At 70.8% G+C, this 55278-nt stretch carries 52 protein-coding genes, 3 tRNA genes and 2 pseudogenes (2 of these 57 running past the window's edge); 22 read left to right on the top strand and 35 right to left on the bottom strand.

Annotated elements, in window-relative coordinates; translation table 11 throughout:
* Positions 1-424 carry the 5' portion of a DUF445 domain-containing protein gene (locus AB0N16_RS32480; protein WP_365803208.1) on the bottom strand. Its footprint begins 839 nt before the window's first position, so only the first 424 of its 1263 coding nucleotides appear in the window; the start codon lies at positions 422-424; its stop codon lies beyond the left edge, outside the window.
* Between the two features lie 288 nt (positions 425-712).
* On the opposite strand from AB0N16_RS32480, the gene AB0N16_RS32485 reads away from it, so the two are divergent.
* Complete coding sequence (locus AB0N16_RS32485; RefSeq protein WP_365802965.1) at positions 713-2053, top strand: SGNH/GDSL hydrolase family protein; 1341 nt, start codon at positions 713-715, stop codon at positions 2051-2053.
* A gap of 227 nt (positions 2054-2280) precedes the next feature.
* On the opposite strand, the gene AB0N16_RS32490 is transcribed toward AB0N16_RS32485, so the two are convergent.
* Genes AB0N16_RS32490 through AB0N16_RS32505 form a run of 4 tightly spaced genes read right to left on the bottom strand, consistent with a single transcriptional unit; the run spans position 2281 to position 5818 of the window.
* Positions 2281-3060, bottom strand: a complete 780-nt coding sequence (locus AB0N16_RS32490) for a DUF1707 domain-containing protein (protein WP_365802967.1) — start codon at positions 3058-3060, stop codon at positions 2281-2283.
* 32 nt (positions 3061-3092) lie between these two features.
* A complete protein-coding gene (locus AB0N16_RS32495; protein ID WP_365802969.1) occupies positions 3093-4193 on the bottom strand; it encodes an ATP-binding cassette domain-containing protein in 1101 nt (366 codons plus the stop codon).
* A gap of 31 nt (positions 4194-4224) precedes the next feature.
* Positions 4225-5040, bottom strand: a complete 816-nt coding sequence (locus AB0N16_RS32500; RefSeq protein WP_365802971.1) for an ABC transporter permease — start codon at positions 5038-5040, stop codon at positions 4225-4227.
* The gene (locus tag AB0N16_RS32505) at positions 5033-5818 is read right to left on the bottom strand and encodes an ABC-2 family transporter protein (protein ID WP_365803210.1); all 786 of its coding nucleotides are present in this window, start codon (positions 5816-5818) and stop codon (positions 5033-5035) included. The genes AB0N16_RS32500 and AB0N16_RS32505 overlap by 8 nt, the downstream gene beginning before the upstream one ends.
* A gap of 707 nt (positions 5819-6525) precedes the next feature.
* On the opposite strand from AB0N16_RS32505, the gene AB0N16_RS32510 reads away from it, so the two are divergent.
* The gene (locus tag AB0N16_RS32510; protein ID WP_365803212.1) at positions 6526-8853 is read left to right on the top strand and encodes a transglycosylase domain-containing protein; all 2328 of its coding nucleotides are present in this window, start codon (positions 6526-6528) and stop codon (positions 8851-8853) included.
* 91 nt (positions 8854-8944) lie between these two features.
* On the opposite strand, the gene AB0N16_RS32515 is transcribed toward AB0N16_RS32510, so the two are convergent.
* Positions 8945-9295: a co-chaperone GroES gene (locus AB0N16_RS32515; RefSeq protein WP_358922681.1), complete on the bottom strand. Its 351-nt coding sequence runs from the start codon at positions 9293-9295 to the stop codon at positions 8945-8947.
* A gap of 24 nt (positions 9296-9319) precedes the next feature.
* Complete coding sequence (locus AB0N16_RS32520; RefSeq protein WP_365802973.1) at positions 9320-9649, bottom strand: DUF3618 domain-containing protein; 330 nt, start codon at positions 9647-9649, stop codon at positions 9320-9322.
* A gap of 95 nt (positions 9650-9744) precedes the next feature.
* Between AB0N16_RS32520 and bcp the strand changes: the two genes are divergently transcribed.
* Together bcp and AB0N16_RS32530 are read left to right on the top strand one after the other, a co-directional pair.
* On the top strand, positions 9745-10212 hold the full coding sequence (bcp, locus tag AB0N16_RS32525) for a thioredoxin-dependent thiol peroxidase (protein WP_365802975.1): 468 nt from the start codon (positions 9745-9747) through the stop codon (positions 10210-10212).
* 227 nt (positions 10213-10439) lie between these two features.
* Positions 10440-10524: transfer RNA gene (locus AB0N16_RS32530), tRNA-Leu, on the top strand.
* A 43-nt stretch (positions 10525-10567) separates the two neighbouring features.
* On the opposite strand, the gene rdgB is transcribed toward AB0N16_RS32530, so the two are convergent.
* From rdgB to AB0N16_RS32550, 4 genes are all read right to left on the bottom strand, one after another.
* Positions 10568-11173, bottom strand: coding sequence for an RdgB/HAM1 family non-canonical purine NTP pyrophosphatase (rdgB, locus tag AB0N16_RS32535; protein ID WP_365802977.1), 606 nt, complete (start codon positions 11171-11173; stop codon positions 10568-10570).
* A gap of 33 nt (positions 11174-11206) precedes the next feature.
* The gene (locus tag AB0N16_RS32540; RefSeq protein WP_365802979.1) at positions 11207-11617 is read right to left on the bottom strand and encodes a hypothetical protein; all 411 of its coding nucleotides are present in this window, start codon (positions 11615-11617) and stop codon (positions 11207-11209) included.
* Positions 11618-11747: 130 nt separating this feature from the next.
* Positions 11748-12488 carry a ribonuclease PH gene (rph, locus tag AB0N16_RS32545; RefSeq protein WP_365802981.1) on the bottom strand — a complete coding sequence of 247 codons (741 nt, stop codon included), beginning with the start codon at positions 12486-12488 and terminating at the stop codon, positions 11748-11750.
* Between the two features lie 77 nt (positions 12489-12565).
* Entirely contained in the window at positions 12566-12799 is a 234-nt protein-coding gene (locus AB0N16_RS32550) for a PTS glucose/sucrose transporter subunit IIB (protein ID WP_365802983.1), read from the bottom strand.
* Positions 12800-12988: 189 nt separating this feature from the next.
* Between AB0N16_RS32550 and AB0N16_RS32555 the strand changes: the two genes are divergently transcribed.
* Entirely contained in the window at positions 12989-14287 is a 1299-nt protein-coding gene (locus AB0N16_RS32555; RefSeq protein ID WP_365802985.1) for a PTS transporter subunit EIIC, read from the top strand.
* Positions 14288-14418: 131 nt separating this feature from the next.
* Entirely contained in the window at positions 14419-15666 is a 1248-nt protein-coding gene (locus tag AB0N16_RS32560) for a PTS transporter subunit EIIC (protein WP_365802987.1), read from the top strand.
* Positions 15667-15753: 87 nt separating this feature from the next.
* On the opposite strand, the gene AB0N16_RS32565 is transcribed toward AB0N16_RS32560, so the two are convergent.
* Positions 15754-16506, bottom strand: coding sequence for an MBL fold metallo-hydrolase (locus tag AB0N16_RS32565; protein WP_365802989.1), 753 nt, complete (start codon positions 16504-16506; stop codon positions 15754-15756).
* A gap of 239 nt (positions 16507-16745) precedes the next feature.
* Here AB0N16_RS32565 and AB0N16_RS32570 point away from each other — a divergent pair, with 239 nt between their 5' ends.
* Positions 16746-17204, top strand: a complete 459-nt coding sequence (locus AB0N16_RS32570; RefSeq protein ID WP_365802991.1) for a type II toxin-antitoxin system PemK/MazF family toxin — start codon at positions 16746-16748, stop codon at positions 17202-17204.
* 3 nt (positions 17205-17207) lie between these two features.
* Here AB0N16_RS32570 and AB0N16_RS32575 read toward each other — a convergent pair whose 3' ends face one another.
* From AB0N16_RS32575 to clpS, 9 genes are all read right to left on the bottom strand, one after another.
* Complete coding sequence (locus AB0N16_RS32575) at positions 17208-17720, bottom strand: hypothetical protein (RefSeq protein ID WP_365802993.1); 513 nt, start codon at positions 17718-17720, stop codon at positions 17208-17210.
* A gap of 122 nt (positions 17721-17842) precedes the next feature.
* Positions 17843-19909, bottom strand: a complete 2067-nt coding sequence (locus AB0N16_RS32580; protein WP_365802995.1) for a putative Ig domain-containing protein — start codon at positions 19907-19909, stop codon at positions 17843-17845.
* Positions 19910-20157: 248 nt separating this feature from the next.
* The gene (locus AB0N16_RS32585) at positions 20158-21108 is read right to left on the bottom strand and encodes a cysteine synthase (RefSeq protein ID WP_365802997.1); all 951 of its coding nucleotides are present in this window, start codon (positions 21106-21108) and stop codon (positions 20158-20160) included.
* 7 nt (positions 21109-21115) lie between these two features.
* A complete protein-coding gene (locus tag AB0N16_RS32590; protein ID WP_365802999.1) occupies positions 21116-21394 on the bottom strand; it encodes a MoaD/ThiS family protein in 279 nt (92 codons plus the stop codon).
* A gap of 87 nt (positions 21395-21481) precedes the next feature.
* A complete protein-coding gene (locus AB0N16_RS32595) occupies positions 21482-21577 on the bottom strand; it encodes a putative leader peptide (RefSeq protein WP_362576941.1) in 96 nt (31 codons plus the stop codon).
* A gap of 268 nt (positions 21578-21845) precedes the next feature.
* Complete coding sequence (locus AB0N16_RS32600; protein WP_365803002.1) at positions 21846-22268, bottom strand: M67 family metallopeptidase; 423 nt, start codon at positions 22266-22268, stop codon at positions 21846-21848.
* Between the two features lie 134 nt (positions 22269-22402).
* Entirely contained in the window at positions 22403-23842 is a 1440-nt protein-coding gene (locus tag AB0N16_RS32605; RefSeq protein ID WP_365803004.1) for an amino acid permease, read from the bottom strand.
* A gap of 331 nt (positions 23843-24173) precedes the next feature.
* On the bottom strand, positions 24174-24779 hold the full coding sequence (locus tag AB0N16_RS32610) for a DUF2017 domain-containing protein (RefSeq protein WP_365803006.1): 606 nt from the start codon (positions 24777-24779) through the stop codon (positions 24174-24176).
* A 67-nt stretch (positions 24780-24846) separates the two neighbouring features.
* Positions 24847-25164 (bottom strand): ATP-dependent Clp protease adapter ClpS, encoded by a 318-nt coding sequence (gene clpS, locus AB0N16_RS32615; protein ID WP_351701234.1) that lies wholly within the window; start codon positions 25162-25164, stop codon positions 24847-24849.
* Positions 25165-25221: 57 nt separating this feature from the next.
* Between clpS and AB0N16_RS32620 the strand changes: the two genes are divergently transcribed.
* Together AB0N16_RS32620 and AB0N16_RS32625 are read left to right on the top strand one after the other, a co-directional pair.
* Positions 25222-26568: a nicotinate phosphoribosyltransferase gene (locus AB0N16_RS32620; RefSeq protein WP_365803008.1), complete on the top strand. Its 1347-nt coding sequence runs from the start codon at positions 25222-25224 to the stop codon at positions 26566-26568.
* Between the two features lie 148 nt (positions 26569-26716).
* Positions 26717-27301: an isochorismatase family protein gene (locus AB0N16_RS32625; protein ID WP_365803010.1), complete on the top strand. Its 585-nt coding sequence runs from the start codon at positions 26717-26719 to the stop codon at positions 27299-27301.
* Between the two features lie 205 nt (positions 27302-27506).
* Here the strand turns inward: AB0N16_RS32625 and AB0N16_RS32630 are convergent, their stop codons facing one another.
* On the bottom strand, positions 27507-27836 hold the full coding sequence (locus tag AB0N16_RS32630) for a hypothetical protein (protein WP_365803012.1): 330 nt from the start codon (positions 27834-27836) through the stop codon (positions 27507-27509).
* Positions 27837-27957: 121 nt separating this feature from the next.
* The gene (locus tag AB0N16_RS32635; RefSeq protein ID WP_365803014.1) at positions 27958-30306 is read right to left on the bottom strand and encodes an immune inhibitor A domain-containing protein; all 2349 of its coding nucleotides are present in this window, start codon (positions 30304-30306) and stop codon (positions 27958-27960) included.
* A gap of 423 nt (positions 30307-30729) precedes the next feature.
* On the opposite strand from AB0N16_RS32635, the gene AB0N16_RS32640 reads away from it, so the two are divergent.
* Positions 30730-31023: a hypothetical protein gene (locus AB0N16_RS32640; RefSeq protein ID WP_365803016.1), complete on the top strand. Its 294-nt coding sequence runs from the start codon at positions 30730-30732 to the stop codon at positions 31021-31023.
* Between the two features lie 73 nt (positions 31024-31096).
* Here AB0N16_RS32640 and AB0N16_RS32645 read toward each other — a convergent pair whose 3' ends face one another.
* Together AB0N16_RS32645 and AB0N16_RS32650 are read right to left on the bottom strand one after the other, a co-directional pair.
* Positions 31097-31774 carry an RDD family protein gene (locus AB0N16_RS32645; protein ID WP_365803018.1) on the bottom strand — a complete coding sequence of 226 codons (678 nt, stop codon included), beginning with the start codon at positions 31772-31774 and terminating at the stop codon, positions 31097-31099.
* Positions 31775-31869: 95 nt separating this feature from the next.
* Complete coding sequence (locus tag AB0N16_RS32650) at positions 31870-33432, bottom strand: RDD family protein (protein ID WP_365803020.1); 1563 nt, start codon at positions 33430-33432, stop codon at positions 31870-31872.
* Between the two features lie 239 nt (positions 33433-33671).
* Between AB0N16_RS32650 and AB0N16_RS32655 the strand changes: the two genes are divergently transcribed.
* On the top strand, positions 33672-34085 hold the full coding sequence (locus AB0N16_RS32655) for an SsgA family sporulation/cell division regulator (RefSeq protein ID WP_365803022.1): 414 nt from the start codon (positions 33672-33674) through the stop codon (positions 34083-34085).
* 54 nt (positions 34086-34139) lie between these two features.
* Here the strand turns inward: AB0N16_RS32655 and AB0N16_RS32660 are convergent, their stop codons facing one another.
* Positions 34140-35546 carry an FAD-linked oxidase C-terminal domain-containing protein gene (locus tag AB0N16_RS32660; protein WP_365803024.1) on the bottom strand — a complete coding sequence of 469 codons (1407 nt, stop codon included), beginning with the start codon at positions 35544-35546 and terminating at the stop codon, positions 34140-34142.
* A gap of 91 nt (positions 35547-35637) precedes the next feature.
* Between AB0N16_RS32660 and AB0N16_RS32665 the strand changes: the two genes are divergently transcribed.
* On the top strand, positions 35638-37134 hold the full coding sequence (locus tag AB0N16_RS32665; RefSeq protein WP_365803026.1) for a tetratricopeptide repeat protein: 1497 nt from the start codon (positions 35638-35640) through the stop codon (positions 37132-37134).
* A gap of 199 nt (positions 37135-37333) precedes the next feature.
* On the opposite strand, the gene hppD is transcribed toward AB0N16_RS32665, so the two are convergent.
* On the bottom strand, positions 37334-38482 hold the full coding sequence (gene hppD / locus AB0N16_RS32670; protein ID WP_365803028.1) for a 4-hydroxyphenylpyruvate dioxygenase: 1149 nt from the start codon (positions 38480-38482) through the stop codon (positions 37334-37336).
* A 121-nt stretch (positions 38483-38603) separates the two neighbouring features.
* On the opposite strand from hppD, the gene AB0N16_RS32675 reads away from it, so the two are divergent.
* The 5 genes and pseudogenes from AB0N16_RS32675 to AB0N16_RS32695 all read left to right on the top strand — a co-directional run bounded on the left by AB0N16_RS32675 (position 38604) and on the right by AB0N16_RS32695 (position 40564).
* Positions 38604-39086 carry an Lrp/AsnC family transcriptional regulator gene (locus AB0N16_RS32675; protein ID WP_351748245.1) on the top strand — a complete coding sequence of 161 codons (483 nt, stop codon included), beginning with the start codon at positions 38604-38606 and terminating at the stop codon, positions 39084-39086.
* A 26-nt stretch (positions 39087-39112) separates the two neighbouring features.
* Positions 39113-39427: pseudogene (locus AB0N16_RS32680) on the top strand (ABC transporter permease); the annotation flags it as partial.
* Positions 39426-39590 (top strand): annotated as a pseudogene (locus tag AB0N16_RS32685) (ATP-binding cassette domain-containing protein); the annotation flags it as partial. The pseudogenes AB0N16_RS32680 and AB0N16_RS32685, both read left to right, overlap by 2 nt.
* A 179-nt stretch (positions 39591-39769) precedes the next feature.
* Entirely contained in the window at positions 39770-40360 is a 591-nt protein-coding gene (locus tag AB0N16_RS32690; protein ID WP_365803030.1) for a winged helix-turn-helix domain-containing protein, read from the top strand.
* A gap of 18 nt (positions 40361-40378) precedes the next feature.
* Entirely contained in the window at positions 40379-40564 is a 186-nt protein-coding gene (locus AB0N16_RS32695; protein WP_365803032.1) for a hypothetical protein, read from the top strand.
* A 75-nt stretch (positions 40565-40639) separates the two neighbouring features.
* Here the strand turns inward: AB0N16_RS32695 and AB0N16_RS32700 are convergent, their stop codons facing one another.
* The 4 genes from AB0N16_RS32700 to AB0N16_RS32715 all read right to left on the bottom strand — a co-directional run bounded on the left by AB0N16_RS32700 (position 40640) and on the right by AB0N16_RS32715 (position 45921).
* The gene (locus AB0N16_RS32700) at positions 40640-41428 is read right to left on the bottom strand and encodes a S16 family serine protease (protein WP_365803034.1); all 789 of its coding nucleotides are present in this window, start codon (positions 41426-41428) and stop codon (positions 40640-40642) included.
* 67 nt (positions 41429-41495) lie between these two features.
* Positions 41496-42137, bottom strand: coding sequence for a helix-turn-helix domain-containing protein (locus tag AB0N16_RS32705; RefSeq protein WP_365803036.1), 642 nt, complete (start codon positions 42135-42137; stop codon positions 41496-41498).
* Positions 42138-42500: 363 nt separating this feature from the next.
* Complete coding sequence (locus AB0N16_RS32710) at positions 42501-44303, bottom strand: DEAD/DEAH box helicase (protein WP_365803038.1); 1803 nt, start codon at positions 44301-44303, stop codon at positions 42501-42503.
* Between the two features lie 175 nt (positions 44304-44478).
* Positions 44479-45921 carry an MFS transporter gene (locus tag AB0N16_RS32715; protein ID WP_365803040.1) on the bottom strand — a complete coding sequence of 481 codons (1443 nt, stop codon included), beginning with the start codon at positions 45919-45921 and terminating at the stop codon, positions 44479-44481.
* A 217-nt stretch (positions 45922-46138) separates the two neighbouring features.
* On the opposite strand from AB0N16_RS32715, the gene AB0N16_RS32720 reads away from it, so the two are divergent.
* The 5 genes from AB0N16_RS32720 to AB0N16_RS32740 all read left to right on the top strand — a co-directional run bounded on the left by AB0N16_RS32720 (position 46139) and on the right by AB0N16_RS32740 (position 49537).
* A tRNA-OTHER gene (locus AB0N16_RS32720) sits at positions 46139-46237 on the top strand.
* Positions 46238-46257: 20 nt separating this feature from the next.
* A tRNA-Cys gene (locus AB0N16_RS32725) sits at positions 46258-46329 on the top strand.
* Between the two features lie 271 nt (positions 46330-46600).
* Positions 46601-47437: a type II CAAX endopeptidase family protein gene (locus AB0N16_RS32730; protein ID WP_365803042.1), complete on the top strand. Its 837-nt coding sequence runs from the start codon at positions 46601-46603 to the stop codon at positions 47435-47437.
* On the top strand, positions 47434-48597 hold the full coding sequence (locus tag AB0N16_RS32735) for a histidine kinase (protein ID WP_365803044.1): 1164 nt from the start codon (positions 47434-47436) through the stop codon (positions 48595-48597). The genes AB0N16_RS32730 and AB0N16_RS32735 overlap by 4 nt, the downstream gene beginning before the upstream one ends.
* Before the next feature lie 265 nt (positions 48598-48862).
* Positions 48863-49537 carry a response regulator transcription factor gene (locus tag AB0N16_RS32740; RefSeq protein ID WP_365803046.1) on the top strand — a complete coding sequence of 225 codons (675 nt, stop codon included), beginning with the start codon at positions 48863-48865 and terminating at the stop codon, positions 49535-49537.
* 31 nt (positions 49538-49568) lie between these two features.
* Here the strand turns inward: AB0N16_RS32740 and AB0N16_RS32745 are convergent, their stop codons facing one another.
* The 4 genes from AB0N16_RS32745 to AB0N16_RS32760 all read right to left on the bottom strand — a co-directional run.
* Complete coding sequence (locus tag AB0N16_RS32745) at positions 49569-50747, bottom strand: SUKH-4 family immunity protein (RefSeq protein WP_365803048.1); 1179 nt, start codon at positions 50745-50747, stop codon at positions 49569-49571.
* Between the two features lie 170 nt (positions 50748-50917).
* Positions 50918-51448, bottom strand: a complete 531-nt coding sequence (locus tag AB0N16_RS32750; RefSeq protein ID WP_365803214.1) for an AAA family ATPase — start codon at positions 51446-51448, stop codon at positions 50918-50920.
* A 2-nt stretch (positions 51449-51450) separates the two neighbouring features.
* Positions 51451-53763 (bottom strand): molybdopterin cofactor-binding domain-containing protein, encoded by a 2313-nt coding sequence (locus AB0N16_RS32755; protein WP_365803050.1) that lies wholly within the window; start codon positions 53761-53763, stop codon positions 51451-51453.
* Positions 53760-55278, bottom strand: the 3' portion of a protein-coding gene (locus tag AB0N16_RS32760; protein ID WP_365803052.1) for a 2Fe-2S iron-sulfur cluster-binding protein. It continues 203 nt past the right edge of the window; only the last 1519 of its 1722 coding nucleotides appear in the window; the start codon falls outside the window, past its right edge — the gene reads right to left on this strand; it ends in the stop codon at positions 53760-53762. Before AB0N16_RS32760 ends, AB0N16_RS32755 begins: the two co-directional genes overlap by 4 nt.

Here is a 55278-nt window from a genome sequence, read left to right on the forward strand (position 1 = left end):
GCTCGGCCGTCACCCGGTCGGCGTTCTTCGGCTCCGCCAGCCACGCGCCGAGCCGGCCGGCGATGCCGACGGCGCGCAACCGCTGTCGTACGACGTCCTGGGAGAGGAAGTTCTCGCCGACGAACTCGCCCAGCGAGACGCCGAGCTGGTCCTTCTTGTGGGGGATGATCGCGGTGTGCGGGATGGGCACACCGAGGGGGTGCCGGAAGATCGCGGTGACCGCGAACCAGTCGGCCATCGCGCCGACCATGCCCGCCTCTGCGGCCGCGGCGACGTAGTCCGCCCAGACTCCCGCGCCCTCGCCGGACGCCCACGTGGCCAGCGCGTACACCAGCGCGACGAACAGCAGCAGGCCGGTCGCCATACGCTTCATCTGCCGTACGCCGCGCTGGCGCTCCTCGTCGGCGGGCGTGAAGGCGTTCATGGACTTGTAGGACGGCGTCTGCGTCGGGACCGGGGCCGGGGTGGTGCCCGCCACCCGGCCGCCCGCCTGTCCGGCCGCCCGGCCGTCGCCGTCCGGCGTGTGCGTACGTTCCGCCATCTGCTCCACCCGTTCGCAGCCGGTCCCACCCTCATGGTGATCCCGCACATATTGTCCCTTGCTGACCTACTCCTGGAACGGAACAAGAGTTCCCGTCGTCTGTCTGTTCGGGAAATTCCGGCAGGCCCGTCCGTCAGTGGCCTGCCCTCGGTCGAGGAGAACTGAACACGCATGACCCGGCGTCACCACGGTTACGCCCTGCTCAGCGCGATCGTCGCGCTGATCGTGGCCCTGTCCGCCGCCCTCTACGCAGGCGTCGCCGCCGACGACACGTCCCGCGGCGGCGCCGACGCGGACGGAGCCGGCCGCCACCACGGCGCCTCGGCGGCACCCGTGTCGGCCGGTACCTGGGTCGGCGCCTGGTCGGCGTCCCCGGTGGGCGGCGAGCCGGGCACCGAGACGAACGGGCTGGCGGGCCGGTCGGTGCGCAACGTCGTGCACACGACCGCGTCCGGTACGAGTGCCCGGATCACGCTCTCCAACCTGTACGGCCAGTCGGCGCTCACCCTCACCCACGCCTCGGTCGCCCTCGCGGCCGGCCACGACACGGCCGCGGCCGACGCCGGGACGATGCGGCGGCTCACCTTCGGCGGCTCCGCGTCCGTCGTCGTGCCGGCGGGCGGGGAGGTGGTCAGCGACACGGTGGCGATCCGGGTGCCGCGGGGCGCGGACGTGCTGGTCACCACGTACTCCCCGACGCCGTCCGGGCCGGTGACCTATCACCCGCGGGCTCGCCAGGTGTCCTATGTCGCGGACGGCGACCGTACGGAGGACGCGGGCGCGTCCGCGTACACCGGGCAGACGCCGTACTGGCGGTATCTCACCGCGCTGGACGTGCTCAGCGACGACTCCGACGGCACGGTGGTGGTGTTCGGGGACTCGCTGACCGACGGGATCACCTCGACGGAGGGGGCCAACCGGCGCTGGCCGGACGTGCTGGCGGGGCGGCTGCGGCGAGCCGTGGCGGGGGGCTCCGACGTGCCGCGCTACAGCGTGGTCAACGAGGGGATCAGCGGCAACCAGGTCCTCGCGGACGGGCTCGGGCGGCCGGCGGAGAACGAGAGCGGTGTCGGCCGCTTCGCCCGTGACGTGCTGTCCCGTCCGGACGTCAAGGTCGTCGTCATCGATCTCGGGATCAACGACATCCTGCGCGAGCGTCGGCTGGCCGACCCCGACGCGGTCGTCGCCGGGCTGCGCTCGCTCGTCCGCGCGGCCCACGCGCGCGGGTTCACGGTGGTGGGGGCGACGCTGATGCCCTTCCAGGGCCACCGGGGCTGGACACCGGCGAGGGAAACGGTTCGCCAGGAGATCAACGAGCGGATCCGGTCGGGGCGGGTGTACGACGCGGTGACCGACTTCGACAAGGCGCTGCGGGACCCTTACGCCCCGAACCGCCTCCGCCCCTACTACGACTCCGGCGACCATCTCCACCCGAACGACGGCGGCTTCGCGAAGATGGCCGACACGTTCGACCTGACCGACCTGAGGGAAGCCGCCTCGACGGAACTGTGAGCGAGCGCCCCTCAACTCCCGCCGCAACGGCGATCAGCCACGCCACCACCGCCGTCCGGCGATGCCGAACCGGCCGACGGCCGGTGGTTGCCCGCGGGGCGGTGGGGCCGGTGGTTGCCCGCGGGGCGGTGGGGGCCGGTCGCGCCCACGCGGCGGAGCCGCATATGAAACAGCCCCGCGCCCCTGGGTTGGCCGCCCCGCCGGCGTTCAACAGTCCCGGCGCCGATCTAGTGGTGGCCGTGCCTTCGGCGGGCCCGGTCCTCGCGGCGGTCCTCCCGTTCGGCTCTGCGGTCCTCGCGCCACTCGTGGCGGGCCGCGTGCAGTTCGTGGCGGGAGGTCTTGCGGTCCAGTTTCTCCTGGCGGCGTTCCTCCTTGAGGCGTTGGCGTTCTGCTCTGGTGACCTTGTGTTCCACCTGGACGCCGCCCCAGAAGGCGAAACCCGTCACGATCACCCTCGGTGCGGCCGGGTCCGGCGGGGTGCCCTCCTCGCGGTGGTCGAAGCCGCCCATGATGCCGATGCCCCGCATCACGACCTCGACGCCCGGCGGCACGATCACGTTCATTCCGCCCATGATCGCGACGCAGTTGATCTCGATCTCCCGGTCCGCGAAGTTCGCCTCGCGCAGGTCGATCTCGCCGCCGCCCCAGAACACGAGGCTGTTGAAGCGTTTGGGCGCCGTCCAGCGGCCCTTGCGCTGGAAGCCGGACATCACGGCCACCGCCCAGGAGGACGAGCCCTCGCCGCCGACTATCCGGCTTCCCCAACTGCCGCTCTCCGCCGGCGGCTTGCTCAGCGACATCGGCACCGCCGGCGCACCGGCCGCCGCGGGGAGGTCCCTGGTGATCGGCGTCAGCTCACCGTACGTGCGGGCCTTGTACGTCGCCTCCAGCCGCTCCTCGAACTCCTCCATGTCGAGCCGCCCCTCCGCGAGGGCGTCCCTGAGGATCTCGGTGACTCGTTCGCGATCGGCGTCGGAGGCACGCAGCTCCGGGGCATCGTCGGTCATGGGTGCAGACTACGAGTTCCGGTCGGCGGGCACTATGCCGTCGTGCGCTCCGAAGGAGGTTGAGGGGCGTCCCCCGATGCCACCGGTGTCTCCGATGTCCCCGGTGTCTCCGATGTCCCCGGTGTCTCCGATGTCCCCGGTGTCTCCAGGGAACGCAGCATCTTCGCGATCACCGTCTCGATGTCCGGTTCCCGGACGGACAGGTCCACCAGGGGATACTCCGCCGCGATCCGCGCCACCAGCGGCGCCGCCGACTCCGACGCCGGGAACGCCAGCCACTGCCGCGGCCCCTCCACCTTCACCACCCGCGCCGACCCGCCCGCCTCCACCGGCGGCAGCTCCCGCTCCAGGTCCACCACCAGGGTCCGTTCGCTCTCCCCCGCCTCGTGCAGGCCGGCGAGCGGACCGTCGTACATCAGCCGCCCGTGGTCGATGACCATCACGCGCGAGCACAACTGCTCGATGTCCTGGAGGTCGTGGGTGGTGAGCAGGACCGTGGTGCCGCGTTCGGTGTTCAGTTCGCGGAGGAAGTCGCGGACCTTGGCCTTCGAGATCACGTCCAGGCCGATCGTCGGCTCGTCGAGGTACAGCACGTCCGGGTCGTGCAGCAGCGCCGCCACGATGTCGCCGCGCATCCGCTGGCCGAGCGAGAGCTGCCGCACCGGGACGTCCAGCAGGCTCTCCAGGGAGAGGAGTTCGACCAGGCGGTCCAGGTTCTCGGCGTAACGGGCGTCCGGGATGCGGTACATGCGGTGCATCAGGCGGTAGGAGTCGATCAGGGGGAGGTCCCACCACAGGGTGGTGCGCTGGCCGAAGACGACGCCGATGCGGTGGGCCAGTTTCGTACGCTCGCGGGACGGGTCGATGCCGGCCACCCGGAGCCGGCCGCCGCTCGGGGTCAGGATGCCCGTCAGCATCTTGATCGTGGTCGACTTCCCGGCGCCGTTCGGGCCGATGTAGCCGACCATCTCGCCGCGCGCCACCGTGAAGGAGAGCGAGTCGACCGCCCGTACCTGCCGGCGTTCCCGTTTAAGGAACCCGGCCTTCTTGCGGACCTCGAAGACCTTCTCCACCCCGTCGACCTCGATGAACACCTCACCGGACCCGTCGGCCCCGCCGGACATGTCCGACATCAGATCAGCTCTCCCCACTCCGGTCATCGGATCAGCTGCCAGTACTTCGATACGCCCTGAGGCCCGCCCGCCATGCGAGCCCCGCCAGCACGCAGCACACCACCGCCACCAGCGGCGACGACCACGCCGTCCACACCGGCAGCCGCAGCGGATACGGCCGCCCCAGCACATACGCGGCCGGCACCCAGTTGACGAAGGCCAGCGGCAGCGTGAACGTCACCCCGCGTACGAAGTCCTTCCCGAACACCGTCGGCGGGTACTGGAGCAGCGTCGTACCGCCGTACGTGAACGCGTTCTGCACCTCCGCCGCGTCCTGCGCCAGGAACTGGAAGGCCGCGCCCGCCACGAACAGGGCGCAGAAGATCGCCGCGCCGGCGGCCAGCATCAGCGGGATCAGCAGCACCTTCGCCGGCGTCCACGCGACGTCCACGGAGACCAGCGCCCAGCCCAGCACCACCGCGCCCTGGGTGATCCGGCCGAGGCGGCGCAGCGCGAAGTGGTCCGCGCCGATCTGGGCCAGCACCGGGGCCGGCCGGACCAGCAGCGTGTCGAAGGAGCCGTCGCGGATCCGGGTGCCCAGCACGTCCATCGAGCCCAGCACCAGGTCGGCGACGCCGAACGCGGTCGCCGACAGGCCGTACAGGAAGGCCACCTCGGGCAGCGACCAGCCGCCGAGCGAGTCGACCTGCGAGAACATCAGCAGGATCGTGGCGAAGTCCAGGCCGGTCACCAGCAGGTTCCCGGCCATCGTGATGACGAAGGAGGTCCGGTAGATCATCGTGGAACGGATCCACATCCCGGCGATCAACAGGTACGCCCGAAGGCCCTCCCGGACACGCTCACCCACCCTGCACCACCACCCGTCGCGTCGCCGCCGTCTGGAGCAGCCGCCCCGCCGCCAGCAGCGCCACCGCCCACGCGCTCTGGAAGGCGAGCGCCCCCGCCACACCGGTCTCCCCCATCAGCACGTCCGCCGGCATCTGGATCTGCGCCGCCCAGGGCAGGACGCGGACGACCTCGCCGAAGGCGCCCGGGAAGACGTTCAGCGGCAGGGTCATGCCCGAGAAGAAGATCCCCGTGATCATCAGGACCTGGTTGACGCCCATCCCGTCCATCAGCCAGAACGCGCTCAGCGCGACCAGGTAGCGGATGCCGAAGCTGACGAGCATCGCCAGGAGCAGCGCGACCAGGAAGGCGGCCCAGGTACCGGTGTCCGCGGGCAGCGCCATCGGGAAGAACACCGCGCCGACCAGGAAGGGGATCACCCCCCGTCCCAGCATCTGGAACAGCGAGCGACCCAAATCGGTCGCCAGCCACCACAGTTGAAGATCGGCCGGACGGTACAGGTCGATCGCGATCGCGCCCGTACGGATACGCTCCATCAGGTCTTTTTCCACGCCCCCGCCCTGGATCGCGAGGGTCGCGTAAAGGCACTGTCCCAGCCACACATAGGTCACCGCCTGTGCCTGGTCATAGCCTCCGAGGTGCGGTTTCTCGTCCCACAGCGCCACGTACGTGTAGACGAGGATGATTCCGAAGGCCGTATTGGTGAACACCCCGGCCGCGGTGGCCGCCCGATACGTCGCGTACCGTCTGAAACCCCCCGCAGCGACGGCCGTGTACAACCGTCCAGCGCCCACGCCAACCGACCTCCCGGACCGCCCGACACCGAAGCGCAGGAGCCTACTGCGCGGACGACATCGCAGGCCACGCAATTTCCGTGACCGAAGCGTGCCGGAATCCGGGAACGGAACGCACGGTGCGAGAGTCTTCATCAGGGGGCGCAGAGGCGTACGAGGTCGTACGGGAACGAACGTACGACGCGAAACAGGAGTCCGTGCACTACATGAACGACGAGCCGCAGCCGCAACAGCCGAACCAGGGCGGCGGAGGCCCGACGGAGCCGCCGGCCGCGGCCGAGGAGAAGCAGACCCCGCCGCAGCCGGTGGCCGAGGCGAAGCAGCCGGAGCCGCCCGCGGCGGCCGGGCGGGCGAGGGCGGAGCAGCCACCGGCGGGCGACAGGACGACCGCACCGCCGAAGGCGGCGGCCGAGGGCAGGCAGGACCCGCAGGACACGCAGACGCGTCAGCTCGCGGCGGTCACGGTGCCGAGGGCGCGCCCGCCCGCGGCGGCCGAGAACAGACAGGACACACAGGACCGGCAGGACAGCCAGGACAGCCAGGACACGCAGACACGGCAGCTCGCGGCGGTCAGGGCGCCGAAGGCGGAAACGCCCACGGCGGTCACCGCGGTCACCGCTCCCCTCGCGCCCACGGCGCCCGGGGCGGAGCCGCCCGCGGCCGACGTGCCGACGAACGGGGGCAAGAAGAAGATGAAGCGACCCAAGCGGACCGGATGGCGGCGGATCCTCCCCACCTGGCGCATGCTGCTCGGCACCTTCGTGATCGGGATACTCCTGCTCATCGGCCTGTTCTTCCTCGGCTACTCGATGGTGAAGATCCCGGCGGCCAACGCGTTCGCCACCAAGCAGTCCAACGTGTACCTGTACGCCGACGGCTCCCAGCTCGCCCGCGACGGCGAGGTCAACCGGGAGAACGTCACCCTCGCCCAGGTCTCCAAGGACGCCCAGCACGCCGTGCTCGCCGCCGAGGACCGCGACTTCTACACCGAGTCCGCCGTCGACCCCAAGGCGATGCTGCGCGCCGCCTGGAACACCGCGACCGGCAAGGGCACCCAGTCCGGCTCGACGATCACCCAGCAGTACGTGAAGAACTACTACCTCGCCCAGGAACAGACCGTCACCCGCAAGGTGAAGGAGTTCTTCATCTCGATCAAGCTGGACCGCAGCGAGTCCAAGGACGAGATCCTCGAGGGCTACCTCAACACCAGCTACTTCGGCCGCAACGCCTACGGCATCCAGGCCGCCGCCCAGGCCTACTACGGCAAGGACGCCACCGACCTCGACCCGGCCCGCGCCGCCTACCTCGCCGCCCTCGTCAACGCGCCCAGCGAGTACGACGTCGTCGCCCACCCCGAGAACAAGGCGGCGGCCGTCGCCCGCTGGAACTACGTCCTGGACGGCATGGTCAAGAAGGGCTGGCTCAGCCAGTCCGAGCGGACCGGCATGAAGTTCCCGATGCCCAGGGAGCAGACCGCCTCCACCGGCATGTCCGGGCAGCGCGGCTACCTCGTCGAGGCGGTCAAGAGCTACCTCGTCAAGAACAAGATCATCGACGCGGACGCCCTGGAGGCCGGCGGCTACCGCATCACCACCACCATCGAGAAGGACAAGCAGAACGCCTTCGTCAAGGCGGTCGACGACAAGCTGATGTCCAAGCTGGACAAGAAGAACAACAAGGCCGACAACTACGTGCGCGCCGGCGGCGCCTCGGTCGACCCGAAGACCGGCAAGGTCGTCGCCCTGTACGGCGGCATCGACTACGTGAAGCAGTACACCAACGGCGCGACCCGCGGTGACTTCCAGGTCGGCTCCACCTTCAAGCCCTTCGTCTTCGCCTCCGCCGTCGACAACGACTCCACCACCCAGTCCGGCCAGACCATCACGCCGAACACCTACTACGACGGCACCGACAAGCGCCCCGTCCAGGGCTGGTCCGGCGGCAGCTACGCACCGGAGAACGAGGACGAGAAGTCGTACGGCCAGATCACCGTCCGCAAGGCCACCGACCTCTCGGTGAACGCGGTGTACGCGCAGATGGCCGTCGACGTCGGCCCGTCCAAGGTCAAGCAGACCGCCGTCGACCTGGGCATCCCGGCCGACACCAAGGACCTCCAGCCGTACCCGTCCATCGCCCTCGGCACCGCCACCGCCAGCGTCCTGGACATGGCGGAGGCCTACGCCACGCTCGCCAACCACGGCAAGCACGGCACGTACACGATGGTCGAGAAGATCACCAAGGACGCCACGCAGGAGATCAAGCTGCCCCGGTCGGTGACCAAGCAGGCCATCAGCCGGCAGGCCGCCGACACCACCACCTCGATCCTGCAGAGCGTCGTCGAGAACGGCACCGCCACCTCCGCCCAGGCCGCGGGCCGCCCCGCGGCCGGCAAGACCGGCACCGCCGAGGAGGACACCGCCGCCTGGTTCGCGGGCTACACCCCCGACCTCGCCACCGTCGTCTCCGTGATGGGCCAGGACCCGGTCACGGCCGCCCACAAGTCGCTGTACGGCGCGCTCGGCCTCGCCCGTATCAACGGCGGCGGCGCCCCCACCGAGATCTGGTCGCAGTACACCAAGGACGCCCTGGAGGGCGTCGCGGCCTCCGCCTTCGACCTCGACCTCCAGCCCGGCGCCGAGACCGTGGCCCCGGCCACCCAGAACCCGGCCACCCCGGGCACCGGCGGCCAGGACAACGGCGGCACCACCGGCGGGGACCAGGACAACGGCGGCACCACCGGCGGCGGCCAGGACAACGGCGGCACGACGGACGGCTCCACCACCGCGGGCACCACGGACGGCTCCACCACGGACGGCTCCACCACCGACGGCTCGACCACGTCCGGTACGACGACCTCCGGCACCGACTCCGGTACGACGACCTCGGGCAGCGACTCCGGAACCTCCAACGGCACCACCACCGACGGCACCAGTACGGGTACGACGTCCGGAACCACCGACGGCGGCACCACGACCGGAACGACGGCGGGCGACGACGGCGGCGGCTTCGGATTCCAGTAGCCGGCCGGCGTCACGCCCGGTCAGTGACCGCGAAGAGGGCTGGTGACCACAGTCACCAGCCCTCTTTTACCATCGACTCGCGGACGGCCGGTTACAGATACAGGCCGGTCGAGTCCTCCGAGCCCTCGAACCGGTCGGCGGCCACCGCGTGCAGATCGCGCTCGCGCATCAGGACATACGCCACCCCGCGCACCTCGACCTCGGCACGGTCCTCCGGGTCGTACAGCACCCGGTCACCGGGCTCCACCGTCCGCACGTTCTGCCCGACCGCGACCACCTCGGCCCAGGCCAGCCGGCGCCCGACGGCCGCCGTGGCGGGAATGAGAATCCCGCCGCCCGACCGCCGCTCACCCTCACCGGTCTCCTGCTTGACCAGAACCCGGTCGTGCAGCATACGAATGGGCAGCTTGTCGTGATGGGTGTCGTTTCTGTTGGCGCTCACGCCTTTGAACCTACCTGCTTCTGCTCAGCTCTTACGCCGCCGGTTACCGAACACGAGCAGACCGACCACGCCCACGGCCACGAGGGCGACCGGCACCACACGCTCGAGCCGCGGCGCGCCCTCCTCGTCCACGAACTGCGCCCGCACCTCGCTCACGACCCGGTTGACCTGGACGTAGGCCCGCCCGAGGGTGTGATCGACGTTGGCCGCGACCTTGGCCTTCGCATCGCCGACGATGGTCTTCGGATGCACCCGCACCCCGATCTCGTCCAGCGTCTCGGCCAGCACATCGCGGCGGCGCTTGATGTCCGCCTCGATCTGCGCCGGGGTTCTGATGTCCGACGTGTCCGCCACCGTGGGCCTCCGAAGTCTCCCGTGCTCCCTGTCCTGGACAGTGTGTCAGTTCTCGCCGCCCTCGCACTGTCAGGACCCCCCGTTACGCTGGACCGATGAGCGAGCGACTCCAGCCCGGGGACGTAGCCCCCGACTTCACCCTCCCCGACGCCGACGGCAACGAGGTGTCCCTCTCCGCCCGCAAGGGCCGCAAGGTCATCGTCTACTTCTACCCGGCCGCGCTGACGCCCGGCTGCACGAAGCAGGCCTGCGACTTCACGGACAACCTCGACCTGCTGGCCGGCGCGGGCTACGACGTCATCGGCGTCTCCCCCGACCAGCCGGAGAAACTCGGCAAGTTCCGCGACAAGGAGAACCTCAAGGTCACCCTCGTCGCCGACCCGGACAAGAAGGTCCTGGACGCGTACGGCGCGTACGGCGAGAAGATGAACTACGGCAAGACCTACCTGGGCGTCATCCGCTCCACGATCATCGTCGACGAGGAGGGCAAGGTGGAACGAGCCCTCTACAACGTCCGTGCCACCGGCCACGTAGCCAAGATCATCAAGGACCTCGGCATCTGACCCCCTCACCTGCCACCGACGGCCCGCACCGGGAGCGACCCGGCGCGGGCCGTTTGTCGATCACATCAGCGGAGAGCGGCGCGACAACCGAGGGACCACCTGCGGTCGCCATGCCCGAACTGCCATACGGTCACGGCCACCTGGTGCCGAGGAGGCGCACGTCGAAAGGCGTAGCCCCGTACACTGGGCGAAGCAAAACGGCAGCTCTAGAGAATGTCCGTTTTGGGGCGGTCGTGGCGAAATAGGCGATACGCGCGGGTTTTAGGTGCCCGTGGGAGAAATCCCGTGTGGGTTCGAGTCCCACCGGCCGCACCCAGCAGAGGGCCGCCCGTCCGGGCGGCCCCTCTCTCGCTCCTCAGCCCAACAGCTCCCGCACCACCGGCACCAGCCCCCGGAACGCCTTCCCCCGGTGGCTGATCGCGTTCTTCTCCTCCGGGCTCAGTTCCGCGCACGTCCTCGTCTCGCCCTCCGGCTGGAGGATCGGGTCGTAGCCGAAGCCGTTCGTGCCGGACGGGGTGTGGCGGAGGGTGCCCCGCAGTTGGCCCTCGACCACACGTTCCGTGCCGTCCGGCAGCGCCAGTGCCGCCGCGCAGGCGAAGTGGGCGCCCCGGTGTTCGTCGGCGATGTCCGAGAGCTGGGCCAGGAGGAGGTCCAGGTTGGCCTTGTCGTCGCCGTGGCGGCCGGCCCAGCGGGCGGAGAAGATGCCGGGGGCGCCGTTCAGGACGTCCACGCAGAGGCCGGAGTCGTCGGCCACCGCGGGGAGGCCGGTGGCCTGGGCGAGGGCGTGGGCCTTGAGCAACGCGTTCTCGGCGAAGGTGACGCCCGTCTCCTTGACGTCGGGGATGTCGGGATACGCGTCGGCGCCCACCAGCTCGTGGGTCAGCCCCGCCTCGGCGAGGATGGCGCGGAGTTCGGTGATTTTCCCGGCGTTGCGGGTGGCGAGGATCAGGCGGGTCGTCATGACACGCAGTATCCCAAGGGCCCGGCGGGCGGGTTACGGCGTGCAGACCTTGGTCAGTTCGCCGGCCGCGTCGGTGACCGGGGTGACGTCGGGGGTCGAGTCGCCGTTCCTGATGGCCGTGCGGACGTTGTCCACGGCCTTGTCGAGGTCGTCGACGGCCTTGTTGACGTCGGCGTCGTCGGTCCTGTCGCCGATCTTCTTCAGGTTGCTCTGGATGGAGTCGAGGGAGGCGTCGGCCTGGGTGGGGTCGTTCGCCGCGTTCTCCACGGCCTGCTGGAGGTCGGTGACGCTGTCGGCGATGGAGTCGGCGGTCTGTACGCAGTCCAGGGCCTTGTTCACGGCGTCGCAGCCGGTGAGCAGGGCGGCGGCGAGTGCGGTGGTCGCGGCTACGGCGGCGAGGGCGGTGCTGCGGCCTCGGTGTCCTCGGCGTCGGCTGGCGGCCATGACGGTGTTCCCCTCCCGTTGTGTACGACTGGCCGAGCGCACGGTTGTTCACGCCGTGCGCCCGTACCTATGGGGACGCGGGGCCGCCCGCCCTGGTTGCCCTGTCGTACCTCGGGTTTTTGGGTTCCCTTTACTTTGCGGTGAGGGTGGCTTCGAGCGCGGCCCGCTGGATCGCGGCGAGATCGTTGCAGCCGGCGACGGCGAGGTCGAGGAGGGCGTCGAGTTCGTCACGGGCGAAGGGTTCGGCCTCGGCGGTGCCCTGGACCTCGACGAAGCGGCCGTCGCCGGTGCAGACGACGTTCATGTCGGTCTCGGCCTTGACGTCCTCCTCGTAGCAGAGGTCGAGGAGGGGGACCTTGCCGACGATGCCGACGGAGACGGCCGAGACCGTGCCGGTCAGGGGCTGGCGGCCGGCCTTGACGAGCTTGCGCTCCTTCGCCCAGGTGACGGCGTCGGCGAGCGCCACGTACGCGCCGGTGATCGCCGCGGTGCGGGTGCCGCCGTCGGCCTGGAGGACGTCGCAGTCGAGGACGATGGTGTTCTCGCCGAGGGCCTTGTAGTCGATGACCGCGCGCAGGGAGCGGCCGATGAGGCGGGAGATCTCGTGGGTGCGGCCGCCGATCTTGCCCTTGACGGACTCGCGGTCGCCGCGGGTGTTGGTGGCGCGGGGGAGCATGGAGTACTCCGCGGTGACCCAGCCCTCGCCGCTGCCCTTGCGCCAGCGGGGGACGCCTTCGGTGACGGAGGCGGTGCAGAAGACCTTGGTGTCGCCGAAGGAGACGAGGACGGAGCCCTCGGCGTGCTTGCTCCAGCCGCGTTCGATGGTGACCGGGCGGAGTTGTTCGGGGGTGCGGCCGTCGATTCGAGACATGGCCATGAGCCTATCGGGAGCGGCGGAAGGGGCTCGTCCCGAGGCGGGAGGAGCCCCTTCGGGGTGAGCGGAGAGCCTTACATCATGTCCTCGATCTCCGCGGCGATCGGGTCGGCGTCGGTACCGATGACGACCTGGATGGCGTTGCCCATCTTGACGACGCCGTGGGCTCCAGCGGCTTTCAGGGCGGCGTCGTCGACCTTCGAGGCGTCGTGCACCTCGGTGCGCAGCCGGGTGATGCAGCCTTCGATCTCGTCGATGTTCTCGATTCCGCCGAGGCCGGCGACGATCTTCTCAGCCTTGCTGGCCATGTTCCTTCTCCCTGATCCGAACCGCTTTGTCGCAGTAACCCACAGTTGGCCCAACTTTTCGAGCGGCCGTGCCGCGCCTGCCGAATGATGGCGAGCACTGCGGCGGAACCGTCGTCAACTGGTCTACACCAGCGGGCGGGCGGTCGCCAAACCCCTGCGGTGGAGCCGAGCGGCCCGGAGGACGCGCCCATGACTGCCGAGAGCGCCGACAGCACGGCCGGTCCCGCGCGGGAGCGGTGGAACGCCCTTTTCCAGGGGTTGCAAAAAATGGGTCGGAGCCTGCAGTTGCCGATCGCGGTGCTGCCGGCGGCGGGGATCCTCAACCGGCTGGGGCAGCCTGATGTGTTCGGCGACCAGGGTCTTGGCTGGACGGTCGTCTCCCAGGTGATGAAGGGGGCGGGCGGCGCGCTGCTCGACGGGTCGATCGGGCTTCCGTTGCTGTTCTGTGTCGGGGTTGCGATCGGGATGGCGAAGAAGGCGGACGGGTCGACGGCGTTGGCGGCGGTGGCGGGGTTCCTCGTCTACTACGGGGTGCTGCATCAGTTCCCGGAGGACTGTCCGGGCGGGTCCAGGACGCTGCCGGGGATCGGCTGCCAGGTGCGGGACGGCTCGGTGTCGACGTTCACGTTCCAGAACCCCGGTGTCTTCGGCGGGATCGCGATGGGGTTGCTGGCGGCCTACTTCTGGGCCCGTTTCCATCGCACGAGGCTGGTGGACTGGCTCGGGTTCTTCAACGGGCGGCGGCTGGTGCCGATCATGATGTCGTTCGTCGCGATCGTCTTCGCGGTGCTGTGCCTGTGGGTGTGGCCGCCGGTCGGTGCCGGGCTGGAGAGTTTCAGCCACTGGCTGCGGGAGGCGGGTGCGGGGGGTGCGGGGGTGTTCGGGCTCGCGAACCGGGCGTTGCTCGTCATCGGTCTGCACCAGTTCCTGAACGTGCCCATCTGGTTCCAGTTCGGCAGTTACACCACGCCCGACGGGCAGACGGTGCACGGGGACATCAACATGTTCCTGGCGGGCGATCCGCATGCGGGCCAGTTCACCTCGGGGTTCTTCCCGATCATGATGTTCGCGTTGCCGGCGGCCGCGCTCGCCATGACGCACTGTGCGAAGCCGCACCGGCGCAAGGAGATCGGCGGTCTGATGCTGTCGGTGGCGCTGACGTCGTTCGTCACGGGGATCACCGAGCCGCTCGAGTACTCGTTCCTCTTCATCGCCCCGTTGCTGTACGCGGTGCACGCGCTGCTGACGGGGGTGTCGATGGCGGTGACGTGGGGGCTCGGGGTGCACGACGGGTTCAGTTTCTCGGCGGGGCTCATCGACTACGTCATCAACTGGAACCTGGCGACCAGGCCTTGGGCCATCATCCCGATCGGGCTGTGCTTCGCGGCCGTCTACTACGTGATCTTCCGGTTCGCCATCACGAGGTTCGACCTGAAGACGCCGGGAAGGGAGCCGGAGGACGAAGTGGAGGACGTCACCAAGGTCTGAGGGACGGTCCACGCATGGCGTACAAAGCGTAGTTCTCCGGTTGCGGAATTGACGGGTTCCTTATAACGCCCCCATCGTGTACAACAGGTCTACACCACTGAGTGGTGTAGACCACCACCGATGGAGGAAGTATGACAACCGCCACCGCGACGGCGGCCCCCACAAAGAAGTGGGGATCCGGTCTGTTCCAGGGCCTGCAGAAGGTCGGCCGCAGCCTTCAGCTCCCGATCGCCGTGCTGCCGGCGGCGGGCCTGCTGCTCCGCTTCGGTCAGCAGGACATCCACGACAAGCTGCATCTGCCCGACAAGGTCACCGCGGTGTTCGCGACGGCCGGTGGCGCGATCTTCGACAACCTCCCGATGCTGTTCTGCATCGGTGTCGCGATCGGCTTCGCCAAGAAGTCGGACGGTTCCACCGCGCTGGCCGCCCTGGTCGGCTTCCTGGTCTACAGCAATGTTCTCAAGGCGTTCCCGGTCACCGAGGCGAAGGTCCAGGCCGGCGCGGACATAGCCGCGACCTACAACAACCCCGGTGTGCTGGGCGGCCTGGTGATGGGTCTGCTGAGCGCGGTGGTCTGGCAGCGCTTCCACCGGACCAGGCTGGTGGACTGGCTCGGCTTCTTCAACGGCCGCCGGCTCGTCCCGATCATCATGGCCTTCGTCGGCACGGTCATGGGTGTCTTCTTCGGCCTGATCTGGGAGCCCATCGGTAACGGCATCTCCGACTTCGGCGAGTGGATCACCGGTCTCGGCGCCTTCGGTGCCGGTCTGTTCGGTCTGATCAACCGCGCGCTGATCCCGGTCGGCATGCACCAGTTCGTGAACACCGTCTCCTGGTTCCAGATCGGCGACTTCAAGGACGCGTCCGGCCAGATCGTCCACGGTGACCTCACCCGGTTCTTCGCCGGTGACCCGACGGCCGGTCAGTTCATGTCCGGCTTCTTCCCCATCATGATGTTCGGCCTGCCGGCCGCCGCACTCGCCATCGCGCACACCGCCCGCCCGGAGCGCCGCGCGGCCGTGATGGGCATGATGATGTCGATGGCGCTGACCTCGTTCGTGACCGGTGTGACCGAGCCGATCGAGTTCACCTTCATGTTCATCGCGCCGCTGCTGTACGCGATCCACGCGGTGCTCACCGCGCTGTCCATGGCGATCACCTGGGCGCTCGGGGTGCACGCGGGCTTCACCTTCTCCGCGGGCGTGATCGACTACGCGCTCAACTGGAACCTGGCGACCAAGCCCTGGCTGATCATCCCGATCGGCCTGGTGTTCGGAGCGATCTACTACTTCGTCTTCCGCTTCGCCATCGTCAGGTTCAACCTCCCCACCCCGGGCCGCGAGCCCGAGGAGGAGATCGAGGACCTCACGAAGGCGTGAGTCCGGCCCCGGCATGACGAGGCCCCTGCAGCCCGGCGGCTGCGGGGGCCTTCGTCGTACCCGCACCTCGTCGTGGTGGTGCGTCGGTCAGATCTCGTACGTCACCCTGGGCGCCGCCAGGTCCACCGGGCCGTCGAAGACCTCGCGGGCGTCGGCGAGGTTGACGGCGGGGTCGGTCCATGGGGGGATGTGGGTGAGGAGCAGGCGGCGGGCGCCTGCGCGGGCGGCGGCCTCGCCCGCCTCGCGGCCGTTGAGGTGCAGGTCCGGGATGTTCTCCTTGCCGTGCGTGAAGGCCGCCTCGCACAGGAACAGGTCGGTGTCCCGGGCCAGCGAGTCGAGCGCGTCCGTGACGCCCGTGTCGCCCGAGTACGTCAGGGACTTCCCGGCGTGTTCGACGCGGATGCCGTAGGCCTCCACGGGGTGGCGGACCCGCTCGGTGTGGACCGTGAAGGGGCCGAGGTCGAACGTGGACGGCTTGACCGTGTGAAAGTCGAAGACCTCGCTCATCGAGGAGGCGGTGGGGGTGTCGGCGTAGGCCGTGGTGAGGCGGTGCTCGGTGCCCTCGGGGCCGAAGACCGGGATCGGGGGGCACGGGCCGCCGTCGTGGCGGTAGTAGCGCGCCACGAAGTAGGCGCACATGTCGATGCAGTGATCGGCGTGCAGATGGCTCAGGAAGATCGCGTCGAGGTCGTAGAGACCGCAGTGGCGCTGCAGCTCGCCCAGGGCGCCGTTGCCCATGTCGAGAAGCAGCCGGAAGCCGTCGGCCTCTACGAGGTAGCTCGAGCAGGCCGATTCCGCGGACGGGAACGACCCCGAGCAGCCGACGACGGTGAGCTTCATGAAGCAGAAACCTCCGTTGGCGGAACACCCGGAACGACCGGGAACTTGAGTCGGAGAACAGAGAGGTGAGCGGGGTCGTGCGGTTTGTCGAGCGTAAGGCGCAAAAGGGCCGGTCGCTCCTCCGCCAGGGGCCGTTGTGGGCGAACTCACCTGTGCTGTCACCGGTTCGGCTGGACCGGGGGCGCATAAGGATCGTGCAAGGGCGCGCGTCGATTATCTCGCGCCGGTAACGTCGTCGTATGGACACGTCATGGTGGCTCGCGCTCGCGGCAGTCGTCCTGCTGGCGCTGGTCGCCACGCTCGTGGACGGGTGGGGCCGGGGGCACCGCCCGCGCGGGCACCGCACCCGCCCGCCGGGATATCCGCGCGGCCCGCGCGTGCAGACCGGCCGGCCGCATCCGGGGGACATCTGGTGGGCCAACGTGCCCTACGAGGACGGCCCGGCCACCAAGGACCGGCCCTGTCTGGTGCTCGCGGTGCGCGGCAACCACGCGACCGTCGCCAAGATCACCAGCAAGTACCACGACGAGCGGGCCGGGGTGATCCCGCTGCCGCCGGGCTCGGTCGGGGACGCCCAGGGCCGGCCGAGCTTCCTGGAGACGGACGAGCTGCGCGAGGTCTCGGTGTGGGAGTTCCGGCGCCGGGTGGGCGTGGTCGACCCGGTGCTGTGGGACCAGGTGCGGCACCTGGCCCCCTGAGGGTCACTTCACCCTTACGGTGACCTGCCATTCCTGGATGCCCTTGCAGGAGACCCCGCCGGGCGCGGTGGGCTCGGCACACAGCGGGCGGGTGGCGGAGAGCGTCACGGTCCCTGCGGCGGCCGCCTGGTAGGCGGCTCCGGCGTCGCCGCCGCGCAGCATGATCCCGTAGTTCATGGGCTTCAGGGCGGCCGTGTCGCCGCCCGTGGTGATCTTCTTCCAGGGGCGCTGCTCGGAGCCGGTCAGGGTGACCCGGAAGGTGCCGTCCTGGGCCAGGCAGAAGGTACGGCCGCTGTCGGCGGTGGTGAGTTCCGAGGTCAGGGGCGTGCAGCCGGCGGAGGAGCCACTGGCAGAGGGGGTGGGTGTCGAGGTCGCGGTCGGGGTCGGGGTGGGTGTCGGTTTCGGGGACACCGCACCGCTGCCCTTGTCGCCGCCCCCGCTCTGGGAGCCGCAGCCGGCCAGCAGGAGCAGGCTCGCCGCGGCGAGAGCCGCGCGGTGGAACGTCGTACGGCGCATGAGGTGTCCGCCTTTCCGTCGGGGTACGGACCCTTGGTGCCGATATGACGTATCCCCCTGTCATACGGATCCCGCACCCGGACGGCTTCCGGGTGCGGGATCGGGTCAGTTCACGGGCGGGGTCAGCCGGTCGTGACGGCGGTGTCGTCGACGACGAAGCTGGTCTGGAGCGAGGAGTCCTCGACACCGCTGAACTTCAGGGTGACGGTCGAGCCCGCGTAGGAGCCGAGGCTGAAGGACTTCTGCACGTACCCGGTGGCCGCGTTGAGGTTGGAGTAGGTGGCCAGGGTGGTCGAACCGGCGGTGACCGTCAGCTTGTCGTACTGGGTGCTGGTGCTGGTCTCGGCCGTGTCGACGTGCAGGTAGAAGGTGAAGGTGGTGGCGGTGCAGCCGGCCGGGATCGTCACCGACTGGGAGAGCGTGTCGGTGTGGGTGGAGCCGTAACCGTCGAGCCAGGCCTTGTAGGAGCCGGCGTGGGCCGCCTCGCCGGTGTCGTTGGTGATGACTCCGCTGGAGGCGGTCCAGGTGGTGTTGCCCGACTCGAAGCCCGGGTTGCCGAGCAGCTGGGACGAGGTGCAGGTGCCGCCGCCGCTGGTGCTGACGGTCCAGGTGAAGGAGGCGGAGCCGGAGGCGCCGGTGGAGTCGGTCGCGGTGACGGTGGTGCTGTACGTGCCCGCGGTGGACGCCGTACCGGAGATCAGGCCGGTGGAGCTGGAGATGGACAGGCCGGTGGGCAGGCCGGAGGCGCTGTAGGTGAGGGTCGCGCCCGCGCTGTCGGAGGCCGAGATCTGCAGGCTGACCGAGCTGCCGGTGGCGGTGGACTGGCTGCCGGGGTTGGTGACGGTCACCGTGTTGCCGGTGGTGGTGCCGGAGGTGAAGGCGGCGGTGCCGTTCGGGGTGCCCCAGCCGGTCGGGCCGTCGTAGCCGGTGCCGGCGGTGCAGAAGTAGGACGTCGAGCAGGAGCCGTTGTTGCCGCTGGTGACGTCGTACAGGTTGCCGGTGTGCGAGTACGGGTACTTCGCCGGGTAGTCGCTGGAGCCCGGGGTGCCCGCGAGGGCGTACACACCGGCGATGATCGGCGAGGAGGCGCTCGTGCCGCCGTAGACCGCCCAGCCGGAGCCGCCGTAGGTGTCGTAGACCGCCACGCCGGTGGCCGGGTCGGCGACCGCGGAGACGTCGGACTCCATGCGCTTGGTGCAGCCGGTGTCGGTCTGCCAGCTCGGCTTGGCGTCGTAGGCGGAGCAGCCGGAGCCGGTGCCCTCGGAGGAGCTGGTCTTCCACACCGACTCGGTCCAGCCGCGGGTGCTGGAGGAGGTGGAGAGCGCGGTGCCGCCGACGGCGGTCACGTACTGGGAGGTCGCCGGGTACTCGGCGCCGTAGTCCTCGTCACCGGCGGAGACGGTGATCGCGACGCCCGGGTGCTTGAAGTACGAGGTGTCCTCGCTGGTCTGCGAGGAGGACTCGGAGCCGCCCCAGCTGTTGGAGACGAACTTGGCGCCGAGCGCGACGGCCTCGTTCTCGGCGGTGCCGAGGTCGGAGTCGGTGGCGGAGTTGGCCTCGACGAGGATGATGTTGCAGTTCGGGCAGACCGCGCTGACCATGTCGATGTCGAGCGCTTCCTCACCGGCCCAGCCGGAGTCGTTCGACGGCAGCGAGGTCGTCGAACCGGTCTGACTGACCTGCTTGAAGCAGCCGTTGGCGACCGTGCACGCGGACAGGCCGTAGGTGGAGCGGTAAGTGGCCAGGTCGGAGGCCGCGTTGGGGTCGTTGTAGGCGTCGACCACGGCAACGGTCAGGCCGGAGCCGCCCGTCGAGGGCAGGTTGTAGGCGCTGTGCAGGTTCGAGGGGCTCAGGCCGGAGGGGGCGGCGGCGAGCGCGGAGGCCAGCCGCTGCTTGATGTCGGTCCGGCGCTGCGCGAAGCAGGAGACCTGGCCGGCCTTGGTGGCGGTGGCGCACAGGTGCTTGGTGGGCACCTTCTGGCCGGCCTTGCCGGTGCTGTGCACGGCCTGGCGGGCGGGGTCGGTGAGGGCCTTGGCGTTCTGGGTGACCTTGGTGGTGGCGTGGGGTGCCACGACCGCGGGCTGGGCGGCCCCGGCGGTGGGTGCCGCGACGAATCCGGAGACGGCGAGAGCTAGGGCAGGGAAGGCGACGGTCAGGAGTCTTCGCAGGCTCCGTCGTGATTCACGCATGGGGGTACTGCCTCCATCGGTGGGGTTACAAGGCAGGCCCGTGACGCGCGTAGCGGCGGCAGAGTGCGCGCAGTCATGAGCATGACATTTCGAACACCCTGCGATGCCTTGACGCATGACATGAACAGGACGGAGGAGAAGCTAGCCGGGTTCGGTGGGGCCCGGTCCCCCCGGAGGAAGATCTTTGCTCCGGCATGGACAGCGCTTAGCCCCCTCATAGGAGGGGGTTGGCGCGTCGATGATGAGCACTATGCCCAGAGCTGACCGTGGAGGGTCTCGATGGCTTCCTCGGTCGTGGCGGCCGTGTAGACCCCGGTCGACAGGTACTTCCAGCCGCCGTCGGCGACGACGAACACGATGTCCGCGCTCTCGCCCGCCTGTACGGCCTTCCTGCCGACGCCGATCGCGGCGTGCAGCGCCGCGCCGGTGGAGACGCCCGCGAAGATGCCCTCCTGCTGGAGGAGTTCCCGGGTCCGGGTCACGGCGTCCGCCGAGCCCACCGAGTAGCGGGTGGTGAGCACGGAGGCGTCGTACAGCTCGGGTACGAAGCCCTCGTCGAGGTTCCTGAGCCCGTACACGAGGTCGTCGTACCGGGGTTCGGCGGCGACGATCTTCACGTCCGGCTTCTGCTCGCGCAGATACCGGCCGACGCCCATGAGGGTGCCGGTGGTGCCGAGCCCGGCGACGAAGTGCGTGACGGAGGGGAGGTCGGCGAGGATCTCCGGGCCGGTCGTCGCGTAGTGGGCCCCCGCGTTGTCCGGGTTGCCGTACTGGTAGAGCATCACCCAGTCCGGGTGCTCGGCGGCGATCTCCTTGGCCACCCGCACGGCGGTGTTGGACCCGCCGGCGGCCGGGCTGGAGATGATCTCCGCGCCCCACATGGCCAGCAGGTCCCGGCGCTCCTGTGAGGTGTTCTCGGGCATCACGCACACCATGCGGTAGCCCTTGAGCTTCGCCGCCATCGCCAGCGAGATGCCGGTGTTGCCGGAGGTCGGCTCCAGGATGGTGCAGCCGGGGGTGAGCCGGCCGTCCTTCTCGGCCTGCTCGATCATGTGCAGGGCGGGGCGGTCCTTGACCGAGCCGGTCGGGTTGCGGTCCTCCAGCTTGGCCCAGATCCGGACGTCGGCGGACGGCGAGAGCCGCGGCAGGCGCACCAGGGGGGTGTTGCCGACCGCGGCCAACGGGGAGTCGTAGCGCATGCCGATCTCAGGCCATGCCGCCGGCGACGGCCGGCAGGATCGTGACGGTGTCGCCGTCGGTCAGCTTGGTCTCGATGCCGTCGACGAAACGGACGTCCTCGTCGTTCAGGTACACGTTGACGAAGCGGCGCAGCTTGCCGTCGTCCACGATGCGGGCGTGGATGCCGGGGTGCCGGGTCTCGAGGTCGGTGAGCAGTTCGGCGAGGGTGCCACCGCTGCCCTCCACCGCCTTCTGGCCGTCGGTGTACTGGCGGAGGATGGTCGGGATGCGGACCTCGATGGCCATGGTTGCGGGCTCCTGTCGGAAAGTCTGGGTGGTTGGGCGCGCACGGCAGCACGCCGCGGCTCATGGCCGTACGGCGGCAGGGAAACGTCAACAGATGGCGCTGTTCAGCCTGCACAGGTCGACGTGCAGCCGCGCCACGAGCAGGGTGCCCGCCGCCTTCTCGCTCACGTCGTAGGAAACCATGGGGTCATCGTATCGATTCCCGGCGCGTGTTCCGGAGTGTGATCCCGGATAATGGACGGATTCCGACCGCACTTTGAGACATGGCCGAGGGTGGCCCCCGTAGGGGCGCGGGGCTGTGCCGATATGCGGCTCCGCGCCGTGGGCGCGACCGGCCCCCCTCCGGCCCGCAGGTGCCCACCGGCCGGTCCGGCACCGCCGAAACCCACCGTCGTAGCCGAGCTCCGCCGCGGCGGAGAAGTTCGTGTGAGCGGCGTAGAAGAGAACCGGATCAGTACGTCTCGACGATCCGGACCTCCTCCTCCGTGACCTCGCCCTCCACGATGCGGAAGGAGCGGAACTGGAAGTCGCCGCCGCCGTCCGTGTCGGCCGTCGAGACCAGGACGTAGTGGGCGGCGGGCTCGTTCGCGTAGCTGATGTCCGTCCGGGACGGGTACGCCTCCGTCGCCGTGTGGGAGTGGTAGATGACCACCGGCTCCTCGTCACGGTCGTCCATCTCGCGGTAGAGCCTGAGGAGGTCGCCGGAGTCGAACTCGTAGAACGTCGGGGACATCGCCGCGTTCAGCATCGGGATGAACCGCTCGGGCCGGTCCGAGCCGGCCGCTCCCGCGATGACGCCGCACGCCTCGTCGGGGTGGTCCTTGCGCGCGTGGGCGACGATCTGGTCGACGAGGGCCTGGGTGATGGTCAGCATGTCGGCCAGGATAAGCAAAGGGCCGCCCCGTACCGAAGGCTGGTACGGGACGGCCCATATGCCGGACGTCCTGAGCGGCTGCCGCAGGGGGCGCCACGAGTGCTCCCCGCGGCGGGACGTCCTGAGGGGGTTGGTCAGCTCGCCTTCTCCAGCCGCGCCGACTCGCGCCGCTCGGCGATCTCCGGGTTGCGGGACTTGAGGACCAGCCAGCCGATGCCGAGCGCGGCGGCCCAGCCGGCCATCACGTACAGGCAGACCCGGGAGTCGCCGTCGTAGGCGATCAGGCAGGTCACGAAGAGCAGGAAGACGATGGCGATCCAGCTGCACACCGCCCCGCCCGGCGCCGGGAAGGAGGACGCGGGCAGCCGGCCGGCGTCGACGGCGCGGCGGTAGAGGACGTGGCTGATCAGGATCATCAGCCAGGTCCAGATGCCGGCCGCGGTGGCGACGGAGGTGACGTAGCCGAACGCCTTCTCCGGGACGATGTAGTTGAGGACCACGCCGATGCCCATGAAGAGCACCGAGACGGTGATGCCGAGCGCCGGTGTCTTCGACGCGGACAGCTTCCGGAACGCGGCCGGGGCCTCGCCGCTGTCGGCCAGGTTCCGCAGCATCCGGCCCGTGGAGTACATGCCGGAGTTGCAGGAGGACAGCGCCGCGGTGAGGACGACGAAGTTGACGATGCCGGCGCCCGCCGGGATGCCGATCTTCGCGAAGGCCGCGACGAACGGGGAGACGCCCGGGGCGAACTCCGTCCACTTCACGACGCAGAGGATGACGGTGAGCGCGCCGACGTAGAAGAGGGCGATGCGCCAGGGGAGGGTGTTGATCGCCTTGGGGAGGGTCTTCTCGGGGTTCTCGGACTCGCCGGCGGTGACGCCGACCAGCTCGACCGCGAGGTAGGCGAACATGACGCCCTGGAGGGTCATCAGGGAGGAGCCGACGCCCTTGGGGAAGAAGCCGTCGAACTGGTAGAGGTTCGCGACCGAGGCCGTGTCACCGGCGCTGCTGAAGCCGAAGGTGAGCACGCCGAGGCCGATCACGATCATGCCGATCAGGGCGGTGACCTTGACCATGGAGAACCAGAACTCCAGCTCTCCGAAGACCTTCACGGAGATCAGGTTGACCCCGAAGAGGATCACCAGGAAGACCAGCGCGGTCACCCACTGGGGGACGGACGGGAACCAGTAGTTGACGTAGATCGCGGCGGCCGTCAGTTCGGCCATGCCGGTGACGACCCACATCAGCCAGTACGTCCAGCCGGTGAAGTAGCCGAAGAACGGGCCGAGGAACTCCCGGGAGTACTCGGCGAAGGAGCCGGAGACCGGGCGGTACAGGAGCAGCTCGCCGAGCGCCCGCATGATGAAGAAGATGATGCCGCCCGCGAGGGCGTACATGAGGATGAGACTGGGTCCGGCCTTGGCGATGTTCGCCCCGGCACCCAGGAAGAGGCCGACGCCGATGGCGCCGCCGATGGCGATCATCTGGACCTGGCGGCTGCCGAGTCCGCGCTCGTACCCCTCTTCCGAGGCTTCGGAGGACTGCTCCGACGTGTCGACCTGAGCGGAGGTCATGTGTGGTGTGCGCCTTTCTCCATGCCGACCCGGGCCTCTGGTCGGCCGCGGATCGGGTTTCGATCCCCCCGGATTGCTGGAGTGGTGCCTGCCCGGCTGTTGCCGGTTCGGTGGCGCACCCGGACGGACACGTGGGTGGTGTCGCCGGGCGGTCGTGAAGATTTATCACGGCCGCAATACTGATCACCGGGTTCCGCCGAGAGGGATTGTGGCGCACACCACTGGAAGAACCGGACAAAGCGCGACCGAAAAGGTCATACCCGGCCGCAACGGTGACTGGATCGTTATCCGGATTTGAGCGTCCTCTGAGCGAACACGAAATCAGGACGGATTACGGCATAAGGGTGGCGACCAGGGTCTCCTGGAGGCCGCCGAGCCACAGATAGGCCATCACCATCGGCTTGCGCTCGTCCTCGTCAGGGAGCCGGTAGAGCAGGTCGGTGTCGTCCTCGTCGGTGATGTCGAGGCGGGAGCCGATGGCGAGGCGCAGGTCGTTGAGGGCACCTAGCCACTGCCGGGACTCCTCGGGCGCCAGCTCGAGGACCGCGCCGCCCTCCCCCACCGGGGCCAGCGCGTCCAGGGAGCGGATCACCGCGAGGGCGCTCTCCCGTTTGCCGGCCCTGAGGTCGTTCTCGGTGTAGCGGCGGAACTCGGCCGAGTGGGCCTGCCGCTCCTCGGCCTCCTGCGAGGAGTCGGGCAGCCGCTCCGGGTCGCTGTACGCGTCCGGGAAGAACCGGCGCAGCACCGGATCGGTGGGCGCCTCGCTCGGGCCCTCGGCGAACAGCTCGGCGAGCGGGTCGTCGGGGGCGTCCTCGGCGGGGCCGGGGCCGATGAGCTCCAGGAGCTGGACGGCCAGCGTCCGGATGATGGAGATCTCGACGTCGTCGAGCGCGACGGCCGCGCCGCCGCCGGGGAGCGGTTCGAAGATTCCTGGCATGGAGGGGATTCGCTGCTTCCGGTGCTGGTCGAGGAGTCTGGCTACGTCCGGTCCGGCCGGCGAGGGGTCATTTCCGGTCCTGCTGGAGGGTGGCCCACAGGCCGTAGCCGTGCATCGCCTGTACGTCGCGCTCCATCTCCTCGCGGCTGCCGCTGGAGACGACCGCCCGGCCCTTGTGATGGACGTCCAGCATGAGCTTGGTGGCCTTGTCCTTGGGATAGCCGAAGTACGTCTGGAAGACGTACGTCACGTAGCTCATGAGGTTGACGGGGTCGTTGTGCACGATCGTCACCCAGGGGACATCGGGCTCGGGTACGGCGAAGACCTCCTCCGCCGACTCGGTGCGTTCGATCTCTACGGGAGCGGGTGACGTCACATGGCCCATGCTGCCACGCGCCCCACAAATCGTCACACTGACGAGATGGGGGTAGCATCTCCAGTCATGAACACAGCGGACCTTGGGCTGCCGGTGGATGTTCCCTCGACGGCGCTCTTCACGGACCAGTACGAACTGACGATGCTGCAGGCCGCGCTGCGGGCCGGTACGGCCGAGCGTCGCAGCGTCTTCGAGGTCTTCACCCGGCGGCTGCCGGAGGGGCGCCGGTACGGCGTCGTGGCGGGCACCGGACGTGTCCTGGACGCCGTGGAGAACTTCCGGTTCGACCCGGACGTCCTCGGCTTCCTGGCCGAGCGGAAGATCGTCGACGAGCCCACCCTGCGCTGGCTCGCCGACTACCGCTTCAGAGGTGACATCTGGGGCTACCCCGAGGGCGAGGTCTACTTCCCCGGCTCGCCGATCATGCGGGTGGAGGGCTCCTTCGCCGAGTGCGTGCTGCTCGAGACCGTGGTTCTCTCCATCCTCAACCACGACTCGGCGATCGCCGCCGCCGCCTCCCGGATGGCCTCGGCCGCGGGCGACCGCCCGCTGATCGAGATGGGCGCCCGCCGCACCCACGAGCTGGCCGCGGTCGCCGCCTCCCGCGCCGCCTACGTCGGGGGTTTCGCGTCCACCTCCGACCTGGCGGCCGGCTTCCGCTACGGCATCCCGACGGTGGGCACCTCCGCCCACGCCTTCACCCTGCTCCACGACCACGAGCGCGACGCCTTCCAGGCCCAGGTCGACTCGCTCGGCAGGGGAACCACCCTGCTGGTCGACACCTACGACGTGGCCGAGGCGGTCCGTACGGCCGTCGAGGTGGCCGGGCCCGAGCTGGGCGCCGTCCGTATCGACTCGGGCGACCTGCTGCTGGTCGCCCACCGGGTCCGGCAGCAGCTGGACGCGCTGGGCGCGCGGGACACCAGGATCACCGTCACCTCCGACCTCGACGAGTACGCCATCGCCTCGCTGGCCGCGGCGCCCGTGGACGCGTACGGCGTCGGCACCCAGCTGGTGACCGGCTCCGGGCACCCCACCTGCTCCATGGTCTACAAGCTGGTCGCCCGCGCCGAGTCCGCCGACCCGAAGGCCCCGCTGCTGCCGGTCGCCAAGAAGTCGTCCAGCGGCAAGACGTCCGTGGGCGGCCGCAAGTGGGCGGCGCGGCGGCTGGACGCCGACGGGGTGGCGGAGGCGGAGGTCATCGGCACCGGGGAGGTGCCGGCCGGCCTGGTCGACCAGCGACTGCTGGTCGAACTGGTGAAGTCCGGCCAGGTGGTCGCCCGCGAGCCCCTGGACGCGCCCCGCGCACGCCATAGGGCGGCCAAAGCCAATCTGCCCCTCTCCGCGACCCAGCTCTCCCGTGGTGAAGCGGTCATTCCGACGGAGTACGTCCAGGGGCGCTCGGGTAGCTAGAGCGGGTGCCCGCGTACGCGCCCCGCGAAGCCCCCTCCCCTACGCCCCCGTAAGTCTCTACGCTCGGAGGTCCAGGCCGGGCCCGCACCCCTTTTTTCTGCGTCTCCCCCCTCGACAGACCCGCTCCCGACTGCGAAGGACACCGACCATGCGCCGCGCCTTGATCGTCGTTGACGTGCAGAACGACTTCTGTGAGGGGGGCAGCCTCGCGGTGGCGGGCGGCGCCGACGTGGCCGCCGCGGTCACGGAGCTGATCGGGCAGGCGCCCGCCGGCTACCGCCACGTGGTGGCGACCCGCGACCACCACATCGCGCCGGGCGGCCACTTCGCGGACAACCCCGACTACGTGCACAGCTGGCCGGCGCACTGCGTGGCCGGCACGGAGGGCGTCGGCTTCCATCCGAACTTCGCCCCGGCGGTCGCCTCCGGCGCGGTGGACGCGGTGTTCAGCAAGGGCGCGTACTCGGCCGCCTACAGCGGCTTCGAGGGCACGGACGAGAACGGGGTCCCGCTGGCCGACTGGCTCCGCGCCCGGGAGATCACCGAGGTGGACATCGTCGGGATCGCCACGGACCACTGCGTGCGGGCCACCGCGCTGGACGCCGCGAAGGAGGGTTTCCGCACCCAGGTCCTCCTGGGCCTCACGGCAGGGGTGGCCGAGGAGACGACGGAACGGGCCCTGGAGGAGATGCGCGAGGCGGGCGTGGAGCTGACGGGCAAGCCGGTGGTCTAGGGACCGCTCACGCGTCGCGTTCTCCGCCGCCGCCTCGGCGACGAGCCGCGACGGCGGAGTTCGGCGGCACCGGACCGGTCGGTGGGCACGTGCGGGCCGCTTCGGGCTGGTCGCGTCTACGCGGCAAAGCCGCATGCCGATACGGCCCCGCGCCCCTGGGCCGGCTGCCGCGGCCGGCGCCGGGACAGCCAGGCCCCTGTGCGGGCTAGGCGACCGCCGATCTTCGCAGCAACGACCTGATCGGATGCCACAGCTCCGTCACCGTGACACCGTTGTCCGGGGCCGTTCGCCATATCAGGCCGTCGGGGTGGTGGAGGACGGCGGTGATCTCGTCCGGGGTCGGCGGGGCGGCGTTGCCCCGCAGGTAGACCGCTCGCATGCCCAGGTTGCGGAGCCTGGTCAGGGCGCGGGCGCGGTTCTGGGCGAGGACCAGTACCCGCACCCCGGCGGTGCCCCCGGCAGGGGCGGGGGTGGGCAGGTTCAGTGCCACCACCACGCTGCCGTTCGGCAGCTTGCAGAACCCTCCTGCGGCCATGCGGTCATACCCCCGTACGAGTAGGTGTCAATAAGAAAGCCACAGGACGCACCTAAACACGATCGGCGGCGACCCGCCAGGGGGTCGCCGCCGATACGTCTGTGACCTGCGAAGATGCGTGTTACTTCACCGCAGGGCCGACCTGGAGGGAGATCGTCGAGCCGTCTCGGGCCTCCGTGACGATGTTGATCTTCGTGTTGGTGTCAGTGATCTTGACACCGGCGGCCGGGTTCGAGGCGTCGTAGTAGGTGCTCTTGTGGTCGTTGAAGACCGACACCCCGGACGACTGCTTGATCTTGGTCGCCACGTCCGCCTTGTGGAGGGTGATGCCGTCCGTCGCGTAGAGGCTGAAGGGCGAGTCGTAGGCCTGGATGCGGTTGCGCATCAGCGTGCCGTCGGACCACTTGAGCGCCGTCGGGTGCGAGTCGATCGGGAGGATCAGACCGGTGCCCGGGTGGACGCTGGTGTTGTCGTCGGCCTCGGAGAGGTCCCACTTCCAGATCAACAGGCCGTTCTGGTAGGGGTAGTGCTCCACCCAGTCCGGACGGGTCGTCGAGAAGCCGAAGTTGTACGGGCCGACCTCGAGGGTCTTGTCGTACGACACGTACTGGCGGTTCTCCGCGATGTAGTACTGCGCGTAGTCCTTGGTGAAGGACGCGCCGATGCGGGAGAAGCCGGACGCGGTCCAAGCCGGGTCCGCCGACTCGGCGTTGTCGGAGAAGAGGGCCGAGCCGTCGGCCGTCACCGAGATCTCGTCGGCCGCGAAGCCCTTCAGGGCGACCCCGCCGTCGGTCTGGTAGCGGAAGCGCAGCTGGACCTTCTGGCCCGCGTAGGCGTCCAGCGGGTACGACAGCTTGGTGTACGCGTCGACCGAACCGGTGAGCGCCGGCTTGTCGCTGCCGTCGCGCGGGATGGCCTGGCCGTTGGCCGTGCCGTCCAGGGCGGTCCAGTTGGCGCCGCCGTCGGTGGACACCTCGGCGTAGAGGTAGTCGTAGCCCGACTCGATGTCGTACCAGCCGTCCAGGCTCAGTGCCGCCGAGGACTTGCCGGTCAGGTCGACCTCACGGGTCAGCGTGTTCTTGAGGTTGTCGCCGCTGCCGCTCCACCACTGGGTCGAACCCTCGGCCGGGGCGACGACGGTGGTCGTGACCTCCTTGTCGGGCAGCGAGACCACCAGGGCCTGCTTGTTCGCGGTGTTGTACTCGGCGACGCCCAGCTTGTGCGAGGACTTCGTGCCGGCCTTGGCCACGCCGTAGTCGAGCCAGCCGAGCTGGAGCTTGTCCCAGGCGTTCATGTCGCCGGGCAGGTCGCCGATGGCCTCCTTGCCGGTGCCCAGCCAGGAGCCGGAGGACATCAGGGTCCAGAAACCGGTGGAGTTCTCGCCGCCGTTGGTGTCGTACTCGTCCGGCAGGCCGAGGTCGTGGCCGTACTCGTGGGCGTAGACGCCGAGTCCGCCGTTCTCCGGCTGCATGGTGTAGTCGCCGACCCAGATACCGGTGTCGCCGACCTGGGTGCCGCCGAGCTTGTTGTTCGTGGGACCGGTGGCGCCGGCGTCGCTGCCGAAGGCGTACCAGCGGTGCGCCCAGATGGCGTCGGTGCCCTGGGCGCCGCCGCCCGCGGACTCGTCCTCGCCGGCGTGCACGATCTGGAAGTGGTCGACGTAGCCGTCGGGCTCGTTGAAGTCGCCGTCGCCGTCGTAGTCGTAGCGGTCCCACTGGTCGTACTGGGCGAGGTCGGCCTTGATGGCGGCGTCGGACTCGCCGGCCGCCTTCTGGCCGGCGACCCAGGACGTCAGACCGTCGCGGACCAGGTTCCAGACGCTGGAGCAGGTGGTGGAGCCGCAGGCGTTGTTGCCGTACCGGGCCTCGTTGTAGGGGACCTTGACCCAGTCGGTGACCTCGCCGTCGACCGAGTAGCGGCCCGAGGACTGCTTCTCGTAGTACTTCTTCAGCGACTCGGTGTCCTTGCCGGTGCCGAAGTAGAGGTCCTGGAAGTGGGCCTGGTTGTAGTCCGCCTGCCAGGCGGTGGAGTTGTCCTTGGTGCGGTCCGGCTCGGCTATCTGGTTGTGCAGCGGGCCGACCGTGCCGCCGTAGCGGGGATCGGTCTGGTCGCCGAACTCCACCAGGATCGTGAAGATCTTGTCGGTCTTCTCCCGGCCGAGCTCGACGTACTTGCTGTCGCCCTTCTCGCTCTTGAGCTGGACGACCTGGGAGCCGTCCCGGTCCTTGACCTGGGCCTTGCCGGATATGACCTGGTCGAGGGCCTCCTGCCGCTGGGCTTCCTGGGTCTTGCTCAGGGGGCCGTCGAGGTCGTGCTCGTCCTGCTTCGTCGACGGGTCCTTCCGGTCGACGGTGGCGCCGGCCGACTGCGTCGCGGCCTGGGCGACCGCGAAGGTGGTGAAGCCCGCGGATGCCGTTGCGAGCGTCACCCCCACGGCAAGCGCTCTCAACGTCCAGGATCTAGTGGTCACTTGAGTTCCTCCCCCGCGCCGCGCGCACGGAAGGGGGGTCCGGATTCATGGAGGGATCCGTGCACGCACGATCAACGCGTCGATTCAAGTGACGTCATTTGACTACTGGTTTACGAGAAAAGACAGACCTTGACTTGGACAGTTCAACTGCACTATGCGGAGAGGAAGTTCGCTTTACGGACACCGTGATAGGGGCGGACCCCTGACGGGCCTCGCTCAACCGGCGCGCATATGCATCGGGTTGCCGTATGCCATGCGACCGTGCGCCCCCTGTGCACCGGTACCGTGGGTTAGGTCACGCTTACCGGTCGTTCCGCTCGGGCATGCACGCGAATAGAGTCGAACGGTGGAACGCCCGGAAGCCGGTGGAAAGCAAGGCCGGCTCCCCGTCTCACCCCCACATCTTCCGAGGACACGATTGCCATGCCTCGTCCGACCCCGGCACAGCTCGTCTACGGTTCCTGCACCGTGATCTGCTCGACGCTCGCCATGCTGCTGCTGTCACAGACGAGTTCGGGCATCGGGATCGCGGTCATCGCGCTCGCGGCGCTCGGTCTGGGACTGCTGGTCGCCATGACGGTTCCGCTCCCCGGGCCACGCACGGTCGCACAGTCCCAGCCCGTCCCGACCGCAATGCCCGAGGTGCGGGTCCCCGTGCACCGGCAGACCGTGGCCGCCGCCACGGCCGAGCCCGTCCGGGAGCCCACCGCGCCCTGACGCACCCGCACACGAGAAGTCGGCGGATCCGTGAGACTGACGGACCCGCCGACTGCTTGTGCGCCCCCCGGGATCAGTTCCTCGTACTGACCACGACCGTCTTCGCGGCCTTGTCGTGCAGCCCCTGTTTGTACGGTTTGTCGAAGTAGCTCCAGCCACCGCAGATGATCGTCCACACACAGGCGCAGCAGAAGGCGAACGGCAGCCACAGCACCAGGGCGCGCACCAGCGAGGTCTGGGCGGAGGGCGTGGAGCCGTTGTTCAGGTCGGCGACCCGCATGCCGAGCCACTTCTTGCCGAGGGTCTGCCCGGACTTGGCGGTCAGCAGGGTGTCGTACCCGACGAACAGGACGGCGGCGACCAGCGACTGCGCGAAGGACTTGCCGACCTCCATCTTGTCGCCGTTGACCTCGTACTCGTGTACCCCGAAGGCCCAGGTGAGCAGCCAGACCACGATGAGCACCAGGACCATGTCGATGATCCGGGCGAGGGTGCGCCTGCCGCTGTCGGCGAGCGGCGGCATCCCGGCGAGCGGATCGGCCGGGTAGCCACCGGTTCCGCCGGAGGGGCCACCCCCTCCGCCGTAGGGGCCGCCGCCGTAGGAGGGCGGCGGGGGCTGCGCGCCGCCGTACGGGGTGTCGTACGGCGAGCCCGGCCCCTGGCCCGCACCCGGCTCACCGGACGGGGGCTGCTTCTTGAACGGGTCGTCCTCCGGCGGCTGTCCGGAGCCCGGGGGCGGTTCGGTGCTCATGGCCCGAGTCGACCGCGAGGCGACCGGGTCCGCATCCGGCGAGCGGCCGTACGGGGTACGACGCCCCGTCAGCGACGCCCCGTCAGCGCGCCCCGTCAGCCGGCGACGAAGGTGTGCGCCGCCTTGTCGTGCCAGCACTGGTGCCAGGGCCGGTCGAACAGGCACCAGGCGACACCGACGATCCCGATGCCCAGCAGCCCGGGGACGGTGTACACCAGCCAGCGGCGCAGCGAGGCGCCGAAGGCCGGGGGCTCGTGGCCCTCGATGTCCCGTACCTCCAGGCCGAACAGCTTCTTGCCTAGCGTGCGGCCCCACCTGGCGGTGGGCAGCACCTCGTAGAGGACGCCGACGAGGAGCAGGACGGCGAGCACGATCCCGAGGTAGAGGCCGGTCGTGCCGTCGAGCAGCCAGACGGTCTCGGTACGGCCGGAGAGCTTGGCCGCGTCGATCTTGTCCTGTACGTGGTCGGCCGCCTGGGAGCCGTACGGTACGGCGGCCGCGGCGGTCACCGCGCCGACGACCAGGCTGTCGACGAGCCGCGCGGCGAACCGCTTGCCGAGTCCGGCGGGGCGGGCCGACGCCTGCCGCCGGGCGGCCGCCTGGAAGGGGTCCTCCACCGGCGGCTTCCAGGGCGCGACCTGCTGGTCACCCGCGAGCTGATGCACCTGCTGCGCCCAGGAGGACTGCCCCCCGCCGAGACCGGCGGACATGGGGGCGGCGGGCTGGGGCCCGCCGGACTGCGGGGGGACGGCGGGGGCGACGGCCTGCGGAGCCGCGGGAGCCGGGGCCGCGGCGGCGCGGTCGGCGGCGGCCTTCCCGGCGCCGAAGCCGGGCCGGCCGCCGCCGGGGGCGCCGACCGGCGCCTGCGCGCCGAACCCACCCGCACCGGGCGCACCGGGGGTACCGGCCGCACCGGCGGAGCCCTGAGCGCCGTAGCCGCCCGGCCCGGGCGCGCCGGAGGTACCGGCCGCACCCGGGCCACCGGACCCCGGCGCACCGAACCCACCCGAACCCGGACCCCCCGCACCGGCACCCTGCCGCTCGGCACCGGCACCGGCACCGGCACCAGTGCCAGTGCCTTGGCCGCCGAACCCACCGGTGCCGGCGCCCTGCCCGCCACTGCCCTGCCCGCCGAATCCGGCCCCCGCGGCACCCGTGTCAGGTGCGTTCTCGGTGCGGATCGGGCGGAAGGTCATCGTGCCGTCGTCCATGGGCGGCCGGTCGGCCGGCGGGGTGCCCGCGGGGCCCAGCGTCGGCCTGCGGAAGATGAACGTGCCGCCGGAGTCGACGTCCCCCTGGTCCGTCGGCGGCATCGTCGCCGAGCCGTCCGTGTGGGACGACCGGCCGTCCGGCTGGGGCGGCGCACCCGCCGCCGCCCGGGGGTCGGTGCCCCAGGCACTCCCCTCGGCCGCCCAGCCGGATCCACCCGGCCGCGGGTCCTCGTCGAAGAAGTGCGGGCCGGTCTCCTCGACCGCGGGGCTCGCGGGGCGGGAGCCGGGCGGTGGGGCGAGCGGTTCGCCGTCGGACGGGGCCGGGCGGCTGGTGCCCGGCACCCAGGCGGTGCCGTTCCAGTAACGGACGTAGCCGGGGATGGACGGGTCCGGGTAGTAGCCCTCGCGGGGCCGTTCGTCACCGGGTGCCGGGGTAGGGGCGGTCATGTCCGTCATCCCGTATCTGCTCGGGGGTCGTGTGGGAGGCTCCACATCTATCAGACGCGCGTGCCCACCACCGCCAGTCCCGCAGGACCCGCCCCTTTCCGGGCACCTCTGTGCGCCCCCTTCACCGCACCGGAAAAAAATTTCCCGGAACCCGCGTAATGCTCGCGGCCCCCAGGCCCTCTCCCTCGTACGGCCCCGTCCACAGGTGCCCGGACGACCGACCGAGAGGAACGAACGTCATGCATCACACCGTGGTGGAACGCGAACTGGAGCTGCGGCTCATCCTGTCCCCCGAGCGGAGCATCCCGGTCCCGGCCAGGCTCGGCTACCGCTCCGACGACCCGTACGCCGTCCATGTCGGCTTCCACATCAACTCGCAGTCCCCGGTCCACTGGACCTTCGCCCGCGACCTGCTGGTGGAAGGGGTGTTCCGGCCCTGCGGAGACGGGGACGTGCGGGTGTGGCCGACGAAGGTGGAGGGCCGCAGCGTCGTGCTGATGGCGCTGAGTTCACCCGACGGAGACGCCCTCCTGGAGGCACCCACGGCCCAGGTGTCCGCCTGGCTGGAGCGGACGCTGCGACTGGTGCCCCCGGGGACCGAGGGCGGCCGGCTGGGCATCGACGACGCGCTCGACCAGCTGCTCGCCCAGTGAGGTGCCCGACGGACAGGGCGTAGGGAACGTATGGAGCGTATGGACCGTCCGGGGTCAGAACAGCTTGCCGGGGTTGAGGATGCCCAGCGGGTCGAAGGCGTCCTTCACGGCCCGCTGCATCTCCACGCCCACCGGCCCGATCTCCCGGGCCAGCCACTCCTTCTTCAGGACGCCGACGCCGTGTTCGCCGGTGATGGTGCCGCCGAGCTCCAGTCCGAGGGCCATGATCTCGTCGAAGGACTCGCGGGCGCGGCGGCACTCGTCGGGGTCCTGCGCGTCGAAGCAGACCGTGGGGTGCGTGTTGCCGTCGCCCGCGTGGGCGACCACCCCGATGGTCAGCCCGTGCTTCTCCGCGATGCGCTCGACCCCTTCGATCAGGTCGCCGAGCCGGGAGCGGGGCACGCACACGTCGTCGATCATCGTGGTGCCCGTGACGGCCTCCAGGGCGACCAGCGAGGACCGGCGGGCCTGGAGGAGGAGTTCGGATTCGGCGGCGTCGTCGGCCGGGACCACCTGGGTGGCGCCCGCCTCCTCGCAGAGCGCGCCGAGGGCGGCGAGGTCGGCGGCCGGGTCCGGGGTGTCGAAGGCGGCGAGGAGCAGCGCCTCGGTCGATTCCGGCAGGCCCATGTGGGTGAGTTCGTTGACCGCCTTCACGGTCGTACGGTCCATCAGTTCGAGGAGGGACGGTACGTGCCCGCCCGCCATGATCCGGCACACCGCGTCGCAGGCCGCGGCCGCTGAGCCGAACTCGGCGGCCAGCACCAGCTGCCGCGGCGGCTTGGGCTTCAGGGCCAGGACCGCCCGTACGACGACACCGAGTGAGCCCTCGGAACCGACGAACAGCCGGGTCAGGTCGTAGCCGGCGACGCCCTTCGCGGTACGCCGGCCGGTGGACAGCAGCCGCCCGTCGGCGAGGACGACGTCCAGGCCGAGGACGTACTCGGCGGTCACCCCGTACTTCACACAGCACAGCCCGCCCGAGGCCGTGCCGATGTTGCCGCCGATCGTGCACATCTCCCAGCTGGAGGGGTCCGGCGGGTAGGAGAGGCCGTGTTCCTCGACCGCGCGGGAGAGGGTGGCGTTGATGACGCCGGGTTCGACGACGGCGATGCGGTCGACCGGCGAGATCTCCAGGATGCGGTCCATCTTGGTCAGGGACAGCACGATGCAGCCGTCGGTGGCGTTGGCGCCGCCGGACAGGCCGGTGCGGGCGCCCTGCGGGACGACCGGCACGCGCAGCTCGGTGGCGGTGCGCAGGACGTGCTGGACCTGTTCGACCGTGCGTGGCAGCACGACGACGGCCGGGACACCGGCCGGGCAGAAGCTCGCCATGTCGTTGGCGTAGGAGGTGGTCACATCGGGGTCCACGAGCACCGCGTCGGCCGGCAGGCCCGCCAGGAGCCGGTCGGTGAGGTTGCCGGTGGTCTCGTCCCGAGGCGCTTCGATACGGCTCATGATCACAGCGTCGCACCCGGGGCCATCGGTGTGAACCCCACAGCGGCCCTCCTTGGGCCGCCCGGGCGTGGTCGTCGTATTGACGCACAGTACGGGCATGTGCGCGCTCGATAACCGACCGTCAGGGCCCACCACCTCGCTGCTCACGGAGCCGCCGCGCCGCCGTCGCCGGGTGCTGCGGCGGCTGCTGGTCGTCGCGCTGGCGGGCGGGGCGGCGGCCGGCGCGACGCTGATGCTGTGGCCGCACGAGCCGGCGCCGCGGCGCGCCACCGCGCCGCCCCCGGCGGCCGGACCGCGGGCCGAGGCGAAGGCCCGGGCGGCGGCCCAGGCGGCGGCGCAGACGGCCGTCCTCAACGGCCTGCCCGCCGCCCTGCCCGACCTCACCTCGCTCATCGGCGCACGCGAGAGCCGGGTCCGGGCGCAGCCGAAGGACGCGCGGGCCTGGGCGGTGCTCGGGGCCGCGTACGTGGAACGGGCCCGCCGGACCGCCGACAGCGCGGACTATCCGCGGGCCGAACGGGCGCTGGAGACCTCCCTCCAGGTGGCCGGCAAGGGCAACACCGACGCGCTGGCCGGTCTCGCCGCGCTGGCGAACGCGCGCCGGGACTTCCCGACGGCCAAGCGGTTCGGCGAGGAGGCGCTGAAGGCGGCGCCGAAGCGGTGGTCCACGTATCCGGCGCTGATCGACGCCTACAACGGGCTCGGCGACTACAAGGCGGCCCGGTCCGCGCTCGACAAGCTGATGGCGCTGAAGGTCGGGGCGGCCGTGAGGCCGGCCGTGATGGCACGCGCCTCGGCCGTGTACCGGGACCGGGGCTGGCGCGAGGACGCGGCGGCGCAGGTGACGGACGCGGCGGCGGCCGCCGGAACCCCGGCCGAGCAGGCCGCGTATCTGACCTGGGCCGGGCAGCTGGCCTGGGAGCGCGGCGAACGGGACGACGCGCTACGGCACTTCACGGCGGCCGTCCGCCTGGACCCCGACCAGTCGGCGGCGCGCGCCGGGCAGGGGCGGGCGCTGGCCGCGCTGGGCCGCACGCAGGAGGCGCTGGCCGCGTACCAGGAGGCGCTCGGGCACCGGCCGACTCCGCAGGTCTCCCTGGAGCTGGCCGAGTTGTACGAGTCGCTGGGGATGGGGCGGCAGGCGGAGACGCAGTACGCGCGGTTGCAGACGCAGGTGCGGCGGGAGCTGGACGCCGGGGTCGACGACGAGTTGCTGATCGGGCAGTACGAGGCGGACCACGGGGATGTCGGGGAGGCGGTGGAGCGGCTGACGGCCGAGTGGGACCGGCAGCCGGGCATCGAGGTCGCGGACGCGCTCGGGTGGGCGCTGCACCGGGCCGGCGACGACAAGGAGGCGCTGCACTACGCCTCGATCGCGACGGACTCGACGAAAGGCGGCGGGGTCCGCAGCGCGTCGTACGCCTTTCACCGGGGCATGATCGAACGCGACCTGGACCTGGACGCCTCCTCCCGCCGCCACCTCCAGGACGCCCTGCGCACCAACCCCTACTTCTCCCCCCTGCAGGCCCCGGTGGCCCGAGCCACCCTGACCACCCTGGGCGACCAGCCACCGAACGAGGAGGTCCCGCAGTGACCCACCGGCACCCGGCTACCGCCGAGACCCACCGTCGTGGTTGATGGCCGCCGCGGCGGCGGGAACTGACCGGCGTCGCTCTCTCCGCGCCGGGGAGAAGACCGGCGTCAATTCCTCTCCGCCGCAATTGGCGTCCGGCCATGCGGTGGTCCCCGGCGGTGCCGGACCGGCCCTGGCCCGGGGCCGCCGAGGCTCCCGCCTACAGGTTGCCGCGGCGTTCCTGTTCGCGTTCGATCGCTTCGAAGAGGGCCTTGAAGTTGCCCTTGCCGAAGCCCATGGAGCCGTGGCGTTCGATGAGCTCGAAGAAGACCGTCGGGCGGTCCTGGACCGGCTTGGTGAAGATCTGCAGCAGGTAGCCGTCCTCGTCACGGTCGGCGAGGATCTTCAGCTCGCGCAGGGTGTCCAGCGGGACGCGGGTGTCGCCGACCCACTCGCCGAGGGTGTCGTAGTAGGAGTCGGGGGTGTCGAGGAACTCCACGCCGGCCGCGCGCATGGTCCGTACGGTCTCGACGATGTCGTTGGTGTTGAGTGCGATGTGCTGGACGCCCGCACCGCCGTAGAACTCCAGGTACTCGTCGATCTGGGACTTCTTCTTGGCGACGGCGGGCTCGTTGATCGGGAACTTGACCTTGAGGGTGCCGTCGGCGACGACCTTGGACATCAGCGCGCTGTACTCGGTGGCGATGTCGTCGCCCACGAACTCCTTCATGTTCGTGAAGCCCATGACCTTGTTGTAGAAGCCGACCCACTCGTTCATGCGGCCGAGTTCGACGTTGCCGACGCAGTGGTCGACGGCCTGGAAGGTGCGGCGGGCCGGCGGCTCGACGATCGGGGACGCGGCGACGAACCCCGGCAGGTACGGGCCGTCGTACCCGGTCCGCTCGACGAGGGTGTGGCGGGTCTCGCCGTACGTGGCGATCGCGGCGAGGACGACGGTGCCGTGCTCGTCCTTGAGTTCGTACGGCTCGGCCAGCGACCGCGCGCCGTGCTCGACGGCGTAGGCGTACGCGGCCCGCGCGTCCGGCACCTCGATGGCCAGGTCGACGACCCCGTCGCCGTGCTCGGCGACGTGCCGGGACAGGAAGGCGCCCCACTCGGTCTCCGGCCTGACGACGGAGGTGAGGACGAACCGCGCCGAGCCGTTCTCCAGGACGTAGCTGGCGGTCTCGCGGCTGCCGTTCTCCGGTCCGGAGTACGCGACCAGCCGCATGCCGAAGGCGCTGGAGTAGTAGTGCGCCGCCTGCTTGGCGTTGCCGACGGCGAAGACGACCGCGTCCATTCCCTTGACCGGGAAGGGGTCGGCCTGCCGGGCGGTCACGTCGGGAGTGTGCTGTGTGGTCTGCGTCATGGTCGAAGGGTGACCCCGGCACACAAGGTGCGCAATAGTTCCCTTTTTCACTGGGCAATATGCTCAGCGGTACGGCCGCCTCGGCGGACTTTCTGTGCAGGATGACCATCCGGAGGCGGGTATGGCGATCGATCATCTGGACGGCCGGATCCTGGTGCTGCTGGCCCGCGAGCCGCGGATCGGCGTGCTGGAGATGTCCCGTCGGCTGGGGGTGGCGCGCGGGACCGTGCAGGCGCGGCTCGACCGGCTTCAGTCGAATGGAGTGATCCAGGGGTTCGGCCCGCAGGTGGACCCGGCGGCCCTCGGCTACCCGGTCACCGCGTTCGCCACCCTGCAGATCCGGCAGGGCCAAGGCCCGGACGTGCGGGCGCACTTGGCGACCGTGCCGGAGGTGCTGGAGCTGCTCACCACCACCGGCACCGGGGACATGCTGTGCCGGCTGGTGGCCCGCTCCAACGCCGACCTCCAGCGGGTGATCGACCGGGTCGTCGGTTTTGATGGCATTGTCCGGGCCTCCACGGCGATCGTCATGGAGAACCCCGTTCCGCTGCGGATCATCCCGCTGGTGGAACAGGCCGCGGCGGACAGCGAAGGGACGACCTGACGGTTCGGATCGCGGGGTGAGCGCACGTGAGCTTCTGGGAGTACCTGGGCAACCGGCACCAGACCCTGCTCACGGACGCCTATCAGCACGCCAGCGCGGTCTTCCAGTGCATGGTCGCGGCGACCCTCATCGGCATGCTGATCGGTGTGGTCACCTACCGCAGCGAGCGGGCGGGCAACCTCGCCACCACCGCGACCGCCACCATCCTCACCGTCCCCTCCCTCGCCATGATCGGTCTGCTGATCCCGGTCGTGGGCCTCGGCGTCCCGCCGACGGTGATCGCCCTGACGCTGTACGGGCTGCTGCCGATCGTGCGGAACTCGATCGTGGGCCTGCGCGGGGCCGTCCGGTTGCGGCAAGTCGACCACCCTGAAGATGATCAACCGGCTGATCGAGCCGACCGGCGGCCGGATCCGGATCGGCGGCGAGGACGTCACCGACATCGACGCGGTGAAGCTGCGCCGCAAGGTCGGCTACGCCATCCAGTCCGCCGGGCTGTTCCCGCGGTGGCCCAGACGCTGAACGCGAAGGTGGACGTGGCCGGGGAGGACCCGCACCAGGGGGCGCTGGACTGGATGAAGGCGGAGAGGTTCGTGAAGTAGCCGGGTGCCGGGGGTAGTTACAAAGAAGTCGATGCAAAAGATGCGTTGCAAAGGAGTCTTTGCATAGCTATCTTTGTACGCATGCCGGAGCCAGAGCCCCAGGAACGCCAGATCCGCCATCTCGACGCCCGTTCGCTGCGCGGGCTGGCACACCCCCTTCGCATGCAGCTGCTTGACTCCCTGCGCTTCAGCGGACCCGCCACGGCGTCCCAACTCGCCGAGAGACTCGGCGAGTCGAGCGGTGCCACCAGCTACCACCTGCGTCAGCTCGCGGCCTACGGCTTCGTCGAGGACGCTCCGGAACACGGCAAGGGACGGGAACGCTGGTGGCGGACATCCCACGAAGGCCTGTACTTCGACGAGGCCCTGTTCACGGACTCCAACCCGGCCGTCCGCGGCGCCCTCGACATGGTCATGCACGAGGTGGCCACCAAGCACGCCCAGCAGGTGTACACCTGGCTCGGCAACCGGCACACCTGGCCCGAGGAATGGGTGCAGGGCTCAGACATGAGCGACATGACGCTCCGGCTCACGCCCCGGCTCGCCAACGAACTCATCGAGAAGATGCACGCCCTCGTCGACAGCTACCGCGACCTGCCCGAAGCGGCGGACGCCCCGGACGCCGAGCGCGTACGCATCCACACGCACACCTTCCCGATCAGCACGGACTGACACAGAAGGGCAACGCCGATGCACCCCGAGACCCACCTCGCCCTGCACCACGCCCGCACCGCCGAACTCCGTGCCGCGGCCGAGGCCCACCGTCTCGCCGTACAGGCCCGGTCCCCCCGCCCCCTGCGCACCCGCGTCGGCTGGACGCTGGTGGAAGTGGGCCTGCGGCTGGCAGCTCCGGCGCCGGCATCAGCACCCCTCTAGGGGCGCGGGGCTATATCAATAGGCGGCTCCGCCGCGCGGGCGCGAGCAACCCCCAACCGGCCGGTCAGCCGAGACTCAACAGCTGGGGACCTTCGTCCCTTTCTCCAGCGCGACCAAATCAGCCACCGCCCCCTTCAGCGTCGTCACCGGCACCAACCGCAACCCCTTCGGCAACTCCGCCTTGGCGTCGGCGCACTCGTCCCTCGGCACCAGGAACACCGTCGCCCCGTCCCGTCGCGCGGCCTGCGTCTTCAGCGCGACCCCGCCCACGGCTCCCACCGCGCCGTCGGCGCTGATGGTTCCCGTACCGGCGATGTTCCTGCCCCCGGTGAGGTCTCCCCCGCTGCCGTTCCCGTCCAGCTTGTCGACGATCCCGAGCGAGAACAGCAACCCCGCACTCGGCCCGCCCACATCCGCCAGCTTCAAGGTCACCTTGACCTTGTCGGCGCTCAGATCCAGGTACTTCAGCGCGGCCCGCGCCGCCGCGTCCTGCGACTGCTCCATCTGCTCGGTGTTGTGCTGCTCGATCTCCTTGACGTTGTCGCCGCTCGGATACACCGAGTCGCGCGGCATCACCGCCCGGTCCGTACGGAACCAGTTGCCGATGACGTCGCCCAGCGACACCCGGGTGTCCGGCCCGGTCGCCTCGATCGTCGTCATCCGCAGCTGCCCGCTGGTCGTCCGGGTGGGCGCCCCGGAGACGGTGATCACCGGGGTGCCCTGGTTGTCGCCGAGCACGTTCGCCGTCATCCCGGGCTGGGCCACCGAGAACGGCAACGGCGCGAAGACGGCCGTACCGATCAGGGCCACGACGGGAACCGCACAGACGGCGACGGCCTGGAGACGCGTGAGACGTGAGAGCACGGAGTCAATCTAACGCGGCAACGTGGCAACCACTTCAGGCCATCGCCCCGGGCCCCACCCCGGCCCCTCAGCGCAACGCCTCCGCGACCTCCCGCGCCGCGTCCATGACCCGCGCCCCCACCCGCTCGGGCACGGAGTCGGCCAGCATCACGACACCGACGCTCCCCTCGACCCCGGTGACCCCGAGCAGCGGTGCGGCCGCACCGCTCGCACCGGCCTCCAGTTCGCCATGGGTCAGCGTGTACCCGGGGTCGTCCTTCGGCGAGTGCCGTGCGGACAGGATCGCCTTCCCGGCGGCCCCCCGGTCCAGCGGGTGCCGGAACCCGGCCCGGTACGCCACGTGATAGTCGGTCCAGGTCGGTTCGACGACCGCGACGGCGAGCGCCTCGGTCCCGTCGACCAGCGTCAGATGCGCGGTCGCCCCGATGTCCTCGGCGAGGGACCGCAGGGCCGGCAGCGCGGCCTCCCGTACGAGCGGATGCACCTGCCGTCCCAGCCGCAGGACGCCGAGGCCGACCCGGGCTCGCCCGCCCAGGTCACGCCGTACCAGCGCATGCTGCTCAAGCGTGGCGAGCAACCGGTACACCACGGTCCGGTTCACGCCCAGTTTGGTGGAAAGCTCGGTGACGGTCAGCCCGTGGTCCGTGTCGGCCAGCAGCTTGAGGACCCTGAGGCCCCGGTCGAGCGTCTGAGAGGTCTCCGCGGTCACGACGCCCACTCCTTAAGTGGTGAGGTCGGCAGCCTCCGACGCGGCGGATGCGTCGCCGAGTCCCGTCAGCGACGCGCTTCAGAGGCCGCCGATCGGCAGGACGGCCCGGCGGCTCCGGGCCCAGTCGCTTCACGGCTGCGCTCCGCGGCGGCGCTGCCACGGGGCGTGTGCGTAGCCGGACAGTAGCGAAGGGGGTTCGCTGAGCGGAAGCCTCCGTCCAGAATCCGGTCACGCTCCGGTACGGACTACTTCGGTATGTGACGGTATGCGCCCAGGTACGCGCCCGAAGAGACGCGAGGCCCTGCCGATATGCGGCTCCGCCGGGTGGGCGCGACAAGCCCCCGCTCACCCGCGGCCGACCGACTACCGCATACGCGTGGCCCACTCCTGCACCTTGGCGATCCGCTGCCGGAGCTGTCCCGCCGTGGCCTCCGCGCTCGGCGGACCCCCGCACACCCGGCGCAGCTCGGTGTGGATCACCCCGTGCGGCTTGCCGCTCTGGTGCACATACGCGCTGACCATCGTGTTCAGCTGCTTCCGCAGCTCCATCATCTCCTTGTGGGAGACGACGGGCCGCCGTTCCGCGGGCAGTTCCAGCAGGTCCGCCTCGTCGTCCGGCTTCTTGCGGCTGTGCGCGATCTGCCGGGCCTGCCGCTTCTGCAACAGCAGCTGCACCTGGTCGGGCTCCAGCAGTCCCGGGATGCCGAGGTAGTCCTGCTCCTCCTCGCTCCCGGGGTGCGCCTGCATACCGAACTCGGCGCCGTCGTACAGCACCCGGTCGAAGACGGCCTCGGACTCCAGCGCCTCGAAGGCGAACTGCTCCTGCTCGCCGGTGTCCTCGTCCTGCTCCTTGTTCGCCTCCTCCATCTCCTTCTCGGACTCGGCGTACGGGTCCTCCTCGCCGTCCTTCTTCGGCTTGTCGAGAGCGTGGTCGCGCTCGACCTCCATCTCGTTGGCGAAGGTCAGCAGGTCGGGGACGGTCGGCAGGAACACGGACGCGGTCTCGCCGCGCCGCCGGGACCGCACGAAACGGCCGACGGCCTGGGCGAAGAAGAGCGGAGTCGAGATGGTGGTGGCGTACACCCCGACCGCGAGCCGGGGGACGTCGACGCCCTCGGACACCATCCGCACCGCGACCATCCACCGGTCGTCGCTGGCGCTGAAGTCGTCGATGCGCTTGGACGCGCCGGTGTCGTCGGAGAGGACGAGGGTGGCCTTGTTCCCGGTGATCTCGCGGATGAGCTTGGCGTAGGCGCGGGCGGATTCCTGGTCCGAGGCGATGACCAGGGCCCCGGCGTCCGGAATCCCCTTCCGCACTTCCGTCAGCCGCTGGTCGGCGGCGCGCAGCACGGCCGGCATCCACTCACCGCGCGGATCGAGCGCCGTACGCCAGGCCTGGCTGACGGCGTCCTTGGTCATCGGCTCGCCGAGCCGGGCGGCGATCTCGTCCCCGGCCTTGGTCCGCCAGCGCATGTTGCCGCTGTAGGAGAGGAAGATGACGGGCCGCACGACATGGTCGGCGAGCGCGTTGCCGTAGCCGTAGGTGTAGTCGGCGGCGGACCGCCGGATCCCGTCCTGCCCCTCCTCGTACGTCACGAAGGGGATGGGGTTGGTGTCGGACCGGAAGGGCGTACCGGTCAGCGCCAGCCGCCGGGTCGCCGGCTCGAACGCCTCCAGGCAGGCCTCGCCCCAGGACTTGGAGTCACCGGCGTGATGGATCTCGTCGAGGATGACGAGCGTCTTGCGCTGCTCGGACCGGTTGCGGTGCAGCATCGGCCGCACCCCGACACCGGCATAAGTGACGGCGACCCCGTCGTACTCCCGGCTGAGCGGTCCCGCGCTGTACTCGGGGTCGAGCTTGATCCCTATCCGCGCCGCGGCCTCCGCCCACTGCTTCTTCAGATGCTCGGTGGGGGCGACGACGGTGACCTGCTGCACGACATGGTGGTGCAGCAGCCAGGACGCGAGGGTCAGCGCGAACGTCGTCTTGCCGGCGCCGGGCGTGGCGACGGCGAGAAAGTCACGCGGCTGCTCCTGGACGTACTTCTCCATGGCCCCCTGCTGCCAGGCACGCAGCTTGCTGGCGGTACCCCAGGGCGCCCGGCCGGGGAAGGCCGGCGAGAGGTGGTGGGAGGACGAGGAGGCAGAAGCGGCGGTGGTAGTCACGGTCTCCGTAGTAAGGGGGTCGGGCGGCTACGTATGGGTATGACAACCGGGCCACCCTACCGGCGCCCCGCGGCGGTCAACGCGCGGACAAGCCCGCCTCACCCTCGGGTGGGACTCACGTCACAGATCACGAAGCCGGGTCGTCACGAAGCCGCGTCGTCACGAAGCCGCGTCGTCACGAAGCCGGGTCGTCACGAAGCCGGGTCGTCACCCACACCCCGACGAGCGCCACGGCGGCCATCGGCAGGAACACGACGGCGAAGGCGACCGGATGAGAACCGGAACCGGTCGTCCCGGTCATGCTGCCGCCGCCGAGGGAGGCGAAGGCGGCGCCGGCCACGGCGAGCAGCACGACGTTCGACAGGGCGTCGGAGATCTGCAGGGCGGCCGAGTTGGCGCCGGCCTGGTGCGGGGCGGAGAGCCGGAGCATCAGCACGCTGGACGAGGCGATCACCAGGCCCATCCCGAAGCAGCCGAAGCCCCAGGCGACGGCGACGATCCACACCGGCACGCCGTGCACGAGCACGCTGGGCGCGGTGGCGATCGCCGCGGCGACCAGCACCATCCCGAGGGTCATCAGCCGCTCCCGGTACGGCGCCACGCGCGGCCGCGCCTGCACCCACGAACCCAGCGCCCAGGTCACCCCGCCCGCCGCCAGCGAGAACCCGGCGAGGGTGGGCGACAGGCCCCGCTGGGTGACGAGCATCAGCGGCACGAAGGACTCGGCGGAGACGAACGCACCGGCCGCGACCCCCCGCAACAGGACCACCGACGGCAGCCCGCGGGCCGCGCGGTAGGTCCCGCGCGGCAGTAGCCCGCGTACGGCGGGGACCAGCAGCGCGGCCCCGAGGACCCCCGGCAGCAGGGAGACCCACCGCAGGTCCTGAGCCGCGTACTGCAGCAGCCCCGCGCCGAGAGAGATACCGAACGCGAGCCGGATCCGCCGCCGTTCGAAGGTCTCCCGCGCCCGTTCCGCGACCGGCCCGCCGGCTCGTCGCCGTATCTGGGGAAGGGCCAGCGCCACCGGAAAGACCACGAGCGCCGGGATTCCGAGGAACACCCACCGCCACCCGAGGTGCTCGGTCACCGCCCCGGCGGCCAGCGGCCCGACGATGGACGGCACCACCCAGCCGGCGGCGAAGGAGGCCATGATCGCGGGCCGCAACCGCTCCGGATAGGCCCGCCCCACGACCACGTACAACGCGACGATGACCAGCCCGCCCCCGAACCCCTGCACGGCCCGCCCCAGGATGAACACCCACATGACCTGAGCGGTCCCGGCGACGACCAGCCCCGCGGCGAAGGCCCCGATCCCCGTCGTCAGCGCCCCGAGCGGCCCGCTCCGGTCCGACCACTGCCCGGACAGCACCATCCCGAACAGACTGGTCGTGAAGTACCCGGAGAAGGCGAACGCGTAGAGCGGCACCCCGTGCAGCTCCCGGGCGGCAACGGGCATCGCCGTCCCGACGGCGGTCGCCTCGAAGGCGATCAGCAGCACGACGGACACGATGCCGACGCTCAGCGCCCGGTACGACCGCCCCAGCACTCCCTCACCACGGGCTGCGTCATCTGTCGTCTCATCTGCGACAACGGCGTCGCTGGGCTCAAGGGCGGTCATGCTCACCACGGTAAGGCCCAAGCCCCGCTTTGGCCCCTGTCCCAAGCCTCACCCCACCTCGGCCCTTGGTCGTAGACCTTCCGTCCGCCCCCGGTCCGCCCCCGTTCATGAACGCCACATGGCAGTCCCGTCGCAGCCCCACCGATCCCCTTGAGCCCCTCCCCCACCCACCCGTACCTTCGACTCACCGACACGGCCGCAAGGACCCGGTCGGCACGGCCGTGTGCCCGAGTGGTTTAGGGGCTCGCCTGCGCTGCATCCATCAGCGAGCTCCGCTCGCGGGGGAGTCACGCGGGTTCGATCCCCACCACGGCCGTGAAGGAAGAAGCTGTTCCCGGCCGTGTGCCCGAGTGGTTTAGGGGCTCGCCTGCAAAGCGAGTTACGTGGGTTCGATTCCCGCCACGGCCTCTGACTGCCTGACCAGGCAGAACGGAAGGGCGGCATCCCGGGAGGGGTGCCGCCCTCGTGTTTGTCGTCGGGCGGGAGGTGAGGTGCGGGGGCTGCCGGGTGGATGGTTCTCGTCTGCCGGGAACCCTTTCTGATCCGCCTCCCCCCTTGCTGTCCCCCGTGCGAGCTACATGCAGGTGTCCACTGTGTGGTGACGATTCCGCGGGCCACGATCCGTAGCGTTCGGGCCAGTTCCGCGGCGGTCGGCTGCGGGTTCTGTGGAGGAGTCGTCATGAGGCTGGTCTGGCAGTTGCTGGCGGTGTCCGCGGTCGCCTTCGTCGGTGGGCAGGCGATGGCCGCGGTGGAGGGGAACTGGTTTCTCACCCTGGTTGTCGGTGTGCTGACGGCCATGGCCGCGGTGGTCGTCTACGGGTGGGTGGTGCGACGGACCGAGCACCGGCCGAGCACCCAGGTGGGGCGGGACGGCGCCCGGGCGGCGTTCGGGCGCGGTGCGCTGATAGGTGGGGTGACGTTCGCGTGCGTGATCGCGAACATCGCCTTTCTCGGGGACTACACGGTGCACGGGACGGGGTCGGTGACGGGTGCGGTGGGGTTGGTCGGGTTCATGGCCGCCGCCGCCACGACCGAGGAACTGCTGTTCCGGGGCGTTCTGTTCCGGATCGTCGAAGAACGCACCGGGACCTGGATCGCGCTGACGTCGACCGGTGTGCTGTTCGGGATGATGCATCTGCTCAACAAGGACGCCACCCTGTGGGGCGCCCTCGCCATCGCGATCGAGGCCGGCGGCATGCTCGGCGCCGCGTACGCCGCCACCCGCACCCTCTGGCTGCCGATCGGCCTGCACTTCGGATGGAACTTCGCCGAGTCGGCGATCTTCGGCACCGAGGTCTCCGGCAGTGGTGCGCAGAAGGGGCTGCTGGACGCCTCCACCTCGGGGGCGCAGCTGATCACCGGCGGTGAGTTCGGGCCGGAGGCAAGCGTGTACGCGGTGCTGCTCGGGGTGCTGGTGACGATCGCGTTCCTGCGACTGGCCAAGCGGCGGGGGCACCTGGTGCCGCGCCGGCGCCGGGACGTCCCGGCCGGCTCCGTCGCTACACTGCCCCGGTGATCGGTCCTCGGCAGGTGTCCGGGTGGTGGCACCGGCTCGACGTGACGGTCCGGGACCTGCCGATCGGGCTGCTGATCCTGGCCGGTTCCTTCCTGCCGACGCTGCACGGCAACGGGACCCGGATCGGTGACCTGCCCACCCGTCCCTTCGACGCGCTGGCCGGGCTGGCGCTCGGCCTGGAGTGCCTGCCGCTCGCCCTGCGCCGGCGGTGGCCGGCCGTCTCCCTCGCCCTGGTGTCGCTCGGCTTCGCCGTCGATCAGATCCGGGCCTACCACTCGGTCGCGGGGGTCGCGCTGCCGCTCGCCCTGCTGAGCACCGGCGCCCATCTGGACCGGCACCGGCGGGCCGCCGCCCTCCTGTTCTCCGCGGCCTACGTGCCGTTCGCGGTCGTGCTGCACCGGCTGGGGTCGGGGGGCGAGACGGCGAGCGAGTTCGTGACGTTCTATCTGGCGCTGGTGCTGGCGTGGGGTACCGGGGCGTGGCTGCGGGCCACCCGGGCCGCCGAGGCCGAACGCCGGCGGCGGGTCGCCGAGGACACCCGCACCGCCGAACGCACCCGGATCGCCCGCGAGTTGCACGACGTGGTGACCCACCATGTGACGGCGATGGTGGTGCAGGCGGAGGCGGCCCGGTATCTGACCGCCGCGCCGGACCGGCTCGACCAGACACTGACCGCCGTCACCGACACCGGGCGGCGGGCCATCTCGGACCTGCGCCATCTGCTCGACCTGCTCAACCCCGACCACGGTGTCGGCACCGGCGTCAGGACGCCGCCCGCCGACCGGCTGCTCACGCTGGTGGAGCAGACGCGCGGGGCCGGGCAGCCGGTGGAGTTCACCGAGGAGGGCACCCCCACGCAGCCGGCGGGCAGTGCTGACCTGGTGGCCTACCGGGTGGTGCAGGAGGCTCTGACGAACGCCCTCAAGTACGCCCATGGCAGCCGCACTTCGGTGCTGGTGCGCCATGGTGAGAAGGAGATCACCGTGGAGGTCGGCACGGACGGGTCGGGCTCGGCCGCCGCGTCCCCCGGCGGGAGTGGACGGGGCCTGGCCGGCCTCCGGGAACGCGTGGACGTGCTGGGCGGCGAGTTCAGCGCGGGGCGCGCGGCCGACGGCGGCTTCGTGGTACGGGCCCGGATACCCGCCGGGAGCCCGTCGTGACCCCGGCCCGCGGGAAGCCCGTCGTGTCCCCGGCCCGCGGGAAGCCCGTCGTGACCGCCGCCCGCCGGGAATCCTTCCGGACCGCCGCCCGTGAAGAAGCCCCTCGTGACCGCGGCCTCGGGAAGCCCGTAGTGTCCCCGGCCCGCGGGAAGCCTGTCGTGACCGCCGCCCGCCGGGAATCCTTCCGGACCGCCGCCCGTGGAGAACCCCCTCGTGACCGCGGCCTCGGGAAGGCCGTTGTGAGGGTGACCGCGGGGAGGCCTTCGTGAGCGCCGCGGGTGGGGCGCCGATCCGGGTCCTGGTCTGTGACGACCAGGTGCTGATCCGTACCGGGCTGGCGACGATCATCGACGCCCAGCCCGACCTGGAGGTGGCCGGCGAGTGCGGGGACGGGCAGGCCGCGGTCGAACTCGCCGGCCGGCTGCGCCCGGACGTCGTCGTCATGGACGTCCGTATGCCGGTGCTCGACGGCATCGAGGCCACCCGGCTGCTGGCCGGGGCCGGGGTGCCGCATCCCGTGAAGGTGCTCGTGGTGACGACGTTCAACCTGGACGAGTACGTCTACGAGGCGCTGCGCGCCGGCGCGAGCGGCTTTCTGCTCAAGGACGCGCCGCCGGACCGGCTGCTGCACGGCATCCGGACCGTGGCCACCGGCGCGGCCCTGCTGGATCCCGAGGTGACCCGCAGGCTGGTCGGCCGGTACGCCGCCCGGATCCGCCCCGCCGACGGCGGCACCCCCGACGACATCCCGCTGACCCCGCGCGAACTGGAGGTCCTGCGCCTGATCGCGGACGGCCTCTCCAACAGCGAGATCGCCGCAACCCTTCTGATCAGCCCGGAGACCGTCAAGACCTTCGTCTCCCGCATCCTCACCAAGCTCGGCCTGCGCGACCGCGTCCAGGCCGTCGTCTACGCCTACCGCCAGGGGCTGGTGGTCTGACCTCCCCCGGTCCCCGCCTGCCTCCGGCCGCTCAGAGCACCCCGCCCGCCTCGTCCTGGAACAGTTCCGTCCAGTAGTGCCAGTCGGCGTCCATCGTCGTGGGCGTGGGATCGATCGTCGCCAGGGTGTGGAGCATGGTCGCGGCGAGCTGGTCGTAGGCCTCGGTGGTGAGTTCGTGGCCCATGTGCTCGTCGATGGTGCGCTCGTGGTGGAGGAGCCAGAGGGTGAAGGCGAGCGTGGAGATGTCCGTGTTGAGGGGGTAGAGGGTCGCCTCCGGCTGGGAGAAGTTGAGGATCGCGCCCGTGGTGCCGTCCACGACCAGGCTGTTCTCCTCGACCAGGTAGCCGAGGCGTATGAGGTGGTCGGCGTGGGGCGGCAGGGCGTCCAGGGGGAAGCCGCCCGGCTGTATGTCGGTGAAGTACTCCTCGAGGGTGGGCAGCGGGGCGTCCGGATCGAGGTGGAAGAGGACCGCGTCCTCCGGGAGGCCGGTCTCGCGCAGGAAGCGGCGGGTCGGCTCGTGGGTGAGCGTGGGCGGGAAGTCGACCTCCTCGAAGCGGGCCACCCGGCCCTGCCCGAACTCCTGGTCCAGCAGCCGGGCCGGCAGGTCGACGGCGAGCCCCGAGTCCGTGCCGGGGCCCGCGACCAGGCTGAGCGGGCGGATCAGCGCCGTCGCCTTCCAGTACGGCGGGACCCGGCCGGCCGTGCCCTCCTCGAAGAGCTCCAGGAGCTTGCGGGAGGCCTCGGTCGCCGCCTTGGTGCCGTAGGTGCCGGCGAGGGAGGCGAAACGGCCGCGCAGGCCGGTCAGTTCCTCGGTGACCGCGGCGAAGCGCAGCAGCGTCTCCAGCGACGGCGCCAACGGGCGCGGCTCGGTCGGGTCGACCAGGTAGGCCGTGGTGATCTCGCCGGTGCCGCCGTCGAGGAGGATCGACTCCGTGTCCAGACCGGCCGGGGCCAGCAGCTCGCCTATCACCAGGCGGTCCCGGAGTTCCTCCGCGAGCCGGGACGGGCCTGCCGTGATGTCCGCGACGTCGGCGAGCGTGCGCAGGCCGGTCGTGCGCAGCGGTTCGAACGTCAACAGGCCGCCGGTGTCGGGGAGTCCGGGGCCGGTGAGCCACATGCGGGTCGGTTCGTGCGTGATGTAACGGTCCAGTTCTGCTTCGGTCAGCGTGATCGCCGCCGCACCGCTGCCGGTCGTGCTGGTCGTGCTCATCGCTGCCCCCGCGATCAAAGAGTTCAGGAAATGCGAGTGGGTCGGAGTGGTGTGCCGTAGGTCGTCCCGAGCAGGGCATGGCCTGCCGTCCGGGCTTCCCCTCCGAAACGGCCGTCCCCACTGCCCAGAACACTACGCCGCGCCACTGACAACGCCCCGTGGAAAAGACGTCAGGCGACCCTCGCCCGTTCCGTCCCGGTGAGAATCGCCGCCACCGTCTGTTCCACGGTCAACGCCGAGGTGTCCAGCCACAGCCCCAACGCCTCGGTGCGCAGCCGTAGTTCCGCGTCCAGGTCGGCGATCGTCCACGCCGGTCCGTACCCGGTCTTCGGCCGCCCGGCCTCCCGCTCCGCCACCGTCTCGGGGCTGGGGGCGAGGACGACGACGTGCAGCGGGCGGGTGCGGATCCGTTCGACGTACGAGGTCAGCTCGGGGCCCAGCAGGACGTCCTGGACGATCGCCGTGAAACCGGCCGCCGCGTAGGCGTCCGCGGTCGCCGCCGACAGGCGGTGGCGGAGGTGGAGTTGGGCCGTCGCCTCCGGGGAGGCGCCGGGCGTGTACTCCTCCCGGCCGGAGACGATCATCCGGCGGAAGAGGTCGCCGCGCACGTGTGCCGCCCTTGGCAGCCTCTCGGCGAGCGCCTGGGCGACCGTCGACTTGCCCGACGCCATGATCCCCGCGATCACGACGACCCCGGACAGGCTCACTGGCCCGTGACCACCGCCGCCTGCGGGCGGATCGGGAGGCGGTTGACCGGGCGGCCGGTCGCCGCGCGAACGGCGGAGGCGATGGCCGCGGGGGAGGTCACGACCGGTACCGCGCTGACCGACTTGGCGCCGAAGGGGGCGACCACGTCCCGTTCCTCGACGAGCTTGACGATCCGGATGTCCGGCGCGTCGAGGGCGGTCGGCAGGGCGTATCCGGTGAGGTCGGGGTGGCGGATCAGTCCGCGCGGGGTGCGCAGGTTCTCCGTGAGCGCGATGCCGACGCCCTGGGTGACGCCGGCCTCGATCCGCGCGTTGAGCTGCGCCGGGTTGAGGACCCGGCCCACGTCCTGGGCGACGGCCAACTCCACGACGCGTACCGAGCCGAGTTCGATGTCGACGTCGACGACCGCGCGGATCGCGCAGAAGGCGAGGCCGACGAAGGCGTCGCCCTGTCCTTCCGCGTTCAGCGGCTCGGTCGGGTGCGGGCGGCACTGTGCGGTGGCCCACAGTTCCTTGCCGTCCAGCGCCTCGGTGACGGTGGTCGACAGGACGCCGTCGTACGACGTGATCTTGCCGTCGGTGATCTGGAGCAGCTCGGTGGACATGCCGAACTTGTGGGCGAGGGGCTGGAGGAGCTGGGTGCGGACCATCTTGGCCGCGCGTTCGACGGCTCCGCCGGAGACCCAGGTGTGGCGGCCGCGGCAGCCGGGGCCGGCCGGCGGCTGGTCGGTGTCGACGGGCGCCACGTGGACCTCGTCGATGCCGAGCGTGTCCTGGACGATCTGGCGGGCCAGCGTGGTGAAGCCCTGGCCGGTCTCCACGGCCGCGCAGAGCACGGTCGCGATCCCGTCGTGGACCTTGACGGTGGCCGTCGAGACCTCGTCGGCGCCCTCGGCGCCGAGCATGTGGACCATGCCGAGGCCGTAGCCGACGCCCCGGCGCACCGCGCCCGGCTCGCCCGCGCCCTCGGGACCGCCGGGCAGCAGCCACTCGTCCTCGGGGGTGTCCTTGGGGAGCGCGGGGAGCGGGAAGTCCCGTACCGCCTGCAGCAGCTCGGCGACGGGGGCCGGGCAGGTCACCGTCTGGCCGATGGGCAGCAGGTCGCCGGTCGCGAGGGCGTTGCGCAGGCGGATCTCGGCGGGGTCGATGCCGAGTTTCTTCGCCAGCTTGTCCATCTGCGCCTCGTAGGCGGCGCACACCTGCATGGCGCCCTCGCCGCGGACATGGCCGGAGGGCGGGTTGTTGGTGCGTACGGCCCAGCCCTCGATGAAGGCGTTCGGGACGACGTAGGGGCCGCAGGCGAAGGAGACCGCGGCGGCCAGGGACTCGGCGGAGGTGTCGGCGTAGGCGCCGGCGTCGAGCAGAATCTGGGCCTCGACCTTGACCAGCTTGCCGTCGGCGTCGGCGTGGTGCCGGTAGCGGAGCAGGGTGGGGTGGCGGTGGGCGTGGCCGAGGAAGGACTCCTCGCGCGTGGCGGTGAGTTTGACCGGGCAGCCGGTCTTCAGGGCGAGCAGGCCGAGCGGCAGCTGGAAGCCCTGGTCCTCGCGGTCGGCGGTCGCGCCCGGCACGCCGGTGACGACGATCTTCACCTGTTCGAGCGACAGGCCGAAGCAGGCGGCGGCCGTGTTGCGGTCGGTGTGCGGGTCGGTGGAGGCCAGGTACAGCTCGACCCCGCCGTCGGGGCGGGGCACGGCGAGTCCGGCCTCGGCGCCGATGGGGGCCGGGTCGGCACGGCCGATGCGGTACTGGCCCTCGACGACGATCTCGCCGGCCGCGTCCGGGTCGCCGTGGCGCAGCGGGATGTGCCGGATCAGGTTGCCGTCGGGGTGCAGCGGCTCGGCCTCGAAGGCCTGCTCGGGGTCGATGACCGGGTCGAGCACCTCGTACTCGACGATGACGGCGGCGGCGGCCATCCGCGCGGTGTCGGGGTGGTCGGCGGCGACGGCGGCGATGGGCTCGCCGTGGTGCCGTACGACCTCGGCGGCGAACACCGGGCGGTCCGGCGTGCCCCGGCCGTGGCGGGGGGTGCCGGGCACGTCCTCGTGGGTGACGACGGCTCGTACGCCGGGCATCTCGCGCGCGTGGCTGGTGTCGATCGACACGATGCGCGCGTGCGGGTGCGGGGAGCGCAGCACGGCCGCCCACAGCAGGCCCTCGGCCCACAGGTCGGCGGCGTACGGGAAGGTGCCCTCGGTCTTCGCGCGCGCGTCGGCGGGCGGCAGCGACACGCCGAGGCCGTGCGGCAGCGGCTCGGGGGCGGGGACGGCGCTGTCCGCGGCGGTGGTCGTGGTGACGGTCTCGTTGGTCACGCCTGGCCTCCGTCCGAGCCGTAGGGCTGGTCGCCGTAGCTCTGACTCTGGTCGCCGAACGTCTGGTCACCGCCGTACGACTGGTCGTACGACTGCTCGCGCCGCGCGTCGTACGACGACTGCTCGCGCTGGGCGGGGGACGCGAAGGTGCCCGGGGAGTCGAACGCCGACGCGTTGACGCCGCCGGCTCCCGGTCCCGCCTGATGTGGAATACGGGGCTCGTCGCCATCCGTCTCAGCGTCGGCGGCGGCGTGCGCCTCGCGTTCGGCGACGACCTCCTGGACGGCGTCCAGGACGCCCCGGTAGCCCGAGCAGCGGCAGAGGTTGCCGCACAGGGCCTGGCGGGTCTCCATCTCGGTGGGGGCCGGGTTGCCTTCCAGCAGGTCGTGGACGGTCATGGCCATGCCCGGGACGCAGAAGCCGCACTGGACGGCTCCGCGCAGGGCGAGCGCGCGTTGGACGTCGGAGGGCCGGCCGTCCTGGGCGAGGCCCTCGACCGTGCGGACCTCGCTGCCGGCGGCGGTGACCGCGGGGACCAGGCAGGAGGCGACCAGGCGGCCGTCGACCTGGACGTTGCAGGCGCCGCATTCGCCCTGGGAGCAGCCGTCCTTGGCGCCGGCCAGGCCCAGGCGCTCGCGGAGGACGTAGAGGAGGGACTCGCCGATCCAGGCGTCGGTGACGGGGCGGTCGGTGGCGTTGACGCGGAGGACGTAGGAGGCGAGGGGGTGGTCGTCGACCGTCTCGGCTTCGGCCTCGGCGTGTTCCTCGCCGCGCGCGGCACCCGTGTCGCCTTCGTCGTCGGGTGCGGGTGGCCCCTGTGGGGGCGTGTCGCCGTCGGTGGCCTGCGGGTCGGCGGTGGGGTGGTGCGGGTCGAAGGGCCCGGTGGGGTGCTGGGCGGGCGCGCCGGGGGGTCCGTCGGCTTCGGCCGGGCGGGCCGCGGCCGCGTCGCCGCCGACCGCGGCCTCGGCCGGAGCGTGTTCACCGGCGCCGGGCGACTCGCCGACCGCGCGGTGTGCGGCGGCGTCAAGTGACTCGCCGATCGCCCGGAGTTCGCCCGTATCGGCCTGTTCGTCCGGTTCGTTCGCCACCACCGCGCCGGGCGCAGGCGCCGCTCCGGCGGCCTCGAGAGGGGAACCCGGGGCGGGAGTGCCGCCGTGGCCTGCCGAGGCGCCTGAAGGGGCTCCAGGGGCCTCCGCGGGGTGTTCCCAGGCCTGGACCTCGGACGCCCAGGGTGCGGGCGCGCCGCCCGGCAGGGTCGCCGGCGGCGTGCCGCCCCACTGCTCCATGAGCGCGGACGTGGTGAACTCGCCCGATTCATCCGGAACATCACCGCCCGCGACCGGGATGGACCACTGCCCGGTCACATCGTGACCGGGCGCGGGCGGCGGCTCCTCGTACGTCCACTGCTGGGTGGCCGCCGGCTGGTACGTGAACCGGTCGTCGACGGGCCGCTCCTGGGGGACCGCGTTCGGGTCGGGCCACTGGGCGCCGTCGGCCGGCGTGCCCCAGGTCTCG

The organism is Streptomyces sp. NPDC051105, assembly GCF_040682795.1.
Classification (GTDB): domain Bacteria; phylum Actinomycetota; class Actinomycetes; order Streptomycetales; family Streptomycetaceae; genus Streptomyces.

Excerpts from the sequence above, each read along its gene's own strand:
- AB0N16_RS32485 (WP_365802965.1), top strand. The coding sequence starts at position 713 with ATGACCCGGCGTCACCACGGTTACGCCCTGCTCAGCGCGATCGTCGCG.
- AB0N16_RS32490 (WP_365802967.1), bottom strand. The coding sequence starts at position 3,060 with ATGACCGACGATGCCCCGGAGCTGCGTGCCTCCGACGCCGATCGCGAA.
- AB0N16_RS32495 (WP_365802969.1), bottom strand. The coding sequence starts at position 4,193 with ATGTCGGACATGTCCGGCGGGGCCGACGGGTCCGGTGAGGTGTTCATC.
- AB0N16_RS32510 (WP_365803212.1), top strand. The coding sequence starts at position 6,526 with ATGAAGCGACCCAAGCGGACCGGATGGCGGCGGATCCTCCCCACCTGG.
- bcp (WP_365802975.1), top strand. The coding sequence starts at position 9,745 with ATGAGCGAGCGACTCCAGCCCGGGGACGTAGCCCCCGACTTCACCCTC.
- rdgB (WP_365802977.1), bottom strand. The coding sequence starts at position 11,173 with ATGACGACCCGCCTGATCCTCGCCACCCGCAACGCCGGGAAAATCACC.
- AB0N16_RS32540 (WP_365802979.1), bottom strand. The coding sequence starts at position 11,617 with ATGGCCGCCAGCCGACGCCGAGGACACCGAGGCCGCAGCACCGCCCTC.
- rph (WP_365802981.1), bottom strand. The coding sequence starts at position 12,488 with ATGTCTCGAATCGACGGCCGCACCCCCGAACAACTCCGCCCGGTCACC.
- AB0N16_RS32550 (WP_365802983.1), bottom strand. The coding sequence starts at position 12,799 with ATGGCCAGCAAGGCTGAGAAGATCGTCGCCGGCCTCGGCGGAATCGAG.
- AB0N16_RS32555 (WP_365802985.1), top strand. The coding sequence starts at position 12,989 with ATGACTGCCGAGAGCGCCGACAGCACGGCCGGTCCCGCGCGGGAGCGG.
- AB0N16_RS32560 (WP_365802987.1), top strand. The coding sequence starts at position 14,419 with ATGACAACCGCCACCGCGACGGCGGCCCCCACAAAGAAGTGGGGATCC.
- AB0N16_RS32565 (WP_365802989.1), bottom strand. The coding sequence starts at position 16,506 with ATGAAGCTCACCGTCGTCGGCTGCTCGGGGTCGTTCCCGTCCGCGGAA.
- AB0N16_RS32570 (WP_365802991.1), top strand. The coding sequence starts at position 16,746 with ATGGACACGTCATGGTGGCTCGCGCTCGCGGCAGTCGTCCTGCTGGCG.
- AB0N16_RS32575 (WP_365802993.1), bottom strand. The coding sequence starts at position 17,720 with ATGCGCCGTACGACGTTCCACCGCGCGGCTCTCGCCGCGGCGAGCCTG.
- AB0N16_RS32580 (WP_365802995.1), bottom strand. The coding sequence starts at position 19,909 with ATGCGTGAATCACGACGGAGCCTGCGAAGACTCCTGACCGTCGCCTTC.
- AB0N16_RS32585 (WP_365802997.1), bottom strand. The coding sequence starts at position 21,108 with ATGCGCTACGACTCCCCGTTGGCCGCGGTCGGCAACACCCCCCTGGTG.
- AB0N16_RS32590 (WP_365802999.1), bottom strand. The coding sequence starts at position 21,394 with ATGGCCATCGAGGTCCGCATCCCGACCATCCTCCGCCAGTACACCGAC.
- AB0N16_RS32595 (WP_362576941.1), bottom strand. The coding sequence starts at position 21,577 with ATGGTTTCCTACGACGTGAGCGAGAAGGCGGCGGGCACCCTGCTCGTG.
- AB0N16_RS32600 (WP_365803002.1), bottom strand. The coding sequence starts at position 22,268 with ATGCTGACCATCACCCAGGCCCTCGTCGACCAGATCGTCGCCCACGCG.
- AB0N16_RS32605 (WP_365803004.1), bottom strand. The coding sequence starts at position 23,842 with ATGACCTCCGCTCAGGTCGACACGTCGGAGCAGTCCTCCGAAGCCTCG.
- AB0N16_RS32610 (WP_365803006.1), bottom strand. The coding sequence starts at position 24,779 with ATGCCAGGAATCTTCGAACCGCTCCCCGGCGGCGGCGCGGCCGTCGCG.
- clpS (WP_351701234.1), bottom strand. The coding sequence starts at position 25,164 with ATGGGCCATGTGACGTCACCCGCTCCCGTAGAGATCGAACGCACCGAG.
- AB0N16_RS32620 (WP_365803008.1), top strand. The coding sequence starts at position 25,222 with ATGAACACAGCGGACCTTGGGCTGCCGGTGGATGTTCCCTCGACGGCG.
- AB0N16_RS32625 (WP_365803010.1), top strand. The coding sequence starts at position 26,717 with ATGCGCCGCGCCTTGATCGTCGTTGACGTGCAGAACGACTTCTGTGAG.
- AB0N16_RS32630 (WP_365803012.1), bottom strand. The coding sequence starts at position 27,836 with ATGGCCGCAGGAGGGTTCTGCAAGCTGCCGAACGGCAGCGTGGTGGTG.
- AB0N16_RS32640 (WP_365803016.1), top strand. The coding sequence starts at position 30,730 with ATGCCTCGTCCGACCCCGGCACAGCTCGTCTACGGTTCCTGCACCGTG.
- AB0N16_RS32645 (WP_365803018.1), bottom strand. The coding sequence starts at position 31,774 with ATGAGCACCGAACCGCCCCCGGGCTCCGGACAGCCGCCGGAGGACGAC.
- AB0N16_RS32650 (WP_365803020.1), bottom strand. The coding sequence starts at position 33,432 with ATGACCGCCCCTACCCCGGCACCCGGTGACGAACGGCCCCGCGAGGGC.
- AB0N16_RS32655 (WP_365803022.1), top strand. The coding sequence starts at position 33,672 with ATGCATCACACCGTGGTGGAACGCGAACTGGAGCTGCGGCTCATCCTG.
- AB0N16_RS32665 (WP_365803026.1), top strand. The coding sequence starts at position 35,638 with ATGTGCGCGCTCGATAACCGACCGTCAGGGCCCACCACCTCGCTGCTC.
- hppD (WP_365803028.1), bottom strand. The coding sequence starts at position 38,482 with ATGACGCAGACCACACAGCACACTCCCGACGTGACCGCCCGGCAGGCC.
- AB0N16_RS32675 (WP_351748245.1), top strand. The coding sequence starts at position 38,604 with ATGGCGATCGATCATCTGGACGGCCGGATCCTGGTGCTGCTGGCCCGC.
- AB0N16_RS32690 (WP_365803030.1), top strand. The coding sequence starts at position 39,770 with ATGCCGGAGCCAGAGCCCCAGGAACGCCAGATCCGCCATCTCGACGCC.
- AB0N16_RS32695 (WP_365803032.1), top strand. The coding sequence starts at position 40,379 with ATGCACCCCGAGACCCACCTCGCCCTGCACCACGCCCGCACCGCCGAA.
- AB0N16_RS32715 (WP_365803040.1), bottom strand. The coding sequence starts at position 45,921 with ATGACCGCCCTTGAGCCCAGCGACGCCGTTGTCGCAGATGAGACGACA.
- AB0N16_RS32730 (WP_365803042.1), top strand. The coding sequence starts at position 46,601 with ATGAGGCTGGTCTGGCAGTTGCTGGCGGTGTCCGCGGTCGCCTTCGTC.
- AB0N16_RS32745 (WP_365803048.1), bottom strand. The coding sequence starts at position 50,747 with ATGAGCACGACCAGCACGACCGGCAGCGGTGCGGCGGCGATCACGCTG.